Genomic DNA, 57,161 nt, shown 5'->3' with positions numbered 1-57,161 from the left:
ATAGCCTTCGCCCTTATGAAGGCTGGGATGAATTTAGTTACAGAATTGATCAGGCATTCCAATTTTATTTAGAAGTTGCTAAACCTGTTGGCATAACCCGTATTTCTCTTCGCTACATAAATCGAATAGTTATTTCACCTGATGAGGCAGTTGACCTTAGTGAGTATTTCAATATATATCCTCAATTCCCGGATAGCCTTCCAAGCAACATATCAGGATTTGTGACGCGAACTGAATCAATTTATGAAGATATTCCAATTAGGCTAGTGATAACCTTATCAGATGCCGAACCACCATCGGAACAAGTTGTATTTATACTTGATTTGGACATTTCTCAAACCTGGATAGAAAAGCCTTTATCCCTTGAAGAAGTGCTTTCTAATTTATATGAATTAAAGAGTAGAGAAGGACAAGCCTTTGAGAGTTTGATTACTGATCGCACAAGGGAGTTATTCAATGTCAAGTAAAGCCGCCTATTACACAAAGGACGAACGTCGCAATTCAGAGACAACAGCGCTATCTCAGATACGCGGCAAATTAACCCAACTTCCGCTTTCTCAATCAGCAGAAGGCTTACAAAGTGCATCGGTTGGGCAAACCGCCAATCTTGTTATTCTTGCGACAGACAGAACATCAACCGTGGGGAGTTGGAAATATCGCTCTAAGATAGCTGCCTCTTCAGTTCAAAGGGTCAAAGCTATCTCTGAGCAATCTGATAATTATGCAGTCCTGGAACTTTCAAGCTGGAGCTATTCACCAGCTCACAAAACTCACAGAAGAATTGCTGAACTAGGATCTGACAATGAAACCTATAAATACACCATAGAATGGTTGAAGCAACTACGCAAGCTTGTTGCTGCTAACCAAATGTGGTGGGGTGAACCACTGGTAAATCTGAGCTTTGACTCAGAAATAGTTTTTGAGTGGTGGCACGGAACCAAAAAGTTAACTGTTTATATTCTGGGAAATACCGCAGAATACATCAAAGTTTGGGGGACTGACATTGACAATGAAATGGAAGACGGCACGGCTTCATCACCTGCTGAACTTACGGATCTCTGGAAATGGCTAGTTTCATAGAGGTTTGTAGTGAGCGATGTGGTTACAGATGATGAGCTATTGTATCGGTGCATTTTTTGTGGATTAGACAAATATTACCGCATTGGAGAGTTTGGATTAGAACTTAGCTCACAAGCGTTTACAGATAGAAATCAAGCTCCTTCTGTTGATAGAGCAAAGCTTCGTGATTATGACCCGCAATGCACGCAGAAAAACCCAGATGATGGTGTCGTGAGTTTAATTGCTGGCGAAGTTCGGATGATAAATGTTTCTCAAAACGATCAAAAAGGCAAGCCAGTTTTTGATTATAAAATTGATGTCTGTCCAAGACCAACAGACGACAATCCATCTCACGCACAAATTGAGCCATCTCCTAATTACACGAACAAAGGAACTTTTAGGAAAGTTGCAGAAAAGCTTGCAAGACTTGCAACCGAGAGAATCAAGAAAGAGGATTGGGAGATTAAGCCACAAGATTTACCACCCTAGTCCTTCGCAATATCCTTATCATTTGTCCACATTCACTTAAAACACCACTCCATTCAGTGGTGTTTTTGTTTGAGCTTGAGATCGCCCTATTGAGGGGTGATGAAAGATTTTTCAGCAAGCTAGCTAAACAATTTTTCAACCACTGTGCTTTACATATATATGCACTTGTGGACGATAGGGGAGTTAATCCTTTGGAACCGGGATTAGGAGTCACGTCCAGCGCCACGCATCGCCCATGAGCTAACCAAGGCAGTAAGTAAAACTTACTGCCTTGACTTAAAATCATGATTTCGCGTTTAAATTTGTCAAAGATGGATTGAAATTGCTTGACTACATCTCATCGCAAGTCACTTGGAACAGAAATATACCGTAATTCAGAAAGCTAACACAGCGAGAAACTAAAATCACTTTTATTGCAACCCACATCGGATGGTAACAAAATTTATGACCCTATTCCAAACGTGTAGACGCTTGAATATCCATTTCATCTAATGGTTCTTCAATTGCATTACGTATCCAGCTTAGATCAAAACTATCCTGCGTGTGTGCGTGTACCTCAATTGTGATAGTCATCCCCTCAGCTTTATCAGATAAAGCCTGTAACACTTCAAACAATTGAAATATCTTTGCCTTGTCAGTAGAAGATGTCAGCTTGTAGTAACGTGCGGGTTTTTTCCCATTAACAATATCAAGCAACACAGTTCGCTCAATACTACTTGCCTCTGATTTATACTCTACAGTTTGTTTTTCTTCAGAAACTCTTCTCTTTGTAGTGCTACCAGAGTTACCCGAACCATAAATTAGTTCAACAGTATTATCTTCTTCCGCATCGGTTGTTATCGTCTCCACTATTTCTGGAGATTTCACAGTCCGCAACTTATTAACCAAGCTCGGAGATAAAAGATAACCGGCTAGGTCTAACTCATCGGCGGGTATGACTTTCTCAAAACTGATTAAATTGGGATTATCTACTACAGGGATTTCACCACTAATAGTCATTGATGGTACATAACCAATTAAACCTTGTTCAATGGCTTTGAGAATAGATTTTTTAATTCCTTCTACCCCTAACATTTTGGGTAAAGTAGGGAAGCGGAAAAAATAACTCACTAATTCCTCGCCAGCTATATATTCCTTGTCTGGACTTTCTAACCCAGATAAGCTGACTAACTTACTAGCAGTAGTAGTTTCAAAAACATAATTCTTTAAAGCATCTAATACCCGTTCTTGCAAATTCTGACTGGTATTGAGTTGAGATTGTAAATCAACACTTTCCAACCTCACAGGTTTTTCACCGCTAGTGTCTGGGAGAGGCAGTAAAATATATTCATACAGACGACGCACGGCAGCGACAATCTCACTTGTAGCATCCTTAGCTTTGCTAGTAAGTTCATTTAATTCTTCTAATTCTTCAGAAGAAGCCTTCTTCTTATCCTTTTTTTCAATTAGTCCAGATATAGATAAGGCAGTTCTTGCACCTTTTCGTGCCTTATCCATTTGTGCTTTATTGGGAACTACAAAGGCAAGTGCATTTTTAAATTCCCGTTTATCATTACCGCGATTCTCTAACCAATTTAAGGCATCTGCCAAGACTAAATCCTTACTCTTATCTGCCCAACTTGGCTCTAGGTAGACAATACTAAACTGCTTAATTTTATCTGGAATAGCGGCAGCATCTTTAGACCAGACAACTTTACTGCGGATGTTAGGCAGAGTTTTATTTAGTTCCTCTTGAATTTTCTGCAATACTTCATCGCTACTCACCTTGCCTTCTTCATCAGCAATTAATTTATTCAAATTTGCTTTGGTTTCAAAGCGATAACGTTGACCAACATAGTGTAGATGAAGTAATTCTTCCCGCAAATCACTTAAAGCAGCAGTCATTGTCGTCCTGTCTAATCCTGGTGCAAGGCAGGCAGAGGTAATTTCTTGTTCTAAAACACCTTTGTCTCCTCCTCTTGTACCCAGGGTAAGAGCATCTCAATTAGGCTTGACATAAGGGCTGAGAAGAATTTGATGTATAGTCAATGAAAGAAGAACTGAGAACTCGAATCATGTAATCGTTATCCATACCAGTGCGTTTCATTTTTTGTCGGAGACTACGTTTGTAAGTCTGTTCACGATTGAGAGCATTGAGAGCAATGCGTCGTAAAAGAGCAAAATTCCGGGGACTGTGAAAAGAGCGAATGCGACAAGAATCCGCTCTTTCAGAGCCGCTACGCGAACAGCAAAAGTACAATCCAGAGTCCAGTGAGCTTGGTTTTCAATGCCCCAATGTTTGCGGATAGCTCGACCTAAAATTTGAGCATCACTATGTAAAGAAGTTAGATAAAATTGAACATCACGAGTAGTTTTGTTCCAAAGATGACGCTCTCGGACAACCATAACCACGGTTTGAAGTCCAGCCCAAATTTTGGGTTGATAAAGTTCACAAATGGCAGAAACTGGAACAGACCAAACTTGACGGATTTCCGTGCGATGATGTCCTTTTTCAATTCGTTGGTCATAACTGATATCAATGCCTTGAAAATCCTGTGCAGCAGCAGTTTGAAACCATTGTTCTATTTGATGGTAGAGAGTCGGATGATTTGCCTTGAGTGCCAGAACATAATCTGCTTTTTGATCAATAATCTTTTTGGCAATCTCAGTCTGTGTCCCCATTGCATCAATGGTGATAATAGCGCCTGTAATATCTAGTAACTCTAATAATGCGGGAATAGCTGTAATCTCATTCGTTTTGTCTTCCACTTTCATCTGTGCCAATACCAAATTTTGTTCACTTGCCCAGGCACTAATCATGTGCAATGCTGCCACGCCTTGATTTCGGTCGTAAGAACCCCTAATTGTCTTTCCATCTATGGGAATTATCTCTCCTCCCATCTTTGTCACCAGAGTTTCTACCCATCTCAAAAAACCACGATTCAATTCTTCTGGATTGATGAACTCAAATACCCGTCGGAAGGTGTCAGACGCTCTCTACGAGACGCTAAAAGCGAACGAAGACTCGCTAACGCTACGCTATCAGAAGGAATTCCATTTGGTAATTCCAAAAACTCTTCTAACCACTGTTGCTTGCTGATGCCATAATTTTCGATGTCTTCCCACCCTTGCGCTCCGCCAATAACTGCCAGAATTGCAATGACTAAGATATCTGTGAGTTGATGTTTTTTAGTCCGCTCTACTCTTGGATCTTTGATGTCTTCAAAATGCTTGACTAAACTCTATTGAATAGCTTCAATCGATGCCACCTGTCCAGGTTGGGGCTGATGACGATTTTTACCAGATTTAGTTTTAAACCCCTCTCTACGAGACGCAGCACGAACAGACATAAAGCTTAATTTTTTAAATTTTTCCTTGAGAGCATTAAATTTTTCTCACTTATCTTGCTCTGATGTCAAGTACATTTTTTATCTAGTCGTTTATCCTTATCTTGTCTCTTTTGTCAAGTTCATAATATACCAAATTAGATGAGCTTACCCTGCCACTAGAGCGACTTCAATTAGTTCGGCAGGATATGTGTGGTGATAATGGCTCAAAAATTTATACACGCTTGGGAATTGTGGCTGGATTCATTGAGATGCCTTCTCATTTGCGTTTCTGTCCATTGTGTATGGAAGATGATCAGAAGCAGTTTGGTGAGTGCTACTGGTATCGTCTTCATCAGTTACCTGGTGTTGAAGTCTGTTCCACTCATGGAGTTTTTTTAGAGAAAAGTGCTGTATTAACCCACAATCGTAGACGCATATATGAATTTATTTCTTTAGAACAGGCAACTCAAGTAATATCTCCTCGTCCAATAGACCCTTTAAATCCTGATCACAAAGTTCTGTTGAAGATTGCTATAGACATAGCAGAAGCTAATCCCTAATCATCACTTTTCCCTTTTTTATATCTATCTAATCAGACTACCAAAGCTAAGTTACAAGTATTTCGGGAGATTTCTGGAACAAGCATTGCATCTTGTGTAGTCAAATTCAAATTCCAACATCACTTGATGCTTTCATCAGCTCAAGGAGGGGCTCATGATTAATCGGGCTATAGACATAATCTTTGTAGATTCATTGGCCTTTGTCATTAATGTCATATTTGGCACACTACTTCATAGTAAAATATGCAATTACTCGTGGGAAGGAAAAACACTCTTAGATCCACAACCAGAAGAAATTAGCTCTAATTCGTTGATTTCAACATCATCTTCGGAAAATAAAGATTTAAGCACTCCTGTCCTAAGTAAATATCCCAAAGTGAATGCAAAAATGAAAGCAGAAGCTTTGAGTAAAAATAGTTCAACGAGTGCGTAGATCGCAATCATTGGTCATGAAATAGGGTGTGGGTAATACGGTTTGTAGGGGCAATTCATGAATTGTCCCTACAGCAGAGTTTTGGGTAAGTCCTCTAGGTGTATCTTCAAAAAGAAACGGTATAAGGAGCAAGGGGAAGAGATTCTTCTTCCCTTTACAAAATAAAATATGCCTAAAAAATTTGTAGTATCCACTTGACATTATGTAAGCTTTGCACTACAAGTGTAATATAAAGATAAAAGCCTCCTCAAAAGGCAAAACCAAAATCTCTAGCAGCCTTGACAATTGCCTAGATGCTACTTTTTGGGGATTAGTTTAGCAGCTTCTTTCGGTAGTGCACACTTTTGGGGCCGCGATTGGTGTTCGACTGCTCTGAAACCAACAAACGGACGGTTGCAGGATTCGGGTTCAATTCCCGACGGCTCCACTATAATCTACTTCGATTGAAGTTAAGTGACATTGTATTTGTCTATAACCTTTACCTAATAAAGAGGTGAGTTCAATGATGTTAGCCAACTCATGTTTAATCACAACTCAATTAGTACAACTGCATTTAAACAACGTGAGATATGAGCGAACATCGTTTGAGCGAGATTGTGATTGAGCGTCCTCGCGGTGGGAGGAGAATCAGTCTTAAAAAGGTAACTGGCTTTAAGAAGCAATTATACAAACTCACCGAGGAAGCAAGTCAGGATGGATTGTTGAACTCCTACCTGATTAAACCAATAAACAAATCCAAGTATCTTTCAGATCATCTCGGCCCCTTGCGGCGGTTTTTGCGATCGCAAGTCGGACAGCCTTGGAATGACGTTTACAGCCAACTATGTCAACGATTAGATCCCAAAACAATGGCCGGACAGCATGTTATCGATCATGTGTGGGACTATGTTGAACGGCATGTAGAAATAATTGATGGTGGTTTTTACAGCAAGCCTTACCGAGGGTATCGAATTCAGCTAGATGCAAACCATCGCGATCGCTTCTATATTCATCCTGAAACTGGAATTCTTTGTGCAGCCGAAAAAGTGCCTCGAAAACAGCAGCAAAAGCAGAAAGAAACTGATATTGTCATCATTGATGATTATCATCAATACCAGAAGATAAACGAGATTTGGTATTTAATTACCTTTGAAGATTTTCCACCACCACCAACTTATTATGTGATAGATGTTGTCAAAGGTATAATTTATCGTTCTGCCGCAATGTATAGAGGTCAAATAATTTACGCTGTCAGGAAACAGCAGTGTAACAAGAAGGAAATTCGATTTATTTTAAATCAACTTTCTCAAAGCTAAAATTCTCACTTCGTGCCCTAACTGGATTTGAAGGTTGGGGCATCTTTCAGGCTGTGGATGAGAAGAAACAGCAAGGGTTGTGGAAGAAGCAGACTTGCCGCAAATTGGGGAATATCTGCAACACTTTCCCCAAGTACGACTGCGGTTAGCACACTCACTGCTCTGAATTGGGCTGTGTTCTCCTTGTGGCATCTGCTTTGGGATGATACGCCCATCAATGTATTCACTGCCGGGTTCTGTCTCTGGCAGATCCAGGAATTCACTTAGAGTCAGGGCTTTAGCAGGGAACTGTACAATTTAAGGTTTTTGTCAAAAATTCATCATTCATCATCAAGATGTTGGAGATTATTTGCACATTTGCAACGTGCGGCGATCGCTAGCAGTGATAGAATTTAACCGATGAAAGTCTTGCAGAGCCACGGAGTAATCATAAGAGTTATACTCATTCTCACTCACGTTGGGCAGTTTATTGCTTGTCGCTACCTGATTCGATTGATTAGAGTTAGCTTCATTTGACGAACTATTAACCGTCATCGCCAACTCTCCTGATGGGTTGATTGTACCCTGAAAACAATTAAATTCTGATTGGGGCATATACAAAGCACCCGTTACCTTGCCTTGCTGCTTTTGAAAAATGATATAACCTTGACCAAGCTGGTTTGCTTTTGGGGATTGACCATAGAGGTAAATCCCATCTTGTACAGGAAAATTTGCTCTTGGTAAAACTTTTGCGCCTTTTGTAGTTTGCTGAGTGTCGGGAACCAATGCTGTGATTGTGGGTACTGTTTTTCCACCTCCAGAAGCCGCATTCAGTTGACTTCTCTGCTCCCGAACTTTTCTAAGCTGCGACAAAAGAGAGTTTTCAGAGGTTTTCTGAATCTGAGCCGATGATGAGCTTTTCGGAATCTGAGCCGATGATGAGCTTTTCTGAATCTGAGCCGATGATAATGGAGAATCTTTAACTGATACTACTTGAGTCTGCTTGGCTATACAGCCGAAACCGAGAAGTAAGCCTAAGCCCGCAAGGGAAATTCCCCACTGACGGGGAGATAATAACTGATGAAGGTTGTTAAGCACCCTACTTCTCCTGTTAAAAAACTAACTAAGTTCTAAGAACTTACTTAAATCATAACCAAGTCTTAATTGTTAAAGACTTTGTTTACGACTTATATTACTATTGTCCAAAAAATAAAACTGTCAAAAAAAAAAGTTTTTATTTAATTTGGTTCAACAATCTTAGATTATCATCAGTCAGAGTCTTTATAACAGAAGGCAGGAGGCAGCAGGCTTTGTATGTCGCTGCACTCTACTCAATACAATTATTCTTTTAAACTGGGTATAAACTCCAGAATTAAAGTAAGTTTTCATTCATAATTCTTATCTTCTGCTTTCTGCCCTCTGTTTCCTGTCTCCTTCAAGAAACTTGTATATCTTGTAACTTTGCTACCATTTCTGCACGCGCCGAAACCTTCAATTTCCGAAACATCCTCTTTAAAGCTTGTTTGACGGAATTTTGCGTAATCCAAAGTTTTTCCCCAATTTCTGCATTTGTTAACCCTTGCGCCACCAAATCGGCAATTTCTAACTCACGCGCTGTTAAAGGACTCACTAAAAGAGAATTGAATATTTTGGGTTTTGTCCGTAGGGTTGCCATTTTTGCTGATAAATGAATACATAAAGCGCTCAAGTCAGCTAAATCATTGCCATTAAATGCCGGATTTCCCTTGTCACGAGCCAAGTTAAGAGTGCCGACAAGACGACCATCGCAAACAATTGGCCCAGTCATTACGTGTTCGTGATCAGAACGTGAGCAAAAATGCTTCCAGTCTCCTGGTGATAATAATAACTGCTCATGAGCGGGAGCATGACGTTCAACCACGTAGCGTCCCACTGGATTGCTCTCTAAGCATACTGCCGGAATGCCTGGAATATTAATCTCAGTGGTTGGCTGCTCATCTAGAAGATAAATACCCCAATTTTGCACGCCAAAATGCTCGCTAATTTTATCCGTGAGAGCTAGTCTTAACTCTTGCTCATTCTGGACATTGGCGATCGCATGAAATACGACATGGAGAGAATTAGCCATAAGTGTACCCAGTTGGGGACTATCCAAGCCTCAACAATTACTTCTATGCTAATACCAAGGAAACTAAAACGCTAATTAACAGTAGCGACTAGGAGAAGCACATGACAGTTACACAACTCTCTGCTCAGGAACTTTTCCGGGCTGCTTATGAGAACCGCTATACTTGGGACAAGAATTTTCCCGGTTATACCGCAAATATTACTTTTAAGCATGATGACAAAGTGTTTACAGGCAAAGTTATCATCAGTGCCAATTTAAAAGCCGAAGTTTTAAATGTAGATGATGAAGCAGCCCAGAAAGCAATTCATGGACAAGCATGGGAGATAGCAATTCACCGCGTCCGCCGCAGCTTTGAAGACACTCACAGCGCCAATACCTTTAGCTATGGCAAAACTGACGAAACGGGTGCCATTGAGCTTTTAATGGGCGGTAAGGCTGAGGGCGATAAATACAAAGTCCGCAATAATGAAGTATGTCATGTTCACCGTCTAATCCACGGTACTTTTGTGACTATTGACACCTTCAGCAGTCACGACACCGGGGAAGGCTACCTGTCCCACCGTTATGACTCTGTTTACCATGACCCCAAAACTGGGGAACAAAAGGGCGGTAGAAGCGAATTTATTGATGAGTATGAAAAAGTCGGTGACTATTTCATCCTAAATCGTCGGGAGATTCGCACCGAGACAGCAGGACAATTTTCTACTCAGGAATTTATCTTCTCTGACATTAAATTGTTGGAACCTGTTGCTGCTTAAGCTGTATTCTAAAATCGAAAAATTAGCGATCGCTCTTGAGTCAAAAGAAGCGATCGCTTTTATTTTTGGGCATTCCATGCGTAGGCGTAGCTCATCGTAGACATCGCTCAATCACGTTAAGATACTTAATTATGTGTTCCTAATCAAGCGATAATTTACTTATGAGTCAACTTGAAAACATTCAAGCTGAGTACGAAAAGTTTCCTGAAGCATTTGAGAGTGTAATCATTAGCACCGTGAGCGCCCAAGCAATACCCAATACTAGTTATGCTCCCTTTGTAATGGATGACTCCAAGAATATCTACATTTACGTCAGCGGTCTTTCGACTCATACCAAAAATATTTATGCGAATCCTCATGTTAGTGTCTTGTTTATCGAGGATGAAGCTAAGAGTAATCTAATTTTTGCGCGTCGTCGTTTGAGTTTTGATTGTACAGCAACTTTAATAGAGCGTGAAACTGACAAGTGGAATCAAATTGTTGAGCAATTTCAAGGGCGGTTTGGTCAAATTATTGAGGTTTTGCGCGGCTTGTCTGACTTTCGGATTTTCCAGCTAACTCCGAGTGAAGGCCGTTTTGTAGTTGGTTTTGGCGGAGCCTATCAAATCAGTGGTGATAACCTCCATCAACTTGTGCAAATCACAGGAGATGCCGACAAAAAGTAAGGGTAAATTATGAATAAGGCGTAGCCCATTCTGACTTCTGAATTCTGCTATATATTGATTCATCAAATGTTCTCCCGATTCTTGAACTATTCAGACAGATGTATTCTGACTGCTGAATTAGTTTGACTGTATGCAAATTAAACTAAACTAAACTTTTTAATTTTATGCTTCAGTTTCAACCTCCTGGCTTTGGACATAAAGTCATCCATACATCCTTGGGGGCAATGGTTTACTATACCCAAACGAATGCACCTTGGGCGATTGCTGATACTGAAGATTTACCCCCACTACTGTTTCTCCATAACTTTGGTGGTGGAGCGTCTGCTTATGAATGGTCTAAAGTTTACCCGGCTTTTGCCTCTAATTACCGCATTTTAGCCCCGGATTTAATCGGCTGGGGAGAATCGGCTCATCCAGTCCGGGATTATAAAATTAGGGATTATCTCAGCACGATCGCAGAGTTTATTATCCAAACTTGTCGCCAGCCAGTAACGGTGGTGGCCTCGTCTCTCACAGCCGCTTTTGCTATCCGCCTAGCGATCGTTCAACCCAATTTGTTCAAAGGATTGTTTTTGGTGTCCCCCTCTGGATTTGATGATTTTGGACAGGGTGCTGGACGCAGACTTCCGCTTTCGATAATCAATGCGCCTCTGTTGGACAGTTTTATTTACATCCTTGGTGCTGAAAATGAAATTGCAGTCCGAAATTTTTTACAAAGTTTTCTGTTTGCTAAGTCACAACGACTATCCCAAGAGACTGTACAGGCTTATTTAACCTCGGCACAACAACCTAATGCCAAGTTTGCTGCCTTGGCATTTTTACGGGGCGATCTTTACTTTGACCTGAGTTTATATATTAAGCAACTGACAATTCCCACGGTAATTTTTTGGGGAGAAAAGGCACAATTTACTAGCATCAAGCTAGGACAACGCTTGGCAAATTTAAATCCAAGAGCAATTCGAGATTTTTGTGCGATCGCAGATGCCGGAATATTACCTCATTTGGAAATACCAGAAGTTTTTATTGGTCTATTGCAGCGCTATCTTGGGTAACTGGGGACTGGGGACTGGGGATTGGGGATTGGGGACTGGGAAGACAAGGGGGATGAGGGAGACAAATGATAAATGACAAATGATAAATGACAAATAACAAATGACTACCTAGAAAGTAACTGCGCGTTTAATGCTTTAGTGATGCGATCGCCTGAAGCTTCTAAGTGAGCTAAGGTGTAAATATCAAGGCTTTGATCGTCTGGGTTTTCAGCCGCTCCAAGGGTGGGAATCCCATCAACGCGCTGCTCACCAAGTTGTTTGAGTCTGACATCAATGGCTTTTTGCAGTTGGCGCAATTCATACCAAGCCAATGTCCGACCATCTTCGGGTGTATTAGTAGTACCCAACATCATCTGGAGCAAAATATTTAGATATTCCCGTTGCAATGAACGGCGGATGCTAGAAATTGGCTTTGGTTCTCCTGGGGCGAAAACTTCTGTCCAGATGCCTGTTTGCAGAGTATCTAACAGTTCTGGAAGAGAAAGTGCTTCCCCAGGAAGAGTTTTTAATTCTATATCTTGTAAACGATTCAGGCGATCGCTGTCTAATAGCGATCGCAGTATGGAACTTTGAAAACTAAGAATGCGATCGTGAATTGGATAATCAAGGCGGTTATTAGGTGCAGAACTACCCCAGTGTTCCCAACGCGACGGTGCCAGTTGATTAAGCAATTCTGGTGAAAAGTTGAAAGCACCCTCCGCAAATACATACTTTTGTAATTTTGTCAATGCTTGGCGTTGTTTTAAAAGTGAAACTGGTACAAATGCCCAAGCAGCATCATCACTAGCATGGAGACGCCGAAACGATTGTCCACCAATGTATTTAGAAAGCAAGGAGGCGTTCCGAAAATAATATTTAAGTACTCTATTGAATTTCAGGCGCAGGTTGCTATAGCTTTCTCCTTTCGATAGATAACCCTTGTCTAGGCGCTGCCACATAAAACGAGCATTATCCATTTGCCACTGCGAATAAAGCAGCACATCACTACTCATATCCCAGACATTTGCCAAAGGATTGATGTCCCAGATATCCTCATCAGTTGCGTAAGATAATTCTGGTTGAGGTGACGCCAGTGCAATTTGGTCTAAAAAACTTTTTTCTGATTCTGGAATAGTTATCTCAAGTGCTGTTGATGGACATTTTTTATAACCATACTCAATTGCCCATTCGTCATAAGGCCCAACAACTCCAGGGAAATAGTCACCTTGCTTTACTCCCTGTGGTGCTATATTCACAGGTAAATAATCCATCACCGAACCGACTAAACCTTTAGTGTGAGTGATTTCTGTATTATTTAATTCTTCGGGCGCTAACATGGTGCTGCCATGAAAGTTGTGGCGCAAACCCAGAGTGTGTCCCACTTCGTGAGCGATGAGAGAACGCAAATATTGATGCACATATTCTTTCATCGTTTCACTACTGGGCGTAGTGTTAGGCAAAATTGACAACGCCAGCGCCCCCATAACTGCTTGATCTGATGATTCCATGCCATAGCAGAATTCAGAGGAGGAAAAGAAAGCAGGGGAAGAGAAAGTGGAGAATCTATCCAGGAATTTCCCCACGCCCTCGTGTCCTCTTGCTTTTTCTTGACATGGGTTTGTCTTCAGTGATGAATTTGCTTCCATCAGTGCGTGATATTCTTGCTGAATTAAACGCACCATATTGGCATCCACAATGATATCTGCATCCAATATTTCCCCTGTGAATGGGTTGACGCGCATCGGCCCTCTAGCAAAACCTGCATCCACAGAATTGAACCAGCGAATAGTGTTGTAATGTACATCTGCTGGCTGCCAATCAGCATCATCGGGCATCTGCTGCACTTCAATCGCATTTTCAAATCCGGCTTTTTCAAATGCTTTGTTCCACATCAAAACGCCTTCACGAATCGCATCGCGGTACTCTAGGGGCACAGCATTTTCAATCCAATACACAATTGGTTTTTTGGGTGGAGATAAGGCGGCGTTAGGGTCAGATGGTTCTAGATGCCAGCGATTGATGTAACGTACAAATGATTCATGAGGATTATTGTTAGAGAAATCTTGGAACGCAGTAATAAAATATCCCACTCTGTCATCGGCAAGTCTGGGAATATAACCATTGTTTTCTCTAAGTTGAGAAAAACTGTAGTGTACCTTCAGAGTGAGTGCCCTACTATCGGGTACGGTGACTAAATTTGATCCTTCTAATGATGAAAAACCGTAAATCGAATCAATCTCTACATTTTCTGGGAAGCTGTTAACATTGCCAAAATATGACTTGCGTGGGTCTAATCGGTAATCAGCCTGCAAAGAATATTTCAATAGGGGAGTTAATCCCGGAAAATCCTGCATTAGCAGTTCATTCAAGTTGATTAAAATATTTTTACTCTTTGGATCAATAGTAGCTATTTCGAGTGAATAAAGAACTGAATCGCTAAATGAACGAGCAAGCGATCGCTGTTCTGCTCTACTTTCTGTGCGGAATTTTACATTACGCAAAACAAAATGCAATCTATTATTTACTCGTCGGAAGTAGAAGATAAAATCAGAAAGAGGTAATCCACTATAAATCCCACTTTCTCCAACCCCTGATTCCAATGTCACTATAGCTAGGTAGTTTTTATTTAGTTGCTCTGGTTTAAGTTCTAAGTAAACTTTGCCCGAATCTTCACTACAATAAATTGTGAAGAGTCCTTCTCGTTTATCTATATTATTAAGAGTTCCATTAAATTGACAAAAATTTTCTTTTTTAATCTCAGCAAGATTATTATTAGAATTTGCTAAGTTTTCATCTCCTGGAAGTGTATTTAATTGCTGTACACCAATATTTGAAATATTTGAAATTTGGTTTGCTCCTGCATAATCAGTTGATAGGAACAAGCCATACAGTAATACTATAAAAATTGCTAATTTCGTTATCCAGTATTTCATCCTTTGGCTTTCCACCTGAAGCAGTTCTCGTGTTAAGGAAAAATGTGGATTAGTTTGTCGTCTGCAAGCCCTTCAAATATATAGGGATTACGATATAAATCCACTCATTCAGATAAACAACGCCTCTAGTACAGCACAGCAGATATACAACTAGCATTTTAATTAACCACACAAATTGCTTAAGCAACTTGTTAAAGGTAGGCAAACTTCCGCCACAGTGTACTAGCCTAAAAGTCATGTGACTATTGATTGTTATTAGTAGCTCTTGAGAAATTATCCATCAAGCATCTATGTCTGAAGATAGATAAGTTTTACAACTAAAGATATATGTTTTTTTTACTTCTATCTGTATTAAAAACCAAATGTAGCATTAAAAATGTATTTAGTGCTACATTTAGCAGTCATAGCAATCTCAAGCATGATTTATAAACAAAGAGCTAGCTTTCTAAGAACGCTATTATTAAGCAAATAAATCCTTTTTTCGGATTAATTGTGGAAATTTATTGTAATCTCAAGCGTTTTCTCACATCGTCAATTGGTTCTTCCCAATGGTCTTCAAAGCGGTCGCCCAATAGAAAATCAGCTTTCTTACCTAGTTCTCGCCCTTTCACCAGATTGGCGAAAATCGCTTTTATTTGTTGGGGAGCCAGGATAGGATAGAGCAATCTAGCCAACCACAAACCGATGTGAAGTGATTTGCTGTAGTTTTGTGTAGCAGCAAAAGCAAGTACACCAATTTCTCCGGCGTAGGTGGTGTCAAAATCAAGCAAGACATGAAAAATATCGTGGGTGACCAAATATCGCAGAGCAAATAGATTACTTTTGGCAATGTCTTCTAGTTCTGGGCTGATATTTAATGGTTTTAGTTGATTTGCTCGCATATGATTGGCATATTCTCGTCCAAAGGAACCTTGAGGATATTGGCTTAATTGGCTCAAATCAATTGTGGGATAATATCCTACTACTGGTTGAAGTTTAGAGGCGACTGTTGGAGAAACTTTAGCACCAAAAAAATCAGATTTAAGAATTGCAATATCACCCAAATTATCTGAGTTTCTATAAGCCAGAATTACTTTGATTGGTTGTAGTTTTTTGAGCATATCAACTTCTCACGAATGATTTAGGATTCCTAGAGTAAGTCGTCTCTTCCCCAGGATTGAAGAAGCGTTTGTTTTTCATTACTGATATATGTCTTTTGTTAGAAGGATAATTAGTTTTTTATAGTTAATCTTTATTTGTACTCCAAAAAGCAACCTATTTGGCATGATAAATTTGATTTCTAGGACGATTAGTCACATCAGTACCTTGCTTAAAGGACTTCAGATAAAAGGTTTTTTGGCTGTTGTCCTAGTTGGTTTTCTAATGCTGACGACGAATGCTGCTCCTGGGCAAAATAACACAGCCTTAAAGGAAAGAGTTCGTGAACAGATACAGCAAGATGATTCTCAAAGACCGAGAACAATCGGGGAGTGGAATAAAGAAGCTCGTGAAACGGAAGGTTCTCCTGGTGAACGACTTCAGAAGATTGGTGAAGAGTCAGCAGAAGCCTTTAAACAATTTGGCTCTGGGTACGTAGAGGGTGCTCAGAAAACTGCTCGTGATGTAGGGGATAGTGCAGCAGAAACAGGCAAAGATATCTCTAACCAAGTTCGACGCTAAAATATTGGCAGCGAGTGCTATAGCCATTTTCAATCCGGTGAAGTACAGGTATGCGAATAGACCTAACCCCCTTCCCGAAGCGGGAAGGGAGAACAATTCAAAACCTCTCTCCTTTTAGGAGAGAGGTTTGGAGAGAGGTCAAAATTGTACTTCACGCTTGTCGAGAACCGCTATAAGAACTTTTCGCCAATAAATGAGTAACACGTAAGCACACTGGTGTACAATCACCTAACCCCTCTAATACTTGAGTAACGCGCTTATCCTTCCCGATAAGAGATTGTAGCGTTTTTGAGTTGTATAAAATATACGTCTTTAGTAAGGGTGCACAGCTAGCTATGCACCCTTACTGCGTGTTGAATCGAAAAGATAATTACCTGAGAATCGTCACCGATAGCGTAACCACTACGGGGAAGCAAGCTACGCGTAAAGAAGCGCTAGCGAGTCTTGTCTGCGATGCACTGTTCGCATTCTAAGCTTAAAAGGGAATAGGGAAATCCCCGTAATTAAAAATTAGGGGATTTCTACAATGACGTATTTTTCTTGCGCTACGCGTCTTTAAAAAATATTTTTATTTCTTTTCATAAATAAATTTAATTGCTCTGTACGCTTGATCTTCAGGGCTAATTCTTCTACTGTTCCCCGTTTCCTGTTCCCCCGCCCCGAAGGAGCTTGGTCACAACCTTGTTATGTGCGTCTACAATGCAAAATCCAGATTAATACCAGATAAGAAATAACTTTCAGTAACACTGAATAAATCGGTATAAATAAAGTGAACTAAGCTAATTGTCATTCAAATTGCATCTTTGCGTTGCTGCATCCCCGTATCTTTTTAGCGATTGAACTATGCAACTTAAAAGTGCATCAGATTATTAGGGCTTGTGATTTTTTATTTGCTAGTAGTAAAAGTCTCTTGATGCAGCAGCCTCAGCGGATTTCCATTGAGGGAGGAAAAATGACAATCAATTATAGTTATATTTATTTATACCCACTCGTCTAATTGGAGCGAAAGATGCGAGTATATTTTTTTACCTATTGATTAGTAATTTAGGAGCAGTTAAGTAACTGTTGAATAACCGTTTGAAAACATGAAACAATGAGGATACAGCTAAGACGGTAAAGAAAAAAAACAGATAGATAATTAGCGATATGAAGCAATCTAAGAGCACGCGAAGACGAGGACTTATCCTAACGATCGCTGGGTTGAAGCGTTTACAGGCGTCGATTCTGACGATGGAAAAGGTACAAAATAATGGGCATCGCTTCACTCTAGAAGATTTAGGCGATCGCATGAATGTTTCTACCAAGACTCTAAACCGATTATGGTCATTGAATACAGGCGTGGATCAAAAAACCCTAAAATTATGCTTTAGCGCCTTTAACTTAGAATTACGCAGGGAAGACTATACAATTCTGAGTGAATCGAATCATACTGAAAACTCTCAAACTCTCTCACTGAGTTTAGACACAGAAGAACAAAAGTTATCTCCGTCTTTATCCTTAGATTCATTTGTTACTCAACACCATAACCTACTCGAAAATCTTTGGTCATACCCAGATGGCCCCGTAGCTTTAGATTCGCCCTTCTATGTCGAACGCCCCCCCATTGAGGAACTAGTCTATCGAGAAATAATTCAACCGGGCTGTGTGATCCGGATTCGAGCGCCAAGAGAGATGGGTAAAACTTCTCTAGTGGTGAGGCTGTTAGCCTTTGCCAAGATGCAAGGTTATCGCCCGGTGAATGTGAATTGCAACCAAATCGATTCAAGCTGTCTGACAGACTTAAACAAGCTTTTGCGTTCTCTTTGCTGGCAAATTGCAACAGAATTAGGCATTGATCCTAAGTTAGATGACAACTGGGATGAGGAAATAGGCTGTAAGTTAAGTTGCAGTGTATATTTGCAATCTTATTTGCTCAACCAGAGTAAAAGTCCAGTGGTTTTAGTCTTAAATGAGGTTGACCGCTTTTTTGAATATCCTGAAATTGCTCGAGAGTTTTTTGGTTTGTTGCGCTCTTGGTATGAGGAAGCACGACAAGATAACGACTTGCAGAAATTGAGGTTAGTGGTGGTTTACTCTACAGAAGTATATGTCTCTCTGGATATCAACCGCTCCCCATTTAATATCGGATTACCGATCCGTCTACCAGAATTTACTGAGTACCAAGTAAAATATTTAGCTCATCGACATGGGCTGGACTGGACTTCTAACAAGGAAGTTAAGCAACTAATGTCTCTCGTGGGGGGACATCCAGCGCTAATTCGGATTGCTTTGTATTATCTCTGCTGTCAAGGGATTACTTTAGAAGAACTGATACAGGATGCGATCGCTAACGGTGGTATCTATCGTTATCATTTATGGCGACACTGGGCAATTCTGCAAGAAAATCCCAGTTTGGTAAAGGCATATGTTGAAGTTGTGGCCGCAAAGCAAAGCATTTCTCTGAATCCCATTGACACTCATAAGCTCGAAAGCTTAGGGTTGATCACTTATGAAGGCGATCGCATCCTACCGCGTTGCGAACTCTACCGTGCTTACTTTAAAAAACAACTAGGCGTTGCTGAATTTGAATATAAATCATTGCAAAAACGTGCCTGAGAAAAAACTATCAGATACTCTTTTTCTCGCGCTCACCTTACTCCTACAATACAAGCAAGCTAGCAAGAGCGTCTCCGTAGCGCAGCTTTTCGTGGAGAAGGGAAGGAGAAGTTAGAGCGGCAACTTCCTCCGCTCAAACTTCTCTTGAGCGTGACCTTTTTAGAACGGATTGTTAAGTTATGAGGTGAAGTGTTTTGGTCTATAAGCCAGATAAAAAGCCTTTTTTAATCCTAAATTCTGACGATATCCATCTTTATTTTGCTCTAGTTTATGGCTGCTGATTTTGGTATTTCCAATGAAAAACAATTAATTAGCTGACCAATAAAGCTGATAATCCTCAATATGAAATTTTCCATTATTGGAAGACATTTTGAAAAAGAAGTAATAATCTCCTGGCTCCCAAATACTAAATTCTTGCTCTTGTTCTTGAACATTAGCTGTCGAACCACCATTAGGGATGGTCATGCTAGCAGTTTGTGTTCCGTTATATGCTCTCATCAGAAAAACTTCTAGCAGGCAGAAACCCTGTATTTCAGCCGAATAACGAATTTTAAAACGGATTTTTCCTCCATCCCGTAGGGTCTTTTTAATAGAGAACTTTTCGGTTTGAATGGGATTACCAGACAGATAAATGTCTTGACCTTGCGTTAACATATAGCTTTGCCTTTGATTGAGTGAACTCATGATTTTTCCTCAAATAAGAATAGAGTCTATTGAGATGATTGCATTGTTGTCTAATGTTTTTTACTGTCGCGTTTGTATTTTCTCGCCATCAGCAAGAAAACGCAATGACAGATAAGACAGTTAAGAAGACAGTTAAAAAATAAATTCTGATGGGTGAGCGCAATCTATAAAAATAGAGATTGAACAATCAGATATTTTAGGGTGATGGTAAAGTTACGCTGTTCTGCTGTTGCAATGAATGAGATAATTGCTTCACACGCCACAGCAACGATTAACACCAGCTGATAAAAATCACAGCCTTCCGAACTCTTGCAGGTTTTTCAAATCCAATTTAAAGTCTTCAACTTTAACTTGAAGTCCAGAGAGGTTTACTGTGGACTAGTACCGCAAGGCGGAATTAAAAATTAAAAATCAAAAATTAAAAATGAATACAGCATAAGGGTTTCGTTTATTTGGAATGATTGGTTTATTTTCGCCGTGTTGTACTAGTGGTCTGTCCCATTAGTTCTGAAGGGTTATAAAAGTTTGTAGTAAGGACTTTAGTCCTGGATTTTTAAGCACTTAAGTGCTTACTACAAACCTTGCAAAATTAATGGGACAGACCACTAGCATGTTCACTAACTATCTCGGTTGCAATATACTTCTGGCGTGGGTGATTAGGCTGATGAGGATAGAAGTAGTTAATAAGACCTGACGCAATCAAGGCGCGAATTATTTTTAGAAGATCACGATAATTGCGAGAGTTAGTAGTTATAAACTTTAGTCTGACTAAATTATTAGAGAACATGGACGGTGTAATGCTTGCTTTAGTAAAACTTGATATTCTTCATCCTCAACTCGATAGGCACCAAACCTCTCCAAGTGAGGATTCATCATTTGGGCATCAAAAAATACAAATTCTCTCTGACGCAATCTCTCCACCAACTTGACCATCGCTACCTTTGAACCTTCGGGAATGCGGTAAAACATCGACTCGCCAATAAAAGCCCCACCAATAACAATCCCTAAAATTCCCCCGGCTAGTTCGTCACCTTGCCAAGTTTCAAAACTATAAGCATAACCACTCTGGTAAAGTAGCCAGTAAATCTTTTCCAATTCTGGTGAAATCCAAGTTGTCTCTCTGTCTGCACACCCAGCCACCACAGCTTGGAAGTCCCGATTAATAGCCACGGTAAAGCGTTCTTGATTCAGAACACGCTGCAAAGACTTGGGGTAGCGAAACCGTTCATCCAAAGGAATCAAAGTTCGATCGCGACTTCCGTACCAACTCAGGCGATCGCGTTCATCAGCCATGAGAAAATAGCCTTGTGCATAGCCCTCAACAATAGCGGCGATATCATATTGCATAAATAAATATAAAAAAACACTAGAGAAACGCAATTTGATGTTAACAGTCAACCTCAGCGTTCCTCTGCGTTTCCCTCCGCGTCCCTCTGCGTTAAAAAAAATGACTCAACCAATTCCACCCATCACCCTACCACCCCCTGAAAATCCGTTGCTCGAAGGTGAATGGTTACGAGAACGCTTACAACGGTGGCTAGATACAGAATTTATCCCCGAAGCAGTAAACCAAAATATTGCCCAACGAGCCGCACAGATTTTTGTGCGTCAACGGATGGAAGGAGAAAATGACCTTGGTTCTCTGGTAATTGCCATTGTCACAGAGATGCAGTCCTATGATTTTTCCAATAGCTTCTACGGAGAGTTTGCGATCGCCAACGCCGTCAGCGATCTACTCTTAGAAAGTCTGGGAATTGATAAATGTTGTGGCCAATAATATTTTGTCATTTGTCCTTTGTCATTAGTCCTTTGTTATTTACCAATGACTAATGACTAATGACTCTTGACTACCAACTAGACTTAACAACTCCAGGCAAAAGACCTTCATGTGCCCATTCCCGCAGCACGTTCCGAGACAACCCAAAATCGCGGTAAACGCCTCTAGAACGACCAGTCAACCAACAACGATTACGGTGGCGGGTGGGCGCACTATTCCGGGGTAGCTGTTGAATCTTCCGGTGGATTTCCAGCTTATCCAGAGGAGATGCTGCACTTCTGAACTCTTCCAGAAGGGCTTCTCGCTTGTCAGCATACTTTTCTATCAACCTGGTGCGCTTTTTCTCGCGCTCAATCATGCTCTTTTTCGCCATATATTCTCTAACTTATTTAAAGACACCGTTCTCTATTCTACAGTCTCTCCATCAATTCCGGGGTTATACGTGTCGCTTACCCTATAACCACTGGCTTATTCACAGCAGGACATAAATCGGCAAGCTCACAAGAAATACAGACGGGAGAGCGGGCTTTACAAATAGCACGACCGTGATAAATCAGCCGAATTGACCAATTTTCCCAATCAGACTGAGGCAATAAACCCATTAAATCTTGCTCAATCCGAACGGGGTCTTTTGCTTCAGTTAAACCCAAACGTCCGCACAGGCGCTTGACGTGAGTATCTACTGTCACGCCAGCATTAATGCCATAAGCATGAGCTAGGACTACATTTGCTGTCTTCCGCGCCACACCTGGAAGCTTTAACAACTGTTCCATTTGGTTGGGAACAACAGAGTCAAATTCAGTCACAATCATCCGACAGGCGGCTTGAATGTTTTTGGCTTTATTGTGATAAAACCCAGTTGAGCGCACCAAACTTTCTAATTCTACTAAGTCAGCGATCGCTAAACTCTCAGCATCAGGAAACTTACCAAATAAAGCTGGTGTCACCTTATTCACTCGCTCATCAGTACACTGAGCCGAGAGAATGGTTGCTACCAACAGTTGTACTGGCGTTGAGTAGTTTAAAGAGCAAGTAGCATCTGGATAAAGACGCTTCAGACGAGCTAAAATTTCTAGCGATCGCTGCTTTTTAGATAATGATTTGCGGGTAATACTCACTGAAACAATCTTTGTACCCATTCCAATTGGCTAGTTAATTGGGTGGTTTCTTTGACTATCAGAAAAATTCCTAACCCTAAAAGTAGCACCAAACCTGTTTGCATTACACCTTCTTGAATACGGCTAGGCACAGGCTTACCACGCAAACCTTCAATCAGCAGAAAAGCGAGTTGTCCACCATCCAAAGCTGGCAAAGGTAAAATATTGATAATAGCCAAGTTAATGCTGATAATTGCGGCAAAAGACAACAGATTTACACTATTGTCCTCAGCTAACTTTGCACCTATTTTGACAATATTAACTGGCCCAGAAACTTGTCCAGCAGTTTGTTGAAAGTTGGTAATCAACTGGCCAAAACCGCTGAGTGTACCAACAAATAATTGTTGAAATCTGTTAGCAGCAATGCCGAAAATTTCAAAAGGACTATTAGGGCGGCGATAAGTTGCTGTAGCATTTGGACTAAGTGCCACACCAACTACACCTTTGCCATCGGCTCCTAGTTTTGGTGTTAATTTCAGGGTTTGTTGTTGGTTTTCACGCAGAATTTTCAGTTCGATTTGCTGATTGGGATGAGTTTGAATCTCTTTTGTCAGCAAAGGAGTTGACTGATCAGAAGCCGGGAGTTCCTGACCGTTCACAGCCAGAATAATATCTCCTTCCCGAATTCCTGCTTGATAGGCAACAGATTCTTGATTAACAGGCTGTACAAGAACACCAGCTTGATAGTTTAATTCCTTGGGAATACCAACGATACCCAATTGCAGAGCCAACACTAAGTAGGCAAATATTAAATTTGCGATCACTCCGGCACTGATAACGATCGCCCGATCTAAAACTGGACGGTTACGCAGCAGATTTGGGTCATTGGGTGGAACATCGCTATCGGGGTCATCATCGGGAAAGCCCACAAAGCCGCCCAAAGGAAAGGCGCGGACAGCATATTCGGTTTGTGAACCTTGGTACTTTAAAAGAACTGGGCCAAAACCCAAAGAAAAACGATTAACCAGAATGCCTTGAGAACGGGCTGCAACAAAATGTCCCAACTCGTGTACCAAGATCAAAACAGCCAAGACTGCGATCGCTGCTAAAACTGACATAGAGCAAATTAGTGAAAATATTAAGCTATAGTTATCTCCATTCTAATTGGGCATTGAGTATTGGGTATTGGGTATTAGTCATTGGTCATTGGTAAATAACAAAGGACAAATGACTAATGACAAACTATAAAACTTCACGTCCCAAGTAAGGTTGCAACACTTCTGGTATCCTTACCGTCCCATCAGATTGTTGATAATTCTCCAAAATTGCTGCCATCGTCCTTCCCACAGCCAAACCGGAACCGTTGAGGGTATGTACGAACTGAGTTCCTTTCTTCCCCGCCTCTTTGAAGCGAATATCAGCCCGTCGCGCCTGAAAATCTATAGTATTAGAACAGCTAGAAATTTCGCGGTATTTGCCAGAAGAAGGCAACCAAACCTCTAAATCATAAGTTTTGGTAGAGGCAAATCCCAAATCCCCAGTACTTAAATTTACTACTCGGTAAGGCAACTGCAATGCCTGTAAAATTGCTTCTGCATTCCCCACCAATTTCTCTAACTCATCAAAAGACGTACTGGGTTCGACAAATTTCACCATTTCCACCTTATTAAATTGATGGAGGCGAATTAATCCCCGCATATCGCGCCCATAACTACCAGCTTCACGGCGAAAACAGGGAGTAAAGGCACAGTGGTAAATAGGTAAATCTTCAGCAGCTAGAATTTCACCACGGTAGAGATTTGTAACTGGAACTTCAGCTGTCGGAATCAGCCATAAGTCATCATCAGCACATTTAAAGCTTTCTTCCGCAAACTTGGGTAACTGACCGGTCGCCGTCAAAGACTCAGTATTCACTAACAGCGGCGGGCTGACTTCGACATACCCAGCTTGAGTATGGAGACTGAGCATAAATTGAATTAATGCCCTCTCCAATGCTGCACCAGCGCCTATCAATGTCACAAAGCGACTTTGGGCAACTTTTACAGCTCGTTCAACATTGAGAATACCAAGCTTTTCGCCAATTTCCCAGTGAGGAAGAATATTCGCATTTTGGGGAATATACTCATCACCCCAACGGCGCACCTCTACGTTATCTTCTTCATTCTTACCAAGGGGTGTAGAGTCGCTTGGCAAGTTGGGAAGTGCCAACACAAGTTGTGCAATTTCAGCTTTGAGTTCTTTTTCTTGGGGTTCCAGTTGGCTCAACGTAGCTTTGACAGAGTTCCCTTCATCCCGCAAGGCTTGAATTTCTGGGTCTTGAGGATCGATCCCAGATTTAATCTTCTGCCCGACAATTTTACCGATTTCGTTGCTACGGGCTTGGAGTTGACTACGCGTCCCTTCAAGCTCCCGTTGTTGCCGATCTAACTGTAAAATCGGTTCAATGTCGTATTTACCACTACGACTATTCAATCGTTCTTGAACTAATTGCGGATTTTCCCGTATTTGCTTGATATCCAGCACAGATTTTTCTCAGTTTTTAACCTATTATCTACCTGCCAACACATCAGCATATACTGATTTTGAAAGAAGTCAAAAGAATTACTTGATTTTGACTTTTACTTTTCTGCCGACTCCTCTTTCTAAGGTCGGTTAATGCGATTCAGTAACCAAAGCGATGCCACAAGCCCTGCAAAATGCGCTGAGACAGTGTTGGTGTTTGCCTGTACAACAAGCATATCTAAACCGCTAATAATTCGGGTAGGGTCAAAAAATTGGGTAGTTATAGCTTGAGGAGATATGGATCTTGCTACCAGTGTTCCAACGATCGCTTGCGCCCCTAAAAGAGTCACCAACGTTCCCCCTAAATTCACCCACAACCCTAAGCGTAATACTTGCACAGTCTCACTTTTCCGAGGGCGGTTGCTGGGATTGGAAGATTCCAATTGCTTACCAATTCTGGTGTAACGGTAAGCTAAATAAATGCCCCCACCCAAAACAACCAATCCACAAATTGCTAAAAATACGCCAAAGCCAGTCCCAGGATTATTACTAGGACTGCCAGTTCTTTGATTAAAGATGGCGAACAGCAACACAATTATGCTAGAAACAACGCCTAGTACTAGCTGAATCCAAAAACTAATCCAACCTGTAAGGCGAAAAGTTTGGGCAATAGCCCGGAGAGTTGAGGAAGATGATGGGGCATCGGGAGTTTGTGACATAGTTCACCAATGTGCTGGGCGCTTGATTAAAGGACACGGGGACGGGGGGATACGGAGACACGGAGAGTTATTTCCCCTCACCCCCGCGTTTCCCCATCTTCTTTCTGACTTTTTATGCTATCTGGAAAACCTCTTTCTAAATCTCTTCCTTCTAGGAAACATACTTTGAATTTTCCCCTTCCCAATGCGGGAAGGGGTTTAGGGTATTAGGTTAATCGTTAGCTTTTCCATATAACGTGAAAAGTCAGGTCTTCCCCCCGCCTTTAGGTCTTCTTTGATCAATTTACTATCACGCTTGCCAAATGACACAAGAGATTCTCTTGTTGAAGAAATTAGTAATGGTTACTGCTTAAGTGTTTCCACTGCCGTAGCAGCTTTAACCCAGACGTTTCCCTTAGCGCAAGCTTTTAGAATTCGCATTGGGAAAATCACTGTAAAACAAAGTGTTTATTAACTTTTACAGACAAAATAGCATTTTACCTGTAAAATTTCTTCGATGGCATTTTATTGCTTAAGCGGTTCTAACTAGTTCGGCATCACTTGACACCAAGATAGTGACTTTACCACTGTCTGTTCGCTCCTCACCACACCGTATCGAGCTTGGGTAGGAATACATTATTTTCTGCCCCTAAAACTCGCAAACTCTTCCCACAACTTCACAGGCGTGGGTGATTATTTGGTGTTTACGCAATGGATATCTAGTCTAAGTAGCTTTATCTGTATTACTCGCTTGGTAGTAGCACTGTATACTGACTACAAGGATTGTAGACCTTACCCTAAGGCATTTTTTTAGCCATTCACTAACCATGAAACTTGAGGATATATATCAATTCTTTGAAAATCCTCCGCCAACTTACCTTTGTCAAGAACTAGCAGTTTGTTACATCCTGTCTGTTTTATTACAAGGTGAATCCTACGGAACCGAGTTGATCGAGCAATTAGAAACTGAATATCCCATCTACCGACTTTCAGATACCGTACTTTACAGTGCAATAAAATTTCTGGAAGATCAAGGGGCAATCACTGGATATTGGAAGAAACTCGAAGGACGGGGACGCCCCAGGCGTATGTACCAAGTTTCTCCCGAATGGCAAGTTCAAGGTCAGGATTTAGCTTTTCTTTGGCAAGACTACATCAATAGGAGGACAAAGTAATCCGATTTTGGATGTTGGATTTTGGATTTTGGATTGTGGAAGAGTCCCTAATAATTGCTTTTTGGCGCTCCATTTCTCGCAATCATTGTTCAAACTGGTATAACGAATAATTGATAATGAATAAGTCTCCTCCAGTCAAACACTAACAATTAGTTATGGATACTGCTATTCTGCCATCTACGTTCCTGTTAACCTTGTTGTTATCCGTTGGGCTGTTTTTCTTTATTCGTGCCTCGACTAAAGACCGCATAGAAACAGCGCAACTGGTATCTGAGCAAGACGAAGCTGTTTTAATGTCTCAATTAAAAGAGTATTTTCGCTCGCGGTCTTACCGAGTGGCAGCGGTAGACCGAGAACAAAACAAGGTGACTTTTGAAGGTAATGTTCGCCCTAGCTGGTTCTTAGCTATATTTCTAACTTTACTGGCAGCTATTGGGATTGTTTGTCTATCTTTGGTGGTATACCTGCTTTTTCCTGGCCTGAGTACCATTGTTCTGGCTATGGTACTGCTGTCGCCTTTAAGTGGTCTATTTTATTGGAAAAAATCTGAAAGACTTGAGAAGGTTTCGCTCAAAGTAGAAACAACTCAGAGCGAACAAACCTCCTCAAGTAAGATAACCGTAGTTGCCCATCGAGATGAACTCAGTGAGTTACAGAGGACTCTACAGCTAAAGCCTGGGATATAATTGTTGATTTTTGTGACCATCTTTTAACTATGATATGCAGACTTCTGACCTGACCTACTCTTTAGGCAATGGAAAGTAGGAAGGAGGAAATTAAGACCACTGCTTTGTCAGTTTTCCCCACGACACAAGTTGTGGGGAAAAAATTTAAATTAATTAACTTAAATTCATTGACAGAGCTTGCCTAGCAATCTACGGCATAGAGCGCAACTTCACGAGCGCTTTTAAACGCGCTTGGCTCTATACCTACTCCCTTCTTTCTGCATCATCAAAATAGTATCAACCCATGCAATCTAGCGTGGCTTGAGACAAGTTTACTTTCCAACTACCTGGACTAGACTTACTGGCAAATCAGCTACAAACTAAAAAAAAATTAAATTTTGCATAAACTTAGCAATTTTGCCAGTTAATGATAGTCAGGAGCCACACTCAATGCTTAAGATGACCATCTATGGTTCACCGACTAGCTAAAGCAAGAGGTTCTTGACCTGGCGAAGGTTCTAACACCCTCAAGCTAGGAAACAAGAAATGGTTTTCCTCTACGTATTGAGCACCAAACAGTCCCTTTTCTGCCCAGAAATAACGATCTGTGGTGTGTTCATTTCGCTTTACGAGTAGCAATGCCGGTGGCAAAATCCCTTCAGCTTGAATGAATCTTCTCGCTGCTGTCACAGGCTTTTCTTCGCCACTTTCGATGCTATATTGAGGCACATGTTCCAAAATTCGCCGTCCTTCCTGACGACGACGACTCTTCCTTTTGCGTCTCCTTGCCAATCTATTGTCCTCCTCTTTCAAGCTATAGATTGTAGTGATAGCTACAAAATCCGTCGTCATTATATAGGTTCTAGTTCAAAATATCAATACTTTTTAACCTTTTCATGTAAGAAAGTTAATATCTTTGAAAATAGATAAAACAAAACCACCTAAAGATATAATCCCCTGGTACAAACCATCTCTGAGAAAATTTTAGTTAAGCTTTATTAAATGAGTGAGGTAAAAATTAAGTATCCTCTCTTACATCATGCCTCAAAATCTGTAATCTTGAGCAAGAGCTAAAAAATGTTAATGTCTGCCAGTTCCGATTTTCTTGCTCTGTGTCGAGAGCAAATAGCGCTACTAACCCAAGGGCTGGGAGCAACTTTAAGTATTGTGTACCTAACACAAGAATTGGTAGAGACTCCTTCAGGCGATGCAAAACTTATTCCTGTGGTAATTTACCCGGAAACAGCATTATTACCGCCAGGGGAGGTAACTGCTGAGGCGACAGCACACAAGCAGCTTCAAGTTGGAAATGTGTTTGTATTACCCAATGATCAGAGAAAATTATTGACAGCAGGATCAGGATCTCCAACCTCATCACAGGGTTCGGAGATACCAGATGCATCTCAACCCCATCTCAAAGAGGAATACCTATTTAGTGGAAACCAAATTGTTTTACCTCTAATTTATGAGGGTGTGATGATGGGCTTACTGGTGACAAGTAGGCAAGACCGGGCATGGAATGAAAACGAGGAAAGTCAGATTCAACGAATAGCTCAAACATTAGCGATCGCTTGTATTTTAGATCAACGACGAGCATGGTTTGAGCAGCAGTTGCATGAGCAACAAATTCTCCAAGAAAAACAGCGGGATTTATTAGATAACCTTTTGCATCAGTTTCGTAATCCATTAACGGCGTTGCGGACTTTTGGAAAACTGCTATTGAAAAGACTACGACCAGCAGATGCCAACCGGGATGTAGCAAATAGTATTGTGCGCGAAAGCGATCGCCTGCAAGAATTACTGCAACAATTTGAGCAAGTAATTGACTTGACAGAGGCAGATTTAGCACCACTACATCTTGCAGAAGATGAAGTATTTGTAGAAGCAACTATCCAAAAAGACGCTAAACCACCGTTATTATTGCCAGGAACGGGAGATAAAGCAGTTGACTGCTCGTTAACAGATATATTAGAACCATTATTAATATCAGCCAAAGCGATCGCTCAAGAGCGAAAGCTAAAACTAATCACTGAAATTCAACAGAATTCATCTCTAGTACGTGCCAACGTCAAAGCATTACGAGAAGTATTAACTAACATCATCGATAATGCTTTGAAATACACTCCTACTGGTGGCAAAATTTTGATTCAGGCGGGGCAAGAAAAAGCTAATTTTCAAGGAATTATTATCAGTGACAACGGGCCTGGGATTCCACCCGAAGATTTAGAACATCTTGGAGAACGTCATTATCGGGGTGTACAAGCGCAAACAGAAATCCCCGGCACAGGTTTGGGGTTAGCGATCGCTAAACAATTAATAGAGCAAATGCAGGGCGAAATCGAGGTTTTCAGCCCTGCAATCAACTCTAAGCTAACTTCACCCGATGCGCCGGGGACTACATTTATTATTTGGTTGCCGGAAGTTTAAAATTTGTCCTTTGTCCTTTGTCCTTTGTAAAGACTAATGACTAATGACCAATGACCAATGACTATCTTACTGAAACCAACAAGTTCTGATTGATTGTCATTTGTAAATCGGTATCTGGGTCAATTGCTACTAAGTCAACGCTATTTCTGCCGAAGAACAGACCAATCAATGCACCGATACCAGCGCCACCCAAGACTTCTTCTGTGGCAATGGCGCGATCGCCTGTGACAGCAGATACCGCAGCAGCTGCACCTGCGCCCAATACGGTATTTCTGATAATTGCACCAGTACTAGTACCTTTGTTGACGGTTTCAGTTTTGGTAATCACGTCAGAACTAGCGTTAAGTTGATACTCTTGACCACTGGCCAAAACTAGTTTCTCGGCAATGAATTGAGAACCGCCTGTAGCAGGTCTGAGTTGACCAATAACTTGACTACCAGCAGGAATCACTACAGATCCGTCTTGCGTAACTACGTTTTGGGATACTGTCAATGTCAAAGGCGCTGTTTCGTCCTTTGTAACCAGAATTTTTTCTGCCTTGTCATACTTCACAGGAATAGCAGTCCCTTGAGGAATTGTGACTGATACAGGTGTTGGGGTAGTAGACCCAAGTGCCACAACATAAGGCGAGTTAATAGCTGAGGCTTGATTAGAGCTAACTAATGCTTGGTAGATAAAAGCTGCTACCTGAGCGCGAGTGGCGGTTGCAGTTGGATTCAGGAAGTTCACATTAGGATAGTTGACCACAATTTGCTTTTCAGTTGCAGCTGCGATCGGGCTACGGGCATAGCTAGCGATGTTAGAGGCATCGTTGAAGTATTGCAGAGTGCTTTCAGTATTACTGCTGGGACTATATTCCAGACCGTTCGCAAGGGAAACCAAAACTTGTTGACGGGGAATAGCCTGGTTAGGCTCAAAGCGATTTCCAGGATAACCTGACAAGAAACCAATGGTATAAGCTTGCTGAATTGCACTGGATGCCCAATAGTTACTAGGCACATCAGCAAAATTGATTGCTTGCCGTTGCGGTGCTTTTTGGAAAGCTTTGTTGACCATAGCGGCAAATTGAGCGCGTGTTACCGCTTCTTCAGGGCGGAAGGTGCCATCAGGAAATCCAGCAATTACGCCTCGCTGAGACAATTGTTGAATAAATTGTGCTGCCCAATAGTTAGATGAAACATCAGCAAAAGTAGTTTGAGCAAAAGAAGGTGCAGCTGTAATGAAGGGCGCTACAGTACCAACTGTGACGCTTAAAGCCATGAATGCAGCTGTTTTAGATTGCCAACGATTTAAGTTAAACATAATGTTTTACTCCAGTTCAATTTAATTTTTTACTTGTTAATTAACTAGACATTTACGAAAGTATAAGGTTCCCAATTTTCTCTGCTTTTTGTAAAAACCATTACCTTAGTCATACAGTCATAATCAAGAAGTCTCTATCAAACGAAGTAGGTAATAGAAGTAGTAGTCTGTCAAGTTTAAAATGAGGAGTAAACAAGTTCGTAGTAAGGACTTCAGTCCTCATTTTCTAAGCACTAAAGTGCTTACTACAAACCCACAAAATAGCTTGAAAAACTAGTAGTGTAATCACCTTATTAACTCTGAACACAATTAAAACAGTGTTCTAATAAATATCAGTACTGAGTAAGACGATACAGAGATAGAATAGTTGCTGATAAATAGATTTTTTATGGTTAAAAGTGAAAGCGATCGCACACTATAGTTAAAGTGGCGATCGCATATAAGGAATGATTAAATTCACAACTTGAATGAAGTTAAATCTAGTAACGAGATGGTGGTACTAAATTCAAGTTAGAATTCAGTGTGAGCCTTAAATCCTGTGCAGGTCTGAGGACAAAAGCATTTCCTTCTTTTTTCCGCAACAGGACACTCGCACCTGCACCCGCAGCTCCACCGAGAACAGGTTTTAAATCGTCAACTCTGCGGTTCCCAGTAATTAGTGAACCTAAAAGACCAGCACCCGCACCAATAGCTGCATCAGTTAAAACCTGACCTGTGCTAGGCCCCTGTGAAACTTTTTGAGTTGTGGTATATGTGCGAGAAGTTGCATTAATCGACTGACGCTGACCATTAGAAAATTCTAATTCTTGAGCGACAAACCGCACACCTTTTCCTTGGTTATCATCATCTCTTGTATCTCTGGAATAACTATCTAAGTCAACAGATTCTAGCCGTCCATTTACTTTAGTACCAGCAGGAATCAAGACGTTTCTATTTCTGTCGATAATGTCGTTCGCTATCCTCAAGGTTAGAGACTTACTTTCGCCAGGAGCAATAGTGATTGTTTCTTTTTCGTAGGTGACAGGTAAAGCAACACCAGAAGGAATAGTAACGTTTCCATATTGTCCAATTCTGTCTTGCCCAATTCTGTATTGTGCATTAGCAGGAGCCAAGCTCAATAGAGGGCTAATGACGCTTGTAGTAACTGCCATTGCCATAAGTGCAGCAGTTCCAGATTTCCATTGATGTAGGCGAGTCATAAGAGGGTTGTCCTTTGTGTATGTGATGTATTTAATGACGAGGATTCACTGAGTTTGTTTCTGACTGTTTTTGAACCTGTCTATAGGCGTATTCCGCAGATAAAAGTACTTATATATGATCGTAAGTCTGTGCGATCGCAATCGCTCCTCAGAATTTGTCTTCTGCTAATGTGTGTTACTAAAATCAAAAGCAAGACACTCATAAGACGTAAAATGAGTATCATTTTGTTCCCAAATGCTGTTTTATTACTTATGTTCACATATCTAAGCCATTGAATAGAGGGGAATGGTCTGACTGTGAACTCTTACTTCTATTGTAGATTAATTTGCTAGGACTTGGAAAATATTATCGCTTTCTTTTAGAAATGCTAAAGTCAATTTATAGAGTAATTCCTAATGTCAGCAAGTGAAGTGCAATACTTGATTATTAACGCACTTATTACTCTCGGTTTACTTGGTAATAGGTTCTATGATGAAGATAGTGGCAATTGGTACATAAAGATACCAGCCCAGTCTTACCGCTACGGTTTTACAAAAGGGTGATATTGTTCCGATTAGTTGGGACTTGTAATTATGGCAAATTGGACTGAAAAGCAAAAACAAAAGTATGCTAGGTTCCAAGAAATTTTAGAAATTGGGAAACAGCGTTATGTGGATGCTGGTGGTAATCCTCAACGTTATCGAGTAGGTTTCAAAGGTCAAGATTACTTGACAGATGAAGAGAGAAAAGAAGCTACCAAAATCATGCGGCAAATGTTTGGTATTTCCATCACAAATGGTTATGTCTATTGTCAAGGGTCTTCTTGGCAGTTGCCTGAGAATTCGCTATTAGGTAAAAAGCAAGTCTAATAACAACAGATATAGCAGTCCTAAATCATTCGTGAACAATAAGATCCCCGACTTCTTTGAGAAGTCGGGGATCTGAATTTATCGATTTTCACAACTCATTTAGGTTCGCTATAGGTAACTATTATAACCAATTATTGACCTGTGGTACTGAAAGATAATGGGTATTTAAGATTGCTGCTGACGCTGTTTAATCTCTGCGATCGTTAATAGCAAAGTATCTTCTATTTGCTGCCAGTACATATATTGGATTGTTGATACCTCGGTCAAGGTCAAGCGATCGCAACTAGCCAACTAAAATTATGTTTTGGCAACTAGAATTCGGACAATCATACAATCGAAACCCGCCAGCGCGGGTTTTAATTTTTTAGAATTATCCACAAAAAGCGATCGGTTAAGAGAATTCTCAACTGGCCCAATATAGTTTGGTTAAGATTTTGCGATGAAAATTCTAGAGCGCAAAGACGCCATAAATCGCCGTCTCTACAATAATCAGTCTAATAAATAACGATAAGCTTCCAGGAGAGTCTCATTTTTCTCCGAATATAGTAAAACTTCTTCATTCAACAAGAAAAATTCACTCATCATATTGTTAATTTTTGTAAAATTGGTGTATTCAAGACTAGAAACCTGATATCTAGATAGCTAAACTAACAAACAGTGCATCTGTACTGTTAATTATTAAAAGTAGATGTGGCGCTATAGCGTGAATGATCCCAGTACAACTTATCCTCAAAAACTTTCTTAGTTACCGTGATGCAACTTTAGATTTTGGCGGTTTGCATACGGCTTGTATTTGTGGTTCCAATGGTGCGGGTAAATCTTCTCTTTTAGAAGCAATCACTTGGGCGATTTGGGGTGAAAGCCGTGCCACCGTTGAAGATGATGTCATCTATTCTGGTGCTAAAGAAGTTCGGGTTGATTTTACTTTTCAAAGTAACCAGCAAAAATATCGGGTGATTCGTACCCGAATTCGGGGAGGTACTAGCGTCCTCGAATTTCAAATAGAAATACCATCTGGGTTTCGCTCACTCACTGGCAAAGGGGTAAGAGCAACCCAAGATTTGATTTTAGAACATATCAAGCTCGATTATGATACTTTTATTAATTCTGCCTACTTACGTCAAGGTCGTGCAGATGAATTTATGCTCAAGCGTCCCACGGAACGCAAAGAAATTTTAGCGGAGTTGTTAAAACTCAATCAGTATGATGATTTGGAAGAACGTGCTAAGGAATCTTCTCGTCAGTTCAAAGCACAGGCAGTAGAGTTAGAGCGTTCTTTGGAGTCGATAAAAACTCAGCTGCAACAACGTGAGACAACTCAAGCGCAAAGAGTGGAGTTAGAAGCCGAACTTAACCAACTGCAACAGGTACAGGCTTTTGATAATATTCAATTACAAAGTTTGCAAGTTGTCCAGCACCAGCGCCAAAGTTGGGAACAACAACTCAATTTTGTAAAGCAGCAATACCAAAATCTTACCCAAGATTGCGATCGCCTCCAACAAGAACAATCAGCTATTGGCTCTCAGCTATCAGATTTAGAACAAATATTACACCAAGAAGCTGAGATTAAAGCTGGATACGCCCAATATCAAAGTCTCCAATCTCAAGAAGAAGCTTTTGCTGTCAAATTTGAAGAATACACCCGCGCCCAACAGAATCGCCAACAAAAGCAACAACAGCTTACTAAACAAATTCACGAAATTGAACGGCAACTGCAACAAGCCCAAGCGCAGTTAGAAGCTTTGCAGCAACAAGAGCGAGATATTCAGCAAACTCTGACTAAATCAGGTGAAGTAGAAGCTGCTTTGTCACAACTAGCCGCAGCCCGTCACCATGTTGCTCGTCTAGATCAACTGCAAATGCAAGTTACTCCGTTGTTGCAACAACGAGCAACTTTACAAAGCCAACTCGATCGCACTCATGCTGGTTTAGTAGCGCGACTCGAACAACTCCAAAGTACTGAGAATCAATTGCAACGCCAGCACCGCCGCCAACCGCAACTGCAACAAGCGGTAATGGATGTGGCAATCCAAATTGAGGAACTGGATAAAAAGCGGGTTTATCTGCAACGAGTCCAAGAAAAAGGGCAAGAAAGGCGGCACTTTATCGAACGTTTGCAAGCTCATCAACGGGACTATGAAAAACTACTGGGAGAATTAGAGCAGAAATTGCAAATGCTCCAAAATCCTGAAGCACTTTGTCCATTATGTGAGCGTCCTTTAGACGAACATCACTGGAGTCGGGTAGTGGAAAAAACCCAGGCTGAGTTGGAGGATACTCAAGGGCAGTTTTGGGTAGTGCGAGAACAAATGGCTGTGTCTGACCGAGAAATTCAAGTACTTAGGCAGGAATATCGGGAAATTTCCCAACAGTTGGCGGGCTACGATGGTTTACGCGAACAGCGGGGACAGTTGGCAGCACAGTTAGAAGCTACAACCGATGTGCAACAACAGTTACAGCAAATTGCTGCCGAAAAACAGCATTTAGAGCGATCGCTCCAAGCTGGTGATTACGCTCCTGATAAACAAGCCGAACTCCGGCAGCTAGACCAATATCTCCAACAAGCTAATTATAATGAACAAGACCATGCCCTCGCCCGGAGCGAAGTTGAGCGGTGGCGATGGGCAGAAATTAAACAAGGGCAGATTAAAGATGCAACTAAGCGACAAGCGCAACTATTAGCCCGAAAACCAGAACTCCAGGCTCAAATTGCCCAATTACAAACCAGAATCCAGCAGGATCAGACTGATTCTGAATGTGCTAAACAAATCGCGGCTCTTGAGCGTCACATTACCGAAATTGGCTATAGTTCCGAGCAGCACAACAATCTGCGTATGGCTGTAAAGAAAGCTCAATCTTGGCATTTACGATATCAACAACTACTATCAGCCCAGCAACAGTATCCGCAACTCCAGACGAGATTGCAAGAGTTAGAGGACTCCAAAAGTGCCAGATTGACAGAGCGGCAAAAGCTGGGCGGACAAATCGAAAGCATTATCCAGCAACTACAAGCAACAGCTAACCCATCTGCACAAATTCAAGCTCTAGAGCAGCAGTTAGCAATCCGCAGACGGCAACTCGATGAGCAAATTGCCAAGTTAGGGCGTTTAGAACAGCTGGCGCATCAACTGGAAACGCTGCAAATTCAGTATGAACAACAGCAGCAGCAATTACAATCTTGCAAACAGGAATATCGTGTTTATCAGGAATTAGCGCAAGCTTTTGGTAAAAATGGCATCCAAGCACTGATGATTGAGAATGTGTTACCGCAACTGGAAGCTGAAACAAATCAACTACTTTCGCGGCTGAGTGGGAATCAGTTTCATGTACAATTTATTACTCAAAAAGCTGGACGAAGTGCTAAATCAACCAAGAAAAATGCCAAGTTAATAGACACCCTAGATATTTTAATCGCCGATTCTAGAGGAACGCGATCTTATGAAACTTACTCTGGTGGGGAAGCCTTTAGAATTAACTTTGCCATCCGTTTGGCTTTGGCGAAATTATTAGCGCAACGGGCGGGGGCGGCGTTGCAATTGTTGATTGTGGATGAGGGTTTTGGTACCCAGGATGCCGAAGGATGCGATCGCTTGATTGCAGCGATTAATGCGATCGCCTCCGATTTTGCCTGTATCCTCACTGTCACTCATATGCCCCATCTCAAAGAAGCTTTCCAAGCCAGGATTGAAGTAAATAAAACTCAGGAAGGTTCGCAGTTGAGTTTGTCAATTTAACAGGAAGAATTCAGGAGTCAGGAGTCAGAATTCAGAATTTAATTCTATGCGACAGATATATGAATAAACGGTAGAATACCACATAAATTGAAAATTTGCTGCTGCTTCTATGTGGCAGTTACGAATACCCCATGCTCTTGATTCTGATTTCTGAATTCTTCTTTAATTAAATTTTACCCGTGCATCCAGACCTAATGAGCGAAGCTTTTTTGATAGGGTTTCTGCTTGAGCGCGATCGCTAAATGCCCCAGCATTCACATAATCCCCTAAACTGGATTGCTCCGCGGTAGCATTGGGTATATATTGTTGTACTTTACTCAGAGTATCATTATTGGAAATTGGAATTATTACTCTGTAAGGATTGTTAGCAACTAATGTGTTGCCATTGATAACAGGCACTACGTTATTAGTGGGAGGTAAATAGCGAGTTTGAGGTGCTACATAGTCATTAGTAGGAGATAAATAACTATTAGTCTCAGCATAATCGCCCCCAGTCGAGTTATTCAACCCTAATGCTTGCCAAGTTTGCCAATCTACATTTCCAGTCGAATTAATTCGAGAAGATTGCTGGAATGCAATCACCGATTCTCTGGTGTAATCGTTGAAAAAGCCATCAGGATTAGTATTAGAGAAACCCAACTGCCACAAACGCTCTTGAACTAATCTGACATTCTCTCCCTGATCGCCTACAGTCAAATAACTTCTGGCTGGTTGTTGAGTAGGATATCCACTAGTCGAGGCTCTACGTACTGCCTCCAAAACTTGGGCATTGGCGATGCCATCAACAGGTAAGCGATAATTTCGCTGAAATTGGATGACAGCTTCCCTAGTCATTGGGCCAATATTCCCAGTGGGATTAGTATTAAAAAAACCTAGCTGCTGCAAACGTACTTGGAGTTCTCTCACCTGCTGAGTCGAGAGACTTGATCTAGCTGTACTTGGAGAGGAACCCAGTAGTGCGTTCCAAGTTTGTCGATTCACAATCCCATTAGCAGATATGCGATAACTTCGCTGGAATGCAATTACAGCATCTTTAGTAATTTGTCCAAAATTCCCAGTGGGATTAGCATTAAAGTAGCCTAACTGCCGTAAACGCTGTTGCAACCTTGTAACTGCTGCACCAGTGTTGCCTTGAGAGAGAGTAGGGTATTGACCAACTGCACCACTAGTACTCCTGCTAGAAGCTCTACTCTGACAGGCTCGTTGCAAGGCTTGTTGAGTATTAATACCCACAACTCCATCAGCAGGTAGCCTATTGGCTTGTTGGAATTTAATGACAGCATTTTGAGTCAGGCTAGCAAACTTACCTGTTACCGGGCCGTTAAAGTAGCCTAATTTTTTTAAACATCTCTGGTTACTGGTAACTTCAGCGCTATTACTTCCGATTTTCTGAAGTGCTAAAGCTTGCCCAGCGATACTCAGAAGCCCCGTAATCAGTGCCACAGACAAAAGACGTATTGCAGCACTAGTAGATAACTTTTTCCAATTTAAAAATTTGAAATTAACTACGATAGGAACAACCTTGATGCTTTCGGATGCCTCGTAGACTGAGGCGAGCTTGATTAAATAGCTATCTACCCCTGTTTTCACTTGCTTTTTTTAAATTGATGACTATAAAAAAGTATACTACTTTCTCTGTGTAATAATTACTTTTCGTATGATTCTTTACAAGTAATTGTCCTGGGGAGTGGGGAGTAGTAGTGCTGAGTGAGAAATCTCGCTTCTTGGCTCGGAACTGTTTTGCCCCATGCCCAATGCCCCATGCCCCATTCCCCATACATATTATTCATCAACTTTTTCAGTATTACCTGCTTTCACCCAACCTTCTTGTTCGCTACCTTCTAAACGAATCTTTTGCCAGCCTTTATCCCCGCTTTCTTCCAAGACAATAATTTTTTGATTAAAAGTAACCCCACCAATCCGTTCAGCCTCTTGATTTGGTTGCGATCGCAAACTCAAGCCATCAGCCCAAGTAACACGCCCTCGGTAAGCTCCCGATGGCAATGGTTTTGCTGTTGGGGTAGCTTTAGGCGATTCTGTGGGAGTAGAAGTTGAGCTTGGAGACAATTGAGCCTGAGTTGCTTTGGGGGCTTGGGCTTTCACTGAGGGACTATCGTTTGAATAAACCGGTTTGGCAGGGGGTATGCCGGTGCGATTCATGAAATAGAGAGCAATTGCAGCACCGCCACCTATTAATACAGCGATCGCTAAGAAAAACCCAAGTATAAACTTTGTTAAGCCAGACAACATAGTTAAAACCTGATTATTAAGAGTCAAGGGTCAACATAATTCGTAATTCGTAGTTGCACTGATAAGGGGCTTGTACCTTCTTAATTACGAATTAGTAATTATTTAGTCAAGGTGAGCCAGTCACGTGCGTATTTTACCCATTAAGGGGAGTGACGTTGATCTGGCTCTCAAGATTTACGGGTAGAGAAGCAATGTAACCTATCCGTATAAGAATCAATAGTCCATAATAATTCATCATTAACTATTGACTATGGACTTTTGACTAACTCATTACTTTAGCTACTTCTGAATATCTTCATGTAGTCCGTCGGAGGCGTTCGCTTAAAGGATTGTGTTTCGATGCTAAACGCGCTCTCCCAGCAGCAGCCCACTCTTGGAGTTGCTGAATTTGCTCTACGGCAGTTCGCGCCAAGGGTATGATCTGACTCGCTGCTTCTAAAATATCATCCGTAGCAAAGTCGCGGTTTTGGCTAAATCCAATATGCATCGCTTCAATTAAAGTTTGCTCAATCTCTGCCCCAGAAAAATCCGGTGTCTCATAAGCTAATCTTTCGATGTCATAACTTTTCAAGTTATGGGGGCGCAGTCGGGATAAATGAACATCATAAATTGCTTTTCTTTCTTCTTGGGTGGGCAGTCCCACAAAGAAAATTTCATCAAATCGCCCTTTGCGGAGCATTTCCGGCGGTAAAGCTTGGATGTCATTGGCGGTGGCGACGACAAACACGGGTGAGCTTTTTTCGGCTAGCCAGTTAATAAAAGTACCAAACACACGGCTGGCTGTTCCGGCATCACCTTTGCTACCAACTCCAGCAAAGGCTTTATCTATTTCATCAATCCACAAAATACAGGGCGCGAGGGCTTCAGCTACTTGGATCATTTGGCGAGTCCGAGATTCTGATTCACCAACCAAACCACCAAATAACCTTCCCACATCTAGACGTAGCAGGGGTAAATGCCAGTGGTGAGCGATCGCTTTTGCCGTTAACGATTTACCAGTTCCCTGAATACCCACCAACATTAAACCACGGGGGTGCGGTAATCCGTACTGTCGCGCCTTATCTGTAAATGAGCCTCCCCGACGAATCAGCCAATCTTTCAAGTTATCCAGTCCGCCAATATCAGAAATTTGCTCAGTGGCAGGGTAGAAGTCCAGGATTTGGGTTTGGCGGATAGTTTGGCGCTTTTCTTCCAAAACGAGATCCACGTCTTCTGGTTGCAATTCACCGTGAGTTGCGATCGCCTTTGCCAAAACCCGGCGAATCCGTTCCATCGAAAGTCCTTGACAAGAACGCACTAAGTCATCTAAAACTTGGCCAGAAAGTGAGTTACCAGTACTTTGTAGTAAGCGTTCTACCTCAGTTTTAATTTCTGGGGCGGCGGGTAAGGGAAACTCGACGACTGTCAGAACTTCCGTTAAATCGTCGGGAATGGCGATGCGTGGTGAGAGTAATACAATATTTTTTGGTTGCGACTTGAGAAGTCTGGACAGATTACGGAGTTTGCGAGCGATCGCAACATCATCTAAAAAGCGATGATAATCTCGTAAAATCAATACCGCAGGTGCGGAAGCTGGTAATTTTTCGATAAATTCTAAAGCTTGCAACGGGTTACGTCGCCCAAACCCAACATCATTGGGGTTTCCTTGGTAGCCATCGACAAAATCCCAGGTATACACTGGGCGATTACCCTGGTTAGTTGCTTCTTCCCGGATAGCTGCTTCTACCCGTTCTTCCTCATAAGTGGGAATATAAATCAAGGGATAGCGGGCACGTAGCAGCAGTTTAAACTCTTCACGGAAGTTCATATATAGCTGTTATTGGTTAGTTTATCTTGAACGCAATGTACAACTTTCTTGGTTCAGAAAGCCAATGAGTAACCAGCAAGAACAATACAATATTGCTTTTCTCGTTCAGCAACTATACACAAGTCAAGATAATGCTGTTCTCAAACGGACTGCTAAACATTTGGGGTTTATTGGTGCTAATAACCCAAATGTAATAGCTGCCTTGATTCATGTAGTACATACCACAATTGATGAACCAACACGCTGGGCAGTAATTCAAAGTTTGAGCGAAATTGGTACTGATAATAATGATGTTATCCAAACTCTGATTGAGCAACTCAATACTGCTCGTATACCTACCCGCAGGATAGCAGCTCAGAATTTGGCAAAAATTGCTGTTGGTAATCAATATGCAATTACTAGTCTAATAAGTTTGGCACAAATAACTGAAGAAGAACATACTCGTCAGTATATTGCTTATAGTTTAGGATTTATTGGAAAAGGTAATAGAGAGGCTGTTAATGCTCTAATTGATTTAATCTATAAAAGTTCCGATGAATATACTTACAACTTATGCGTTGATGCTTTTACGAATCTTGTTAAGTGGAATAAAGATATAATTGACGCTTTAATTCATATAGACAAAACAGCAGAATTTTGTACTCGTTTGAAACTATTGCGGACGTTCAAAGTAAGAGGAATAAATATAAATGGCTATACTTCGTATTCTTCATTTCGTCCATTGTTAGAACAAATGAAAGAAGAAAATAACCCAACTGAATAATAGGTCTGACTTTTCACGATATCTGGAAAACTTCTCCTCTTGTGGCTTAGGGGGTTAGGTTTCGCGTAGTTTATCCTAAAAATTCTGGATCGTTTAATATTTCCTCCATCATTTCACAAAACGATGGATATCTTGTTGCATCCCCATATTTAGAATCAAAGAACCAAGCTTCCCACTCACCATCACTTGTAATAACTTGAGGATTAAGTAAAAAAATCATAAAATATTCCTCAGTACTAATTTCTAGACACGTTTGTAGATGTTCTACACGAATATAAGATTGCTCATTACCGTAAATAAAATATTCTTCGTCTGGTATTGGTTCCAAATCCTGGTGCAGTTCTATTAACTCATCTATAGAGCTTTCTCTATCTAAAATATACCACTGAATTTCTTCAACTGAAGAAATTTTGATGCCATATTCTGAAGTAGAATGCAACCCATTAGAAACTTTGATAAACTCTCTGTAAGAAGACGGAAAGGTTACACCTAACCTAGCTTCCTCAGCAGAAATTTGCTCTTCAGTTGCACCTGGATAGCCTAAAGATCCAGATTCAATAACTTCTGGAGGTAACTCTTCCTGCTCATACTCTTCAAGTGCTTCTATTCGCTGACGGCTCCATTCTCTAATACGACTTTCCCAGTCAAAAGTCTTCATTATGTGATTTTTTATTGAAAGTTAACTAATCAGTAGTTTAACAAAACAAGCTTTAATAGTATTAACTTATAAATTTTGATGTTGAAAATTAAATATAAGTTACAAAACTAGTATTTATTAAAAATAATCAATAATTTTTATTAAAAATGCTTGAAAAATAAATTATTTAATATCTGATTTAATTAGTTTTAGTAATTGATAAAATACAACAATTTTTGATATCTTTCAGATAGAAATTATGATTATCAACTATACCAAAAGTATTTAATAAAATATAAAACAATAAGCCTGTTTAGACAGGCTTAGTTAGTGTAGGCGCAGCCTTAAGTCTGACGGAATTACCAAATTATTACCCCGGAAGTTGCTTTTTCAAAGCTTCCAGAGAAGCCCAACGGTTATCAACTGGAGTTTCAGGACTATCAGAACTCTCAGCAGTACTACTTACAGGAATACCTGGACAATTGCGATGCCTAGGTTGGTAAACTACGCACGGGCGGGAAATCACCTTGGTTAAGATGCTCTTAATGTTCTGTTACCAAACCTGGGAAGGTTTTAGATTTAGTAAGGTAGGACGTATATACTCAAGTAAGGAATCCTTACATTTGATAGCAAAGGCTAGGAGGCAAGTCATGCTCGCCAAGTTAACTTCTAAAAATCAACTAACGCTGCCTAAAAGTATTACTCGTGAAATCGGTGAGGCTGAGTATTTTGAGGTAAAGGTGGAGGGAGGGCAAATTATTCTGACTCCTGTAAAAATTCATCGGGCTGATGCGGTTCGATCTAAGCTGGCGGATTTAGGACTGAGTGAGCAGGATGTGGCTGATGCAGTGGCTTGGGCGCGTCAATCGTAATGGTTTGTCCACGGGTGGTAATTGATACTAATATCATCATCTCGGCGCTGATATTTGGGGGCAGAGTATCTAGGCTTCGTTTGGCATGGCAGGACGAACTCTTCACTCCCCTGGTTTCTAAAGCGACAACAACTGAGTTAATCCGAGTGCTGGCTTATCCAAAGTTTAAGCTCACGCCAACTGAGCAAGAAGATTTACTATCGGATTACATACTCTTTTGTGAAGCTGTAGCGATGCCCAGCCGCTTGCCTGTAATTCCTGAATGTCGTGATCCGTTTGATGTGCCTTTTTTACTTTTGGCTGTGGTCAGTGAGGCTGATTATCTCGTGACCGGCGATCGCTATTTACTCAGTCTAAAAGATAATTTTTCTTGCCCGATTATCACGGCTGAAGATTTTCTAAATGTTATTGATGGTCAGTCACCCTAATTTTTCCGGTGATGCCTTGTAAAAGTGGTATTTGTTACCATAAGTTTTCCCACTGCTTACAGAAGTCATCTACATCACAGAATATTTGTGTAATGTCGAGCCGAGATACAATAGTAGACATAAACTTTCCGATCGCATCTTACAAGCCTCATATATTTGCCACCCATGCTATCTCTGTCGAGTTAATATTCTCAAAAGCAATCGCACGGGCGGGAAATCACAGAATTTTAGGCATAAGCAATAAGCTATTAGCCCGGAAGTTGCTTTTTCAGTGCTTCCAGAGAAGCCCAACGGTGATCAACTGGAGTTTCAGAACTATCAGAAGTATCAGAACTTTCAACAGTACTACTTACAGGAATACCTGGACAATTGCGATCGCATAACTGCCGCAGGGGTACTGCCAAGCACATCTGTTCATAGAGCCATTCGTTGGGATAAAAATAACCATCAGGCGGTAAGCTTTCCAGCAACTCTTCCATAACTACTTCCCTTTCTAAGGGCAAGTCATTTGCCTGATTTGCCGTTTCGTCTAACCAGATGATTTCTTTTGTATCAATCCCTAAGCGGCGATTGTATTGCTGCAAGCAGCGGTTGCAGGTACAAGTAATAATTGTTTCTGCCTGACTGGACACTTCCAGGTAAGTGCCATTATGCTGCACGCGCACATGGCCACGAACTGGTGTCAACGTTTCCAGACCAGGCAGAAATTCATTAACCTGAACTTCCTCTGTCCGCTCCGATGCTCTAATTAGCTGCGGAATATAAATTGCGTCCATAGGATTTGTGAGATATGCTCACTAACATTAACATTAACTATCAGCAATTATACTGATAAAACATCTTTACTTTAGCTTTTAGGAACAAGAGAAATTTTGAAATTATATAGTCATGAGCTTTCAATTAACTCCTAACTCTTAACTCCTAACCCCTAACTTCTTCCAACGAAGCTGGTCGTACAACTAAATGACGATGCGGTTCTTTACCGCGACTGAAGGTTTCCAAATCTCCAAATTCCTTCAAGAATGTATGAATTTGTCGCCTTTCAGCAGAACTAAGAGATTTTATTTCCACTTCTCTACCAGAAAAGCGCACTTCATCGGCTGCTGCTTCTGCTAATGCGCGAATTTCGGCTTCTCTTTTAACTCGGTAGCCATTCAACTCAATAGTGTAAGAGGCTTGTTCTTCTGGGGGTTGGCTCAGGTTTAAAACTGAATTTGCTAGATACTGCATCGCATCTAACACAGAACCATCGACACCAATTAATACTTGGATTTGTTCTGAGGTTAAATTTGTTTGGTCAATTGTCAGCCAGTAGTTATCTGGTTCTGGGGAATCGCCATCTTGAGATTGGGTAGCTTCTAAATGACCCTGAATCTCAGCAGGTATTCCAGTGAGTTCGAGCAGGGTTTTTAACCACTGCTGACCTCGCTGCATCGGAATGTCGCTCATGATCCCCCTGTCGCCTTTTTCTTAGGACTTTTTGGTTCAAAAGGCAATGCTTTTTGTTCTGTGACTGTTGCTTCTTTTTCCTGGGTTTCTACAATTTTTTGCAGTTCTTCTGGTAGAGGTTCGCGGGAGAGAAGATAAGTTTGTGCGGTTTGGAAAATATTGCCAATCACCATATACATCAGCACCCCAGCTGGTAGGGGAAAGAACAAAAACATTCCAGAAAAGATGACTGGGGTGATTTTGTTAACTGTATCTTGCTGCGGATTGCCACCACTGGAATTTTGCCCGGAAAGCATTTGGCTAACATAAAGGCTGATCCCAAAAAAGACAATCATGGCGACGATATCCCAGTGGATTGTGCCATCTGGATCTTGTGCGCCAACCCTGCCTAAAGCATCAATGAATAGAAAGCCTTTTTCTGCTGCTAGTCCAGGAATTGTTCCTTGGATAGTAACTTCTCCTGGTTGCAAGGCTTCTACATTGCCATCAGCATCAATTTTTACCCTATCTTCACCTTTGGTAATTTTCCAATCAGGAATCAGCTTATTTTCTGGGTGTTCTGCTAAAAGAACCTGAAATGGTTTACCCTCAACAGTCTGATACTGTATCTTGGTTTGTTCTCCCACGGCTAGTTTGGTACCGCTGGGAATGATTGCAGCTACTTTAACGTGTTCCCCATCCGCAACGTAAATATTTTGAGGAGCAGTAGCGAAGGCTTGCGGCTGAATTTGTTCGATTTGTTCTGCGGGAAAGATTTGCAGGTTAACACTGTAGTTCGCACTTGCAAAAGGCGAACCCCGCAAAGTGGCGAACAGCGCGAACAAGACTGGCATTTGCACTAGTAATGGAAAACAGCCTGCCAAAGGGTTGCCAAATTCTTTTTGGACATTAACCATTTCCTCTTGCTGCTTTTGCGGTTCATCCTTATAGCGCTCTTTGATTTCTGCCATCCGCTTCTGCATCAGAGGTTGTACAATTCGCATCTTCCGCATGTTGCGAATTGAGCCAGCACTCAGGGGATAGAGCGCGAAGCGGACTATCAAGGTCAAAGCAACGATCGCTAATCCGTAGCTAGGCACAATACCATAGAAAAAATCTATGATTGGCAGCATCACGTTGTTCGAGAGAAAGCCGATACCAAAATCCATTATTCTGAATTCAACCTGAGGTACTGTAAACTGAATCTAATTTATCTAAATCATGATTTGTCGGCGACTATCTTTCGCTACGGATAGCCGCACATTCAAATGGGGAATTGGGCATTGGGCATTGGGCATTGGGCATTGGGCATTGGGTCATCTCCCCCTGCTCTTTCTACTCCCATCACTTGTTGGCAGTAGCGCTAAATTCGGGATTTTTCGCAGCAATTCTTTCGTTGATGTAGTCATAGACTTCCCGAAAATTGGGAATTGCACGCAATTCGAGACGACTGCCGTTTCTAAGGGTTATCGCCATATCTCCCCACAAGCCGATGCCACGGGGTACTTTGACGATTTTGACAATTTCTGAGTAAATTACGTCAGTGCGATCGCGCCCTTGCCAACCTCCCGTCACGGTAATTCGGCGATCGGTGATGCGGAAACGCAGCCACAATGCCCTGACAATTGCCCCGACTGTTAATGGTATCCCGACAATGGTTAGCCCGATTAGCAGGTTGACAATTAAATCCCCAATATGGGGACCACCTTCATAATATACGTCTTCACGAATTCCCATCGAACACCTCGGCTTGTGCCAACAACTGCTCTAATTCTTGCAGAAATTGTGGGCTTACGCACTTAGATTCTGCTGCTGTGGGTTTGACAATGACCACTAGCCGCCATCCTGGTGATAATTTGGGCAGCAAATTGTGTAAAGCAGCGGTAATTTGCCGTTTGATGCGGTTGCGAACCACTGCCCTTTTGCTAACTTTTGTACTTATGGAAATGCCAATCCGCGTGCTGACAAGATGTGCTGAGTCAATTATTTGTGTAGTCTGGGTGGCAGTGTCCAAAGAAGGTTTTGACGAACACAACGGTTTTAAGGCTCTTAATGTCAAGTAAGAGCCATGACGCCGAATTCCTTCCCGGAAAACTGCCTGGAAATCCTTTCGGGATTTTAGCCGATTTGCTTTGGGCAAAGCCACTTATGCTCTTTTAGCTTGATATACCCTAAACAGCCAGACGGTGACGTCCCTTTCTTCTTCTGGCGCTAATCACGTTTCTGCCGTCTGGTGTCCGCATCCTAGCGCGAAAACCAGAGGTTCTTTTTCTCTTACGGCTAGTGCCGCCCAGTGTTCTTTTCATACTGTTCTCCTCTTAGGTGATTTTTATAAAAACTCACAATCTGCAATTTTATCACTTTATCATTGAATTGGGAATTAGATTAGGGGAGAGATGATAGGGAATAATCTGTAACCTATTCCCTTCTTCACTCCCCACTCTTAATTGATGCTCAAAATCCATGTTCCCATGTAGCGCAGTAGTGGCACATCGCCAGGGGATAGCACTTGACAATTAAAATAGTAAACTCCGCCGAAGGATGGGTTTTTCACGTTGGATAAGACTACCTCAACAGGGCTACCTGCTGGTACAGGCTCTTGGGGAAAAATATTAATCAGTTTACCTTCTTTGTCCCACTTCACCTCAGAAAGCGGAACTGCTTTGCCTTTGACTCGGACTTCAATTTTGTTCTGGTCAAAAGTTCCTTTGTAATAATCAGGGTAGTTAATGGCAAATTGACCAACTGCCAACTTCATTCTTTTAGCTGGAATTCTCAGTATATAACGATCCCAACCATTAGCTTGTCCACCAAAATCTAACCTAAAGGGCAACTGGTTTTCGGCTTTGACGCCGCTAAACAGCGTAAACCCGGGTAAACTTTGCGCCCAAGTCAAGGCTGGTAATCCAGTAACCAGAAAGCTAGTCACGGCTAAAGCAGAAAGTAAACGTCGCATAATCGGGCTTCCTCTACCAAAATATAAATCTGTTATCTAAATAACTCTGTGTTAGTATTCTTTACTAAACTTTACTACTGACTTCCTGACAATGGACGTTGGATTTCAACAAAAAGTGCCATCTTACCTGAAATTGGGGAGCGGCTGTAAAACTACTTAGTAGCAAATTCAACATATATTGAATATACTTCACTACCCTTGCAGAGTACTGATTTGATTACTAAGTTGGTCAAATTTTAACTAGATAGAAACACAGTTGGGATTAGATTGTATTTCCAAATATGTATAAGTGTATCTAAATTTGATAATTTTGTTATAAAAATTGAGCCTTGCCATCAGCGATCGCCAGTTAACTTGGGCTAAATTGATTAAAATAAGTGGGAATCAAAGTCGTAATCATTAAAATTTGATTGGGAAATTATCAAGCTTTCAAAATTCGGTCAATATTACTCTATAAGAAAGGAATACCAAAATTTTTCAATCCCGAAAACAAGCTAAAGATAAAGATGCAAAATTTGGGAATCAATTTAGGATGTGCAATACGTAACCCTGTTTGCAACTATCTGAAAATATGACATCTGCGAACGGCAAAGTCAGGCTTTGCCTGGAGAGCTAAGAGTGGGAGAGGAAAGTTTCAAGGTTCAATCTACAAGTAAAATTCATGGCTGATGTTCCTGCCTAAGTACTATGAGTGCGGAACACGCCTCATCTGGACAACCGCTTACTTGGCAGAGATTAGGTATTTATCTTCAGGAGATTTCATGAGAATAGCAGTTGCTAAAGAAATTGAAGTTTGTGAACGTCGTGTGGCATTAATTCCTGACACCGTTGCCCGATTGGTAAAACAAGGTTTGGAAGTGTGGGTAGAAACAGGTGCAGGAGAGCGATCATTTTTCAGCGATTCTGCCTATGAAACCGCAGGAGCAACAATAATCAGCGATACTGCTAAATTATGGGGCGAAACAGATATTCTGCTGAAAGTCAGCCCGCCACAAGAACGAGAAGATGGACGCTCAGAAATTGATTTATTAAAGGAAGGAGCTGTATTAGTCAGCTTCCTCAATCCTTTGGGAAATCCTGTTGTAGCGCAGCAACTAGCAAATCGGAAAGTTACAGCTTTGAGTATGGAGATGATTCCCCGTACTACCAGGGCGCAAAGTATGGATGCTTTGTCCTCGCAAGCTTCATTAGCAGGTTACAAAGCAGTACTAATTGCGGCAGCTGCATTACCGAAATATTTCCCGATGTTAACCACAGCCGCAGGTACGATCGCGCCAGCGAAAGTATTTATTATGGGCGCTGGTGTAGCCGGATTGCAAGCGATCGCCACCGCTAGACGTTTAGGAGCAGTGGTAGAAGCCTTTGATATTCGTCCCGCCGTCAAAGAAGAAGTGCAAAGCTTAGGGGCAAAATTTGTTGAAGTTAAGTTAGACGAAGAAACTGTTGCTGCTGGTGGTTACGCCAAGGAAATTTCTGAGGCTAGCAAACAACGTACTCAAGAAGTTGTCGCCGAACACATCAAAAATTCTGACGTGGTGATTACCACCGCTCAAGTTCCTGGGAGACAAGCACCACGCCTCGTCACAGAAGAAATGGTGGCACAGATGAAACCAGGTTCAGTGATTGTGGATTTGGCTGCTGAACAGGGTGGTAACTGCGCCTGCACCGAACCAGGTAAAGATATTGTGTGGAACGGTGTAACAATTATCGGCCCCATCAATCTCCCATCATCGATGCCAATTCACGCCAGCCAATTGTATGCCAAGAACGTAACTTCGTTGATGCAATTGCTAATTAAAGACAAAGCTTTACAGGTGGATTTTAGCGACGACATCGTTGATGCAGCTTGCGTTACCCACGCTGGTGAAATTCGCAATCAACGAGTGCGGGATGCACTACAAGCTTTGAATACTCAACAACCGGCGGTTAATTAGGGAACGGGGAATGGGGAATAGGGAGTGGGGAATAGGGGAGAAAGAATAACTAATGCCCAATGCCCAATGCCCAATGCCCAATGCCCATTTACACAAGGAGTTTTGATTTCATGACAGAGGCATTACTTGCTGCTTTGTTTGTATTTGTTTTGGCATCTTTTATCGGTTTTGAAGTCATCAACAAAATACCACCGACTCTACACACGCCCTTGATGTCAGGCTCAAACGCGATTTCTGGGATTGCGGTACTTGGAGCAATAGTTGCTGCTGGTGCAAAAGACACAAGTGTGTCAGTAATTCTCGGCTTGATTGCTGTAATACTGGCAACAATCAACGTTGTGGGTGGTTTTTTAGTGACAGACAGAATGTTGCAAATGTTCAAGAAGAAGGAGATTAAGGCGTGAGCGACTTTTTACCAACTGGCATTCAGCTGACGTACTTAGTCGCTGCATCGTTATTCATTCTGGGCTTGAAAAAGCTGGGATCACCTGCTACAGCGAGAAACGGTAATATTGTAGCGGCTGTGGGAATGCTGCTAGCGATCGCAGCGACAATGCTTGATCAACATGTGTTGAACTACGAGATGATATTGTTGGGCTTGGCGATTGGATCGGGAATTGGTGCGATCGTTGCCTACAAAGTCCAAATGACTGAAATGCCCCAAATGGTGGGTTTACTCAACGGTTTGGGCGGTGCGGCTTCGGCATTAGTAGCCGTTGCCGAATTCTGGCGGTTGTTAGATAGTTCTCAGGCGATACCCCTAGATGTGAACATTTCCATGCTATTGGACGTGTTAATCGGTGGTGTTACCTTCACAGGTAGTTTTCTCGCCTTTGCCAAATTGCAAGGTTTAATTAGCGGTTCCCCGATTACATTCCCATTCCAGCAACCATTTAACCTCTTGCTTCTGGGTGCTTATATAGTAGGTAGTGCCTACTTAATCATCACACCAGATAGTTTACCCATATTCTTGGGAGTGGTTGGCGTTTCATTGGTGCTGGGCGTGATGTTCGTCATCCCCATTGGTGGCGGCGATATGCCAGTGGTAATCTCGCTGTTGAACTCGTTGTCAGGTGTGGCGGCGGCGGCGGCTGGGTTCGTGGTGATGAACAACATGTTAATCATCGCTGGTGCTTTGGTGGGAGCATCTGGCTTAATCCTTACCGAGATTATGTGTAAAGCGATGAACCGCTCCTTATTTAGTGTGCTGTTCAGCGCTTTTGGTACAGGTTCTAGTTCAGGTGGTGCTGCTAGTGGTGCTGCGACTGATCAAACTGTCCGCAGCATTGATCCTGAAGAAGGGGCGATGATGTTGGGTTATGCCCGTTCTGTGGTAATTGTTCCTGGTTATGGTATGGCAGTTGCCCAAGCGCAACATAGCGTCCGGGAATTGTCAGATCAGTTAGAAAAAATGGGCGTTGATGTCAAGTATGCCATTCACCCCGTTGCTGGAAGAATGCCGGGGCACATGAATGTGTTGCTGGCGGAGGCAAATGTGCCTTATACCCAGTTGTACGACATGGATGATATTAATCCCCAGTTCGATCAAGCAGATGTGGCTTTAGTAATTGGGGCAAATGATGTAGTAAATCCGGCGGCGCGAAGTGATACAAGTAGCCCGATTTATGGTATGCCGATTTTGGAAGTAGATCGGGCGAAGCAGACGATTGTAATTAAGCGCGGGATGAGTACGGGTTTTGCCGGTGTAGATAATGAGTTGTTCTACAAGGATAAAACTACGATGCTTTTTGGTAGTGCGAAGGATATGGTGGCGAAGTTGGTTTCGGAAGTGAAGCAACTTTAACGAACCGCAGAGGCGCAGAGAGCGCGGAGTAGAGAAAGAATGTAGAGAGTTGGCTTGCCTTGGGGGTTTGATATTCTCAGGGCAAGTTTTTTTTAATTCAACAAAAAAGTAGTACACTTTTTTAATTAGTAGTATATGAGAATACTAAATGATTCATGAAAAAGAAAATGGTTAAAAAGCTTATAAATACTTACTTTTAATCTCCGTATTTTTTCACGTTTAAATTTCGATTGCCATATTATAATTACAAATAGTTAATAAAAATATATATTAATTAGCTAAGAATGGTATCTATTGTATCTGGAACACCTTTGTACACTACAGACTATGGCTATGCATATCTTGGAGATTCGCTTGAATTACTAGATAAAGTTGAATCAGATTCTATTAATCTAGTGATTACTTCTCCTCCCTTTGCACTACAACGTGAAAAAATTTACGGTAATGTTGATCAAGAAGCTTATGTAGATTGGCTTTTTGCTTTCTGTAAAAAAGTTTATCGTGTACTAAAGCCCGATGGAAGTTTTGTAATTGATCTTGGGGGAGCATATCAAACTAAGCGTCCTGTGCGATCACTTCATAATTATCGTATTTTAATTAGACTATGTGATGAACTAAATTTTCGTTTAGCTGAGGAGTTCTTTTGGTATAACCCATCTAAGCTCCCTTCACCTATTGAATGGGTGAATAAACGCAAAATTAGGGCGAAAGATTCAGTCAACACTATCTGGTGGTTATCAAAAACTGATAATCCTAAAGCTGACGTGAGTAAGGTTCTTGTTCCTTATTCTGAAAGAATGAAAAAGCTGCAAGCCAATCCTGAAAAATATTACAAACCTAAAACACGTCCTTCAGGACATGATATTGGCTCTGCTTTTGCTAATGATAATGGAGGAGCAATTCCTTCCAATTTGTTGCAAATTGCTAATACCGAAAGCAATTCTAGGTATATGCAACTTTGTAAAGCAGCGGAAATTTCTCCACATCCAGCACGTTTTCCGCAAAAATTACCTACATTTTTTATTAACTTTCTTACAGAACCAGCAGATATAGTACTTGATATATTTGCTGGCTCTAATACTACTGGTGCAGCAGCGGAAGTATCGCAGAGACATTGGATATCTTTTGAGCAAAACAAGTCTTACTTAGCTGCTTCTGCTTTTAGATTTATGGATGTAAATCTAAGTTTGCATCAATCTTTAGAAATATTTAAAAATCTGATTAATATGGAAGAAAATATCAAAATCGCAACTTATGGTCAACTTAAGTTAGAAATATAGAATTCTGAATTGAATCTCAATAAGTATGTAATTTTGCTAATGTGTGTTTATTTGTTTAGTGTAAACAATTTCACCTTTTTTAACCAATTTCATTGGTATCTTGGGATTATTTATAGATTCCTGTGTTTGTAGCTTAATCTCCCATTGTTGAAATTTTTCTTCGAGAATAGAAGAAGGGACTTTATAAATTTCGATCAATTCTATACCTTCATACACTGCTATATACCATGCTTTGACGGATCGATACTTACAAAGAATATAGGAATCATATTTGATTTCTGAAAATATTTGAGTAGGGTGTGTTATGCCGTAGGCTAACGCACCATCCGAAGATTTTGGTGCGTTACGGAAGCCGTAACACACCCTACATATACTTAGATTTTTTCATAAATCAAATACTAGTCCTATATCTCTATTGAGATGATGGTGTGTAGTTACACCAGCATTTTTATTAAGTGCGCGATTTATTGTTTTTAATTCATATTCATTATCATCTGCATCAATAGCATCGTTTCCTTCTCTACCTGGAGATATACGTAAACCTAATAGAATGAGTACCTGTAGAACTTTTCCACCATTGTCCTGCAAGATATCATTAATGCCATATTCATCTGCTAGTTTTTGCATTTCTCGAATACCGTTAAATGCCAATTGTAACCGCTCAATATCAGAACTACGCTTATTTTTTGTGGTAATAGGCTCTTCGACAGGCTTAACTAGAGTAGGAGACACTGGAGCAACTAGCAGAGTATTTATAGTATCAGTATTATCATTTGTCTGCTCAATATTCATTAGATAAGAAACTGAAATATTGAGTGCATTAGCAGTCTCTAAAATTACTTCAAATGATGGAGAGCGTTCACCTCGCTCCAATAAGCTAACGTGTTCTATAGTTTTCCCTATCAATTCAGCTAAACGTTCTTGTGTAATACCTTTCTCCTCTCGAAGATGACGCACTCTACTACCAAAGCGTCGTCGAACTGCTTCGTAATCCATTAAGTACTCCACTCTAAAAAACGAACACTTAGTTCGTCTTGCGATTTTATGAGGGAATACACCATAACCCTCTTTTGTCACTTTGGTGGAACCCAAACTCTGAAAGCCTTTCAGGGCTTGCATCTCCATGTTTTGTCTACAAAACTGAGTTACTGTTAGAAAATAAAAGCTCAAAGCTCGACTAGATAAAAGTTTCAGAATTTTGGTTCGATTATTGTTTTCTGAAAGTGACAAAAGAGGGATAAGTAAACGTACTCACAGTACGTATTTAATGAAAAGCGCCCTCTCCTTCCTCTGCGTTCTCTACGCCTCTGTGGTTCGTTCAAAAGAGCGATCGCCAAAATTCCACAAAATAACTAATTTGACTTACTTTGGAAAATATCGATAAATATCTTTACGATGTAAGACACGCTGAAATATTACTGTTTCACCGTCAAATATAATTCCGATACGATAATCACCTATACGAATACGATAAATATCATCATATCCTTGAAACTTTTTTGATATTACTAATTTATTCGAAGTTAGCTATTTGTGGTATTTATTCAAAAGCAAGTACTTTAATTGTCTCGTAGTAAAGTGGACTTTTGAGTGCTTTTAAATCTTTAATAAAACTGGATAAATACTGGGTATTCACTCTCTTTCTAATCCGGCTAATGCTTCATTAATATTTAATGGTATTTCTTGTTGTACTTCCTTTATTGCTAATATCAATCCTTCATCTTCAATTACTTCTAATAAGCGTAGATAGTCTTGAAAATCTATAACTACTTTACGAATGTTACCTTGAGTATCTGTGATTAATTCTTGAGCAAATGGGTATTGATTGGTTTTCATTTGGGTATTAGTGTTTGTAATCATAGAGAATTTGATTACCTTTACATAGTATAAGTATATAGGACTTACGAACTTTACAAATTCATTATCTTGTGCATTAACGAGAATATATTGTTTCAGGCTTTTATCAATCATCCTTGGATAAATAGCGATCGCCTAAAAAGTGTCGAAAAATCAAGGTTTAATGCCTGAAATAAGTACCACATATTTGGTATTTCCTGTTAATGCGTAAGTCCTATAGTCAATGAATTACAGCCAATATTGCCAACCAACTGTTACATGAGACACCAAAAACATAACCCCTCTCCGCCACCGGAAAGGGGTTAATCACTGCCGAAACCCAGAACTATATTGTACAGACGCGATGAATCGCGTCTCTATTCAACAATCTCTAATAAGCGTCCTGCAACTCATAAAAATCAGGCGAGATGTAATCCTTCCGCAAAGGCCAACCTACCCAATCTTCCGGCATCAAAATCCGCTTGAGATTTGGGTGTCCTTCGTAGATAATGCCGTACATATCGTAAGACTCGCGCTCTTGCCAATCTGCGGTCTTCCAAATCCAGTACACAGAAGGCACTACGGGGTTTTCCCGTGGTAAGAACACCTTAACTCGAACTTCTTCGGGGCGATCGCTATTATCACCGACTTTAATCAAGTGATACATACTCACCAATTCTTGTCCTGGGCCAAGGTCAATACCACCTTGACACTGGAGATAATTAAACCCATAAGCATAAAGGGCTGTAGCGGTGGGAAGCAAGAAATCTGCCGCCACCTTAATTATCTCTACACCATTTTTGTCTGGTGCCAAAAACTCATGGTCAAAGCCATTTTCCGTCAACCACTGGGAAACTTTACCCGCTTGTACCAATGACTCTTCTTTCGCTGCTGGTACTGGTTTAGATTCTTCTTCAGCCACGGGTTTGTTCCTCCTTTTGCGCCTTTTCTGTCAGCAGTGCAGGTGGTATTGGCATACCAATCGCTTCCGCCAATTCCTTTGGTGGTGCATAGCGAGTGTCTGACTGCAAATACTTACCAGTTAAGATTTCTTCTACTGGCTTCAAATTATGAGTCGTGCTGTAATAGCGGTGAGTTTGCTTAATTTTATCCCGCTCTTGCATCGATTCATTGGAGATTTTCTTCCGCAGCTTAATGATTGCGTCGATAATTGCTTCTGGACGGGGAGGACAACCAGGCAAGTACACATCCACAGGAATCAGTTTATCGACTCCGCGCACTGCCGTAGGGGAATCAACGCTGAACATCCCGCCAGTAATTGTGCAAGCTCCCATCGCAATTACATACTTTGGCTCTGGCATTTGTTCGTAAAGACGCACCAGTTGGGGAGCCATCTTCATCGTAATAGTCCCTGCCGTAATAATTAAATCGGCTTGGCGGGGGCTAGAACGGGGAATTAGTCCAAAACGGTCAAAGTCAAATCGGGAACCAATTAAAGCTGCAAACTCAATAAAGCAGCAAGCAGTACCAAACAGCAACGGCCACAGACTAGAAAGCCGCGCCCAGTCGTAGAGGTCATCAACCGTCGTCAAAATGACGTTTTCTGAAAGGTCTTGAGTGACATTGGTACGCTCAATGGGGTTGATGATTCGTTCTTTACCCTGGGTTGTTAAGTTAGAATTCAAGACCATTCCAAAGCTCCTTTACGCCACGCGTAAACTAAAGCGACTACAAGAATTGCAATAAAGACTAGCGCTTCAATAAAAGCCAATAGCCCCAAACGGTGGAAAGCTACCGCCCAAGGATACAAGAAAACAGTCTCCACATCAAAGACGACGAAGACTAGAGCAAACATGTAGTAGCGGATGTTGAACTGAATCCAGGCTCCCCCGATGGGTTCCATACCAGATTCATAAGTAGTGCGACGTTCTGGGCTGTAACTACTGGGTCGTAGGAGCTTGGATGCTGAGAGCGCTAAGGCAGGAACTAGGCTACAGACTATGAAGAAGCCTAGAAGGTACTCGTAACCGCTGAGGACAAACACAATGAGTATCTACCGCTTATGGAGTATTTTAAGTGAGGAGTGGGGAGATGAGAGAGCAGGGGGAGCAGGGGGAGCAGGGGGAGAATAACTATTGATTTTTAACCAATGCCCAATGCCCAATGCCCAATGCCCAATTCCCAATGCCCAATGCCAAATCCCTTAACTGCGTAACTTTCTTTT

At 41.3% G+C, this 57,161-nt stretch carries 58 protein-coding genes and 3 pseudogenes (1 of these 61 running past the window's edge); 26 read left to right on the top strand and 35 right to left on the bottom strand.

What is annotated here, in order from left to right:
* The 3 genes in view from HUN01_RS09235 to HUN01_RS09225 are tightly spaced (at most 9 nt apart) and all read left to right on the top strand, a layout consistent with a single transcriptional unit that may run on beyond the window.
* On the top strand, window positions 1-467 hold the 3' portion of the coding sequence (locus HUN01_RS09235; protein ID WP_181931010.1) for a TIGR04255 family protein. Its footprint begins 292 nt before the window's first position; the window shows 467 of its 759 coding nt (coding positions 293-759); its start codon lies off the left edge, out of view; its stop codon occupies window positions 465-467.
* A complete protein-coding gene (locus tag HUN01_RS09230; RefSeq protein WP_181931009.1) occupies window positions 457-1,080 on the top strand; it encodes a hypothetical protein in 624 nt (207 codons plus the stop codon). Before HUN01_RS09235 ends, HUN01_RS09230 begins: the two co-directional genes overlap by 11 nt.
* A 9-nt stretch (window positions 1,081-1,089) precedes the next feature.
* Window positions 1,090-1,548 carry a hypothetical protein gene (locus tag HUN01_RS09225; protein WP_181931008.1) on the top strand — a complete coding sequence of 153 codons (459 nt, stop codon included), beginning with the start codon at window positions 1,090-1,092 and terminating at the stop codon, window positions 1,546-1,548.
* A 450-nt stretch (window positions 1,549-1,998) separates the two neighbouring features.
* On the opposite strand, the gene HUN01_RS09220 is transcribed toward HUN01_RS09225, so the two are convergent.
* Together HUN01_RS09220 and HUN01_RS09215 are read right to left on the bottom strand one after the other, a co-directional pair.
* Complete coding sequence (locus tag HUN01_RS09220; protein WP_181931007.1) at window positions 1,999-3,432, bottom strand: hypothetical protein; 1,434 nt, start codon at window positions 3,430-3,432, stop codon at window positions 1,999-2,001.
* A gap of 100 nt (window positions 3,433-3,532) precedes the next feature.
* Window positions 3,533-4,745 (bottom strand): annotated as a pseudogene (locus HUN01_RS09215) (ISAs1 family transposase).
* A gap of 317 nt (window positions 4,746-5,062) precedes the next feature.
* On the opposite strand from HUN01_RS09215, the gene HUN01_RS09210 reads away from it, so the two are divergent.
* The 3 genes from HUN01_RS09210 to HUN01_RS09200 all read left to right on the top strand — a co-directional run bounded on the left by HUN01_RS09210 (window position 5,063) and on the right by HUN01_RS09200 (window position 7,144).
* Complete coding sequence (locus HUN01_RS09210; RefSeq protein ID WP_181931006.1) at window positions 5,063-5,416, top strand: TniQ family protein; 354 nt, start codon at window positions 5,063-5,065, stop codon at window positions 5,414-5,416.
* 154 nt (window positions 5,417-5,570) lie between these two features.
* Window positions 5,571-5,849 carry a hypothetical protein gene (locus HUN01_RS09205; protein WP_181931005.1) on the top strand — a complete coding sequence of 93 codons (279 nt, stop codon included), beginning with the start codon at window positions 5,571-5,573 and terminating at the stop codon, window positions 5,847-5,849.
* 569 nt (window positions 5,850-6,418) lie between these two features.
* Window positions 6,419-7,144 carry a hypothetical protein gene (locus tag HUN01_RS09200; RefSeq protein ID WP_181931004.1) on the top strand — a complete coding sequence of 242 codons (726 nt, stop codon included), beginning with the start codon at window positions 6,419-6,421 and terminating at the stop codon, window positions 7,142-7,144.
* 345 nt (window positions 7,145-7,489) lie between these two features.
* Here the strand turns inward: HUN01_RS09200 and HUN01_RS09195 are convergent, their stop codons facing one another.
* Complete coding sequence (locus HUN01_RS09195) at window positions 7,490-8,221, bottom strand: hypothetical protein (RefSeq protein WP_181931003.1); 732 nt, start codon at window positions 8,219-8,221, stop codon at window positions 7,490-7,492.
* Between the two features lie 337 nt (window positions 8,222-8,558).
* On the bottom strand, window positions 8,559-9,230 hold the full coding sequence (locus HUN01_RS09190; RefSeq protein ID WP_181931002.1) for a LuxR C-terminal-related transcriptional regulator: 672 nt from the start codon (window positions 9,228-9,230) through the stop codon (window positions 8,559-8,561).
* 101 nt (window positions 9,231-9,331) lie between these two features.
* Between HUN01_RS09190 and HUN01_RS09185 the strand changes: the two genes are divergently transcribed.
* The 3 genes from HUN01_RS09185 to HUN01_RS09175 all read left to right on the top strand — a co-directional run bounded on the left by HUN01_RS09185 (window position 9,332) and on the right by HUN01_RS09175 (window position 11,705).
* Window positions 9,332-9,988: a DUF3386 domain-containing protein gene (locus tag HUN01_RS09185; RefSeq protein ID WP_181931001.1), complete on the top strand. Its 657-nt coding sequence runs from the start codon at window positions 9,332-9,334 to the stop codon at window positions 9,986-9,988.
* A gap of 161 nt (window positions 9,989-10,149) precedes the next feature.
* A complete protein-coding gene (locus HUN01_RS09180; RefSeq protein WP_181931000.1) occupies window positions 10,150-10,653 on the top strand; it encodes a HugZ family pyridoxamine 5'-phosphate oxidase in 504 nt (167 codons plus the stop codon).
* A 164-nt stretch (window positions 10,654-10,817) separates the two neighbouring features.
* The gene (locus HUN01_RS09175) at window positions 10,818-11,705 is read left to right on the top strand and encodes an alpha/beta fold hydrolase (protein WP_181930999.1); all 888 of its coding nucleotides are present in this window, start codon (window positions 10,818-10,820) and stop codon (window positions 11,703-11,705) included.
* A gap of 104 nt (window positions 11,706-11,809) precedes the next feature.
* Here the strand turns inward: HUN01_RS09175 and HUN01_RS09170 are convergent, their stop codons facing one another.
* Window positions 11,810-14,617: a zinc-dependent metalloprotease gene (locus HUN01_RS09170; protein WP_181930998.1), complete on the bottom strand. Its 2,808-nt coding sequence runs from the start codon at window positions 14,615-14,617 to the stop codon at window positions 11,810-11,812.
* A 500-nt stretch (window positions 14,618-15,117) separates the two neighbouring features.
* The gene (locus tag HUN01_RS09165; RefSeq protein ID WP_181930997.1) at window positions 15,118-15,717 is read right to left on the bottom strand and encodes a Coq4 family protein; all 600 of its coding nucleotides are present in this window, start codon (window positions 15,715-15,717) and stop codon (window positions 15,118-15,120) included.
* A gap of 163 nt (window positions 15,718-15,880) precedes the next feature.
* On the opposite strand from HUN01_RS09165, the gene HUN01_RS09160 reads away from it, so the two are divergent.
* On the top strand, window positions 15,881-16,276 hold the full coding sequence (locus HUN01_RS09160) for a hypothetical protein (protein ID WP_181930996.1): 396 nt from the start codon (window positions 15,881-15,883) through the stop codon (window positions 16,274-16,276).
* A gap of 1,146 nt (window positions 16,277-17,422) precedes the next feature.
* On the top strand, window positions 17,423-18,871 hold the full coding sequence (locus HUN01_RS09155) for an AAA-like domain-containing protein (protein WP_181930995.1): 1,449 nt from the start codon (window positions 17,423-17,425) through the stop codon (window positions 18,869-18,871).
* 306 nt (window positions 18,872-19,177) lie between these two features.
* On the opposite strand, the gene HUN01_RS09150 is transcribed toward HUN01_RS09155, so the two are convergent.
* Window positions 19,178-19,555 carry a hypothetical protein gene (locus HUN01_RS09150; protein WP_181930994.1) on the bottom strand — a complete coding sequence of 126 codons (378 nt, stop codon included), beginning with the start codon at window positions 19,553-19,555 and terminating at the stop codon, window positions 19,178-19,180.
* A 768-nt stretch (window positions 19,556-20,323) separates the two neighbouring features.
* Complete coding sequence (gene aat / locus HUN01_RS09145) at window positions 20,324-20,902, bottom strand: leucyl/phenylalanyl-tRNA--protein transferase (RefSeq protein WP_181930993.1); 579 nt, start codon at window positions 20,900-20,902, stop codon at window positions 20,324-20,326.
* Between the two features lie 100 nt (window positions 20,903-21,002).
* Here aat and HUN01_RS09140 point away from each other — a divergent pair, with 100 nt between their 5' ends.
* Window positions 21,003-21,332, top strand: a complete 330-nt coding sequence (locus tag HUN01_RS09140) for a hypothetical protein (protein ID WP_012410384.1) — start codon at window positions 21,003-21,005, stop codon at window positions 21,330-21,332.
* Between the two features lie 70 nt (window positions 21,333-21,402).
* Here the strand turns inward: HUN01_RS09140 and rpsN are convergent, their stop codons facing one another.
* From rpsN to HUN01_RS09115, 5 genes are all read right to left on the bottom strand, one after another.
* Entirely contained in the window at window positions 21,403-21,705 is a 303-nt protein-coding gene (rpsN, locus tag HUN01_RS09135; protein ID WP_012410383.1) for a 30S ribosomal protein S14, read from the bottom strand.
* 76 nt (window positions 21,706-21,781) lie between these two features.
* On the bottom strand, window positions 21,782-22,471 hold the full coding sequence (nth, locus tag HUN01_RS09130) for an endonuclease III (RefSeq protein WP_181930992.1): 690 nt from the start codon (window positions 22,469-22,471) through the stop codon (window positions 21,782-21,784).
* On the bottom strand, window positions 22,447-23,547 hold the full coding sequence (gene rseP / locus HUN01_RS09125; protein WP_181930991.1) for an RIP metalloprotease RseP: 1,101 nt from the start codon (window positions 23,545-23,547) through the stop codon (window positions 22,447-22,449). Before rseP ends, nth begins: the two co-directional genes overlap by 25 nt.
* Window positions 23,548-23,671: 124 nt before the next feature.
* Entirely contained in the window at window positions 23,672-24,952 is a 1,281-nt protein-coding gene (gene serS / locus HUN01_RS09120) for a serine--tRNA ligase (protein WP_181930990.1), read from the bottom strand.
* Window positions 24,953-25,071: 119 nt separating this feature from the next.
* Window positions 25,072-25,650, bottom strand: a complete 579-nt coding sequence (locus HUN01_RS09115; protein ID WP_181930989.1) for a DUF3611 family protein — start codon at window positions 25,648-25,650, stop codon at window positions 25,072-25,074.
* Window positions 25,651-25,945: 295 nt separating this feature from the next.
* Here HUN01_RS09115 and HUN01_RS09110 point away from each other — a divergent pair, with 295 nt between their 5' ends.
* From HUN01_RS09110 to HUN01_RS09100, 3 genes are all read left to right on the top strand, one after another.
* Window positions 25,946-26,104: a hypothetical protein gene (locus HUN01_RS09110; RefSeq protein WP_181930988.1), complete on the top strand. Its 159-nt coding sequence runs from the start codon at window positions 25,946-25,948 to the stop codon at window positions 26,102-26,104.
* A gap of 352 nt (window positions 26,105-26,456) precedes the next feature.
* On the top strand, window positions 26,457-26,804 hold the full coding sequence (locus HUN01_RS09105; protein ID WP_069071351.1) for a PadR family transcriptional regulator: 348 nt from the start codon (window positions 26,457-26,459) through the stop codon (window positions 26,802-26,804).
* A gap of 155 nt (window positions 26,805-26,959) precedes the next feature.
* Window positions 26,960-27,490, top strand: coding sequence for a cofactor assembly of complex C subunit B (locus HUN01_RS09100; protein WP_181930987.1), 531 nt, complete (start codon window positions 26,960-26,962; stop codon window positions 27,488-27,490).
* A gap of 453 nt (window positions 27,491-27,943) precedes the next feature.
* Here HUN01_RS09100 and HUN01_RS09095 read toward each other — a convergent pair whose 3' ends face one another.
* A complete protein-coding gene (locus HUN01_RS09095) occupies window positions 27,944-28,261 on the bottom strand; it encodes a DUF3155 domain-containing protein (RefSeq protein WP_041566316.1) in 318 nt (105 codons plus the stop codon).
* Between the two features lie 285 nt (window positions 28,262-28,546).
* On the opposite strand from HUN01_RS09095, the gene HUN01_RS09090 reads away from it, so the two are divergent.
* Complete coding sequence (locus HUN01_RS09090) at window positions 28,547-29,896, top strand: sensor histidine kinase (protein ID WP_181930986.1); 1,350 nt, start codon at window positions 28,547-28,549, stop codon at window positions 29,894-29,896.
* A 61-nt stretch (window positions 29,897-29,957) separates the two neighbouring features.
* Here the strand turns inward: HUN01_RS09090 and HUN01_RS09085 are convergent, their stop codons facing one another.
* Window positions 29,958-31,199, bottom strand: coding sequence for an S-layer homology domain-containing protein (locus HUN01_RS09085; protein ID WP_181930985.1), 1,242 nt, complete (start codon window positions 31,197-31,199; stop codon window positions 29,958-29,960).
* 479 nt (window positions 31,200-31,678) lie between these two features.
* On the bottom strand, window positions 31,679-32,398 hold the full coding sequence (locus HUN01_RS09080; protein WP_069071347.1) for a conjugal transfer protein TrbI: 720 nt from the start codon (window positions 32,396-32,398) through the stop codon (window positions 31,679-31,681).
* A 396-nt stretch (window positions 32,399-32,794) separates the two neighbouring features.
* Between HUN01_RS09080 and HUN01_RS09075 the strand changes: the two genes are divergently transcribed.
* Both HUN01_RS09075 and HUN01_RS09070 read left to right on the top strand, forming a co-directional pair.
* Window positions 32,795-32,941, top strand: coding sequence for a hypothetical protein (locus HUN01_RS09075; protein ID WP_181932969.1), 147 nt, complete (start codon window positions 32,795-32,797; stop codon window positions 32,939-32,941).
* Window positions 32,942-32,971: 30 nt separating this feature from the next.
* Window positions 32,972-33,247, top strand: a complete 276-nt coding sequence (locus HUN01_RS09070) for a hypothetical protein (protein ID WP_181930984.1) — start codon at window positions 32,972-32,974, stop codon at window positions 33,245-33,247.
* A gap of 165 nt (window positions 33,248-33,412) precedes the next feature.
* On the opposite strand, the gene HUN01_RS36025 is transcribed toward HUN01_RS09070, so the two are convergent.
* A complete protein-coding gene (locus HUN01_RS36025; protein ID WP_257798114.1) occupies window positions 33,413-33,538 on the bottom strand; it encodes a hypothetical protein in 126 nt (41 codons plus the stop codon).
* 416 nt (window positions 33,539-33,954) lie between these two features.
* Between HUN01_RS36025 and sbcC the strand changes: the two genes are divergently transcribed.
* Complete coding sequence (gene sbcC / locus HUN01_RS09065) at window positions 33,955-36,981, top strand: exonuclease subunit SbcC (protein WP_181930983.1); 3,027 nt, start codon at window positions 33,955-33,957, stop codon at window positions 36,979-36,981.
* A 162-nt stretch (window positions 36,982-37,143) separates the two neighbouring features.
* On the opposite strand, the gene HUN01_RS09060 is transcribed toward sbcC, so the two are convergent.
* The 3 genes from HUN01_RS09060 to HUN01_RS09050 form a co-directional block, all read right to left on the bottom strand.
* The gene (locus tag HUN01_RS09060; protein ID WP_181930982.1) at window positions 37,144-38,571 is read right to left on the bottom strand and encodes a peptidoglycan-binding domain-containing protein; all 1,428 of its coding nucleotides are present in this window, start codon (window positions 38,569-38,571) and stop codon (window positions 37,144-37,146) included.
* 192 nt (window positions 38,572-38,763) lie between these two features.
* Window positions 38,764-39,231, bottom strand: a complete 468-nt coding sequence (locus HUN01_RS09055) for an SH3 domain-containing protein (RefSeq protein ID WP_181930981.1) — start codon at window positions 39,229-39,231, stop codon at window positions 38,764-38,766.
* A 295-nt stretch (window positions 39,232-39,526) separates the two neighbouring features.
* Window positions 39,527-41,038, bottom strand: a complete 1,512-nt coding sequence (locus HUN01_RS09050; protein WP_181930980.1) for an AAA family ATPase — start codon at window positions 41,036-41,038, stop codon at window positions 39,527-39,529.
* A gap of 64 nt (window positions 41,039-41,102) precedes the next feature.
* Between HUN01_RS09050 and HUN01_RS09045 the strand changes: the two genes are divergently transcribed.
* Window positions 41,103-41,801 (top strand): HEAT repeat domain-containing protein, encoded by a 699-nt coding sequence (locus HUN01_RS09045; RefSeq protein ID WP_181930979.1) that lies wholly within the window; start codon window positions 41,103-41,105, stop codon window positions 41,799-41,801.
* Window positions 41,802-41,871: 70 nt separating this feature from the next.
* Here HUN01_RS09045 and HUN01_RS09040 read toward each other — a convergent pair whose 3' ends face one another.
* Window positions 41,872-42,459 carry an SMI1/KNR4 family protein gene (locus HUN01_RS09040; RefSeq protein WP_181930978.1) on the bottom strand — a complete coding sequence of 196 codons (588 nt, stop codon included), beginning with the start codon at window positions 42,457-42,459 and terminating at the stop codon, window positions 41,872-41,874.
* A gap of 349 nt (window positions 42,460-42,808) precedes the next feature.
* Window positions 42,809-42,925: pseudogene (locus tag HUN01_RS36530) on the bottom strand (YceD family protein); the annotation flags it as partial.
* Window positions 42,926-43,088: 163 nt separating this feature from the next.
* Between HUN01_RS36530 and HUN01_RS09035 the strand changes: the two are divergent.
* The gene (locus tag HUN01_RS09035; RefSeq protein WP_094327679.1) at window positions 43,089-43,310 is read left to right on the top strand and encodes an AbrB/MazE/SpoVT family DNA-binding domain-containing protein; all 222 of its coding nucleotides are present in this window, start codon (window positions 43,089-43,091) and stop codon (window positions 43,308-43,310) included.
* Window positions 43,310-43,738 carry a putative toxin-antitoxin system toxin component, PIN family gene (locus HUN01_RS09030; RefSeq protein ID WP_181930977.1) on the top strand — a complete coding sequence of 143 codons (429 nt, stop codon included), beginning with the start codon at window positions 43,310-43,312 and terminating at the stop codon, window positions 43,736-43,738. The genes HUN01_RS09035 and HUN01_RS09030 overlap by 1 nt, the downstream gene beginning before the upstream one ends.
* Window positions 43,739-43,986: 248 nt before the next feature.
* On the opposite strand, the gene HUN01_RS09025 is transcribed toward HUN01_RS09030, so the two are convergent.
* From HUN01_RS09025 to HUN01_RS08995, 7 genes are all read right to left on the bottom strand, one after another.
* A complete protein-coding gene (locus tag HUN01_RS09025) occupies window positions 43,987-44,514 on the bottom strand; it encodes a YceD family protein (protein WP_181930976.1) in 528 nt (175 codons plus the stop codon).
* A gap of 145 nt (window positions 44,515-44,659) precedes the next feature.
* Window positions 44,660-45,187, bottom strand: coding sequence for a Jag family protein (locus HUN01_RS09020; RefSeq protein WP_181930975.1), 528 nt, complete (start codon window positions 45,185-45,187; stop codon window positions 44,660-44,662).
* Window positions 45,184-46,335, bottom strand: coding sequence for a membrane protein insertase YidC (gene yidC, locus HUN01_RS09015; RefSeq protein ID WP_181930974.1), 1,152 nt, complete (start codon window positions 46,333-46,335; stop codon window positions 45,184-45,186). The genes HUN01_RS09020 and yidC overlap by 4 nt, the downstream gene beginning before the upstream one ends.
* A gap of 175 nt (window positions 46,336-46,510) precedes the next feature.
* Entirely contained in the window at window positions 46,511-46,903 is a 393-nt protein-coding gene (locus HUN01_RS09010; RefSeq protein ID WP_181930973.1) for a PH domain-containing protein, read from the bottom strand.
* Window positions 46,890-47,312 carry a ribonuclease P protein component gene (rnpA, locus tag HUN01_RS09005; protein WP_181930972.1) on the bottom strand — a complete coding sequence of 141 codons (423 nt, stop codon included), beginning with the start codon at window positions 47,310-47,312 and terminating at the stop codon, window positions 46,890-46,892. The genes HUN01_RS09010 and rnpA overlap by 14 nt, the downstream gene beginning before the upstream one ends.
* A gap of 25 nt (window positions 47,313-47,337) precedes the next feature.
* On the bottom strand, window positions 47,338-47,472 hold the full coding sequence (gene rpmH, locus HUN01_RS09000) for a 50S ribosomal protein L34 (RefSeq protein ID WP_094350876.1): 135 nt from the start codon (window positions 47,470-47,472) through the stop codon (window positions 47,338-47,340).
* 137 nt (window positions 47,473-47,609) lie between these two features.
* The gene (locus HUN01_RS08995; RefSeq protein WP_181930971.1) at window positions 47,610-48,122 is read right to left on the bottom strand and encodes a DUF2808 domain-containing protein; all 513 of its coding nucleotides are present in this window, start codon (window positions 48,120-48,122) and stop codon (window positions 47,610-47,612) included.
* 761 nt (window positions 48,123-48,883) lie between these two features.
* Between HUN01_RS08995 and HUN01_RS08990 the strand changes: the two genes are divergently transcribed.
* The 4 genes from HUN01_RS08990 (at window position 48,884) to HUN01_RS08975 (ending at window position 53,140) form a co-directional block, all read left to right on the top strand.
* A complete protein-coding gene (locus HUN01_RS08990; protein WP_181930970.1) occupies window positions 48,884-50,056 on the top strand; it encodes a Re/Si-specific NAD(P)(+) transhydrogenase subunit alpha in 1,173 nt (390 codons plus the stop codon).
* Window positions 50,057-50,166: 110 nt separating this feature from the next.
* Window positions 50,167-50,460, top strand: coding sequence for an NAD(P) transhydrogenase subunit alpha part 2 (locus tag HUN01_RS08985; protein WP_069071329.1), 294 nt, complete (start codon window positions 50,167-50,169; stop codon window positions 50,458-50,460).
* A complete protein-coding gene (locus tag HUN01_RS08980; RefSeq protein WP_181930969.1) occupies window positions 50,457-51,860 on the top strand; it encodes an NAD(P)(+) transhydrogenase (Re/Si-specific) subunit beta in 1,404 nt (467 codons plus the stop codon). Before HUN01_RS08985 ends, HUN01_RS08980 begins: the two co-directional genes overlap by 4 nt.
* Window positions 51,861-52,144: 284 nt before the next feature.
* The gene (locus HUN01_RS08975; RefSeq protein WP_181930968.1) at window positions 52,145-53,140 is read left to right on the top strand and encodes a DNA-methyltransferase; all 996 of its coding nucleotides are present in this window, start codon (window positions 52,145-52,147) and stop codon (window positions 53,138-53,140) included.
* 36 nt (window positions 53,141-53,176) lie between these two features.
* Here HUN01_RS08975 and HUN01_RS36020 read toward each other — a convergent pair.
* The 6 genes and pseudogenes from HUN01_RS36020 to ndhC all read right to left on the bottom strand — a co-directional run bounded on the left by HUN01_RS36020 (window position 53,177) and on the right by ndhC (window position 56,981).
* Window positions 53,177-54,136, bottom strand: a pseudogene (locus tag HUN01_RS36020) (helix-turn-helix domain-containing protein).
* 366 nt (window positions 54,137-54,502) lie between these two features.
* Window positions 54,503-54,580 carry a hypothetical protein gene (locus HUN01_RS36315; protein WP_238846356.1) on the bottom strand — a complete coding sequence of 26 codons (78 nt, stop codon included), beginning with the start codon at window positions 54,578-54,580 and terminating at the stop codon, window positions 54,503-54,505.
* A 192-nt stretch (window positions 54,581-54,772) separates the two neighbouring features.
* Window positions 54,773-54,976, bottom strand: a complete 204-nt coding sequence (locus tag HUN01_RS08955; RefSeq protein ID WP_181930967.1) for a hypothetical protein — start codon at window positions 54,974-54,976, stop codon at window positions 54,773-54,775.
* Between the two features lie 391 nt (window positions 54,977-55,367).
* A complete protein-coding gene (locus tag HUN01_RS08950; protein ID WP_094348036.1) occupies window positions 55,368-55,898 on the bottom strand; it encodes an NAD(P)H-quinone oxidoreductase subunit J in 531 nt (176 codons plus the stop codon).
* Complete coding sequence (ndhK, locus tag HUN01_RS08945; protein WP_181930966.1) at window positions 55,891-56,628, bottom strand: photosynthetic/respiratory NAD(P)H-quinone oxidoreductase subunit K; 738 nt, start codon at window positions 56,626-56,628, stop codon at window positions 55,891-55,893. The genes HUN01_RS08950 and ndhK overlap by 8 nt, the downstream gene beginning before the upstream one ends.
* On the bottom strand, window positions 56,619-56,981 hold the full coding sequence (gene ndhC, locus HUN01_RS08940; protein ID WP_181930965.1) for a photosynthetic/respiratory NAD(P)H-quinone oxidoreductase subunit C: 363 nt from the start codon (window positions 56,979-56,981) through the stop codon (window positions 56,619-56,621). Before ndhC ends, ndhK begins: the two co-directional genes overlap by 10 nt.
* Between the last annotated feature and the right edge of the window lie 180 nt (window positions 56,982-57,161).

It is taken from the genome of Nostoc edaphicum CCNP1411 (assembly GCF_014023275.1).
GTDB classification, from domain to species: Bacteria; Cyanobacteriota; Cyanobacteriia; order Cyanobacteriales; family Nostocaceae; genus Nostoc; species Nostoc edaphicum_A.
Note: the sequence above shows the minus strand (reverse complement) of the source record. Positions and strands in the feature narration are given on the sequence as shown.

What these genes read in the sequence shown, in the direction of transcription:
- HUN01_RS09230 (WP_181931009.1), top strand. Translation starts at nt 457, where the DNA reads ATGTCAAGTAAAGCCGCCTATTACACAAAGGACGAACGTCGCAATTCA.
- HUN01_RS09220 (WP_181931007.1), bottom strand. Translation starts at nt 3,432, where the DNA reads ATGACTGCTGCTTTAAGTGATTTGCGGGAAGAATTACTTCATCTACAC.
- HUN01_RS09210 (WP_181931006.1), top strand. Translation starts at nt 5,063, where the DNA reads ATGTGTGGTGATAATGGCTCAAAAATTTATACACGCTTGGGAATTGTG.
- HUN01_RS09205 (WP_181931005.1), top strand. Translation starts at nt 5,571, where the DNA reads ATGATTAATCGGGCTATAGACATAATCTTTGTAGATTCATTGGCCTTT.
- HUN01_RS09200 (WP_181931004.1), top strand. Translation starts at nt 6,419, where the DNA reads ATGAGCGAACATCGTTTGAGCGAGATTGTGATTGAGCGTCCTCGCGGT.
- HUN01_RS09190 (WP_181931002.1), bottom strand. Translation starts at nt 9,230, where the DNA reads ATGGCTAATTCTCTCCATGTCGTATTTCATGCGATCGCCAATGTCCAG.
- HUN01_RS09185 (WP_181931001.1), top strand. Translation starts at nt 9,332, where the DNA reads ATGACAGTTACACAACTCTCTGCTCAGGAACTTTTCCGGGCTGCTTAT.
- HUN01_RS09180 (WP_181931000.1), top strand. Translation starts at nt 10,150, where the DNA reads ATGAGTCAACTTGAAAACATTCAAGCTGAGTACGAAAAGTTTCCTGAA.
- HUN01_RS09175 (WP_181930999.1), top strand. Translation starts at nt 10,818, where the DNA reads ATGCTTCAGTTTCAACCTCCTGGCTTTGGACATAAAGTCATCCATACA.
- HUN01_RS09170 (WP_181930998.1), bottom strand. Translation starts at nt 14,617, where the DNA reads ATGAAATACTGGATAACGAAATTAGCAATTTTTATAGTATTACTGTAT.
- HUN01_RS09165 (WP_181930997.1), bottom strand. Translation starts at nt 15,717, where the DNA reads ATGCTCAAAAAACTACAACCAATCAAAGTAATTCTGGCTTATAGAAAC.
- HUN01_RS09160 (WP_181930996.1), top strand. Translation starts at nt 15,881, where the DNA reads ATGATAAATTTGATTTCTAGGACGATTAGTCACATCAGTACCTTGCTT.
- HUN01_RS09155 (WP_181930995.1), top strand. Translation starts at nt 17,423, where the DNA reads ATGAAGCAATCTAAGAGCACGCGAAGACGAGGACTTATCCTAACGATC.
- HUN01_RS09150 (WP_181930994.1), bottom strand. Translation starts at nt 19,555, where the DNA reads ATGAGTTCACTCAATCAAAGGCAAAGCTATATGTTAACGCAAGGTCAA.
- aat (WP_181930993.1), bottom strand. Translation starts at nt 20,902, where the DNA reads ATGCAATATGATATCGCCGCTATTGTTGAGGGCTATGCACAAGGCTAT.
- HUN01_RS09140 (WP_012410384.1), top strand. Translation starts at nt 21,003, where the DNA reads ATGACTCAACCAATTCCACCCATCACCCTACCACCCCCTGAAAATCCG.
- rpsN (WP_012410383.1), bottom strand. Translation starts at nt 21,705, where the DNA reads ATGGCGAAAAAGAGCATGATTGAGCGCGAGAAAAAGCGCACCAGGTTG.
- nth (WP_181930992.1), bottom strand. Translation starts at nt 22,471, where the DNA reads ATGGGTACAAAGATTGTTTCAGTGAGTATTACCCGCAAATCATTATCT.
- rseP (WP_181930991.1), bottom strand. Translation starts at nt 23,547, where the DNA reads ATGTCAGTTTTAGCAGCGATCGCAGTCTTGGCTGTTTTGATCTTGGTA.
- HUN01_RS09115 (WP_181930989.1), bottom strand. Translation starts at nt 25,650, where the DNA reads ATGTCACAAACTCCCGATGCCCCATCATCTTCCTCAACTCTCCGGGCT.
- HUN01_RS09105 (WP_069071351.1), top strand. Translation starts at nt 26,457, where the DNA reads ATGAAACTTGAGGATATATATCAATTCTTTGAAAATCCTCCGCCAACT.
- HUN01_RS09100 (WP_181930987.1), top strand. Translation starts at nt 26,960, where the DNA reads ATGGATACTGCTATTCTGCCATCTACGTTCCTGTTAACCTTGTTGTTA.
- HUN01_RS09090 (WP_181930986.1), top strand. Translation starts at nt 28,547, where the DNA reads ATGTTAATGTCTGCCAGTTCCGATTTTCTTGCTCTGTGTCGAGAGCAA.
- HUN01_RS09085 (WP_181930985.1), bottom strand. Translation starts at nt 31,199, where the DNA reads ATGTTTAACTTAAATCGTTGGCAATCTAAAACAGCTGCATTCATGGCT.
- HUN01_RS09080 (WP_069071347.1), bottom strand. Translation starts at nt 32,398, where the DNA reads ATGACTCGCCTACATCAATGGAAATCTGGAACTGCTGCACTTATGGCA.
- HUN01_RS09075 (WP_181932969.1), top strand. Translation starts at nt 32,795, where the DNA reads ATGTCAGCAAGTGAAGTGCAATACTTGATTATTAACGCACTTATTACT.
- HUN01_RS09070 (WP_181930984.1), top strand. Translation starts at nt 32,972, where the DNA reads ATGGCAAATTGGACTGAAAAGCAAAAACAAAAGTATGCTAGGTTCCAA.
- sbcC (WP_181930983.1), top strand. Translation starts at nt 33,955, where the DNA reads ATGATCCCAGTACAACTTATCCTCAAAAACTTTCTTAGTTACCGTGAT.
- HUN01_RS09055 (WP_181930981.1), bottom strand. Translation starts at nt 39,231, where the DNA reads ATGTTGTCTGGCTTAACAAAGTTTATACTTGGGTTTTTCTTAGCGATC.
- HUN01_RS09050 (WP_181930980.1), bottom strand. Translation starts at nt 41,038, where the DNA reads ATGAACTTCCGTGAAGAGTTTAAACTGCTGCTACGTGCCCGCTATCCC.
- HUN01_RS09045 (WP_181930979.1), top strand. Translation starts at nt 41,103, where the DNA reads ATGAGTAACCAGCAAGAACAATACAATATTGCTTTTCTCGTTCAGCAA.
- HUN01_RS09040 (WP_181930978.1), bottom strand. Translation starts at nt 42,459, where the DNA reads ATGAAGACTTTTGACTGGGAAAGTCGTATTAGAGAATGGAGCCGTCAG.
- HUN01_RS09035 (WP_094327679.1), top strand. Translation starts at nt 43,089, where the DNA reads ATGCTCGCCAAGTTAACTTCTAAAAATCAACTAACGCTGCCTAAAAGT.
- HUN01_RS09030 (WP_181930977.1), top strand. Translation starts at nt 43,310, where the DNA reads ATGGTTTGTCCACGGGTGGTAATTGATACTAATATCATCATCTCGGCG.
- HUN01_RS09025 (WP_181930976.1), bottom strand. Translation starts at nt 44,514, where the DNA reads ATGGACGCAATTTATATTCCGCAGCTAATTAGAGCATCGGAGCGGACA.
- HUN01_RS09020 (WP_181930975.1), bottom strand. Translation starts at nt 45,187, where the DNA reads ATGAGCGACATTCCGATGCAGCGAGGTCAGCAGTGGTTAAAAACCCTG.
- yidC (WP_181930974.1), bottom strand. Translation starts at nt 46,335, where the DNA reads ATGGATTTTGGTATCGGCTTTCTCTCGAACAACGTGATGCTGCCAATC.
- HUN01_RS09010 (WP_181930973.1), bottom strand. Translation starts at nt 46,903, where the DNA reads ATGGGAATTCGTGAAGACGTATATTATGAAGGTGGTCCCCATATTGGG.
- rpmH (WP_094350876.1), bottom strand. Translation starts at nt 47,472, where the DNA reads ATGAAAAGAACACTGGGCGGCACTAGCCGTAAGAGAAAAAGAACCTCT.
- HUN01_RS08995 (WP_181930971.1), bottom strand. Translation starts at nt 48,122, where the DNA reads ATGCGACGTTTACTTTCTGCTTTAGCCGTGACTAGCTTTCTGGTTACT.
- HUN01_RS08990 (WP_181930970.1), top strand. Translation starts at nt 48,884, where the DNA reads ATGAGAATAGCAGTTGCTAAAGAAATTGAAGTTTGTGAACGTCGTGTG.
- HUN01_RS08985 (WP_069071329.1), top strand. Translation starts at nt 50,167, where the DNA reads ATGACAGAGGCATTACTTGCTGCTTTGTTTGTATTTGTTTTGGCATCT.
- HUN01_RS08975 (WP_181930968.1), top strand. Translation starts at nt 52,145, where the DNA reads ATGGTATCTATTGTATCTGGAACACCTTTGTACACTACAGACTATGGC.
- HUN01_RS08955 (WP_181930967.1), bottom strand. Translation starts at nt 54,976, where the DNA reads ATGAAAACCAATCAATACCCATTTGCTCAAGAATTAATCACAGATACT.
- ndhK (WP_181930966.1), bottom strand. Translation starts at nt 56,628, where the DNA reads ATGGTCTTGAATTCTAACTTAACAACCCAGGGTAAAGAACGAATCATC.